This is a genomic window from Aldersonia sp. NBC_00410 (genome assembly GCF_026342035.1).
GTDB lineage: Bacteria > Actinomycetota > Actinomycetes > Mycobacteriales > Mycobacteriaceae > Aldersonia.
Genome location: NZ_JAPENM010000010.1, coordinates 55,545 through 113,215 on the forward strand (window position 1 = coordinate 55,545; position 57,671 = coordinate 113,215).

Sequence of the window (57,671 nt, forward strand, 5' to 3'; positions counted from 1 at the left end):
GTGATCGGGCTCCTCGGCGTGTTTTATCTGTTTCCCATCGTGCTCGGGGCCTTCGCGCGGCTCTACGTCCCCGAGCTGCTCATCACCGGCACCTCGGACGCGGCCGTGCTGCTGTTACCCGGCTCGGTGCTGAGCGGCTGGGCGGGACAGCTCATCGCCGCGCTGGTCGCGGCCGGCGCCATTGCCGCGTTCCTGTCGACCTCGTCGGGACTCGTCGTGAGCATCGCCGGCGTCGTCTCGACCGATGTGCTGCACGGACGGGTCCGTGATTTCCGGTTCGCCGCGGTGCTCGCCGGCGTGGTGCCGTTGCTGCTGTCGCTGGCCTCGGCGCAGGCGGATCTGTCGCGCACGGTCGGATTGGTCTTCGCCGTCGCCGCCTCGACACTGTGCCCGCTGCTCGTCCTCGGCATCTGGTGGCGCGGACTCACCGCCATCGGTGCCGCGGCGGGCCTGCTGGCCGGTGGGGTGAGCGCCACCGGCGCGGCCACGATCGCCGTCCTCGGCGGCCTGGACCGCGGCCGCATCACCGGCTGGCCGGCAGCGATCCTCGGCTATCCGGCAGCAGTGAGCGTGCCGCTCGCCTTCGTGACGATGATCGTGGTCAGCCGGTTGACCAAGTCCCGGGTTCCGGCCGATGTCGCGCGAATCCTCACCCGCCTGCATGCACCCGAGCGCACCGGGATGGGGGTCGATCGGATGACCGACCTGAGCAACGAACGTCGCGACGAAGTGGATTGATCCGCGGACTGAGCACCCACCGCTCGTCGTGCCGAATCGACCGTTCGGCGCACGATGCGGTGCTTCGGCGCGTGGCCCGCGCCACAGCGTTCCGCTGTGACCTGGGTCTCCCTAGTGTCGAGCAGACAAGCCCTTCGCCGCCCTAGGAGCATTTATGCCCGGCACCGACCTCGACAGGGACGCGGTACCCGACCGCACACCCGATGCGCAGGTATTCCTCGACATGCAGGCAAGTCCGGAGTTTCAAGATCTACGGAACCGGTTGCGCCGCTTCATCTTCCCGATGACGGCCTTCTTCCTGATCTGGTACCTCACGTACGTGTTGCTCGGTGCCTACGCGCACGACTTCATGGCCACCGAGGTGATCGGCAACATCAATCTCGGTCTGATTCTCGGCTTGCTGCAGTTCGTCTCGACGTTCGTCATCACCGGCCTGTACGTGCGCTTCGCCAACCGTGAACTCGACCCGCGCTCCGCGGCGATTCGCGACGAGATCGAGGGAGATCTGAAGTGAACACGTCGATACTCGCCGCCGAGACGGTCGGCAGCCCCGTCGCCAACATCGCCATCTTCGGCCTTTTCGTCGCGATCACCCTGGTCGTCGTCATTCGGGCCAGCCGCAACAACAAGACCGCCGCGGATTTCTTCACCGGCGGCCGTGGATTCTCCGGGCCGCAGAACGGCATCGCGATCGCCGGCGACTACCTGTCGGCGGCGAGCTTCCTCGGCATCGCCGGGGCAATCGCGGTCTACGGCTACGACGGGTTCCTCTACTCGGTCGGCTTCCTCGTCGCGTGGCTGGTCGCGCTGCTGCTCGTGGCCGAATTGCTGCGCAACACCGGCAAATTCACCATGGCCGACGTGCTGTCCTTCCGGTTGAAGCAGCGGCCGGTCCGGATGGCGGCAGCGTTGTCGACGCTCACGGTGTCGCTGTTCTACCTGCTCGCTCAGATGGCGGGTGCGGGCGGCCTGGTCGCCCTGCTGCTCAACATCGAAGGCCGCACCGGACAGTCGATCGTCATCGCCATCGTCGGCGCGCTGATGATTCTCTACGTCCTGATCGGCGGCATGAAAGGCACCACCTGGGTGCAGATCATCAAGGCCGTGCTGCTCATCAGCGGCGCCGCGTTCATGACGGTGCTGGTGCTGGCGAAGTTCGGCTTCAACTTCTCCGACCTCCTCGGCTCGGCGCAGGAAACGGTCTCCGAATCCTCGAGCGAAACGGTCGCAGCGCGCGACGTGCTCGCGCCGGGCGCCCAGTACGGTGGCAGCGCGACCTCGCAGATCAACTTCGTCTCCCTCGGTATCGCTCTCGTCCTCGGCACCGCCGGCCTGCCACACGTGCTGATGCGGTTCTACACCGTGCCCACTGCCAAGGAAGCCCGCCGCTCGGTGGTGTGGGCGATCGGCCTGATCGGTGCGTTCTACCTGTTCACCCTGGTGCTCGGTTACGGAGCGGCGGCAATCGTCGGTCCGGACCGGATCCTCGCGTCGGCCGGTGGCCAGAACTCGGCGGCGCCCCTGCTGGCGTTCGAACTCGGCGGCGTAATCCTGCTCGGCATCATCTCGGCGGTGGCGTTCGCCACGATCCTCGCGGTCGTCGCCGGCCTGACGATCACCGCCTCCGCGTCATTCGCGCACGACGTCTACGCCAGCGTGATCAAGCGCGGCAACGCCGACGAGTTCGAGCAGGTGCGCGTCTCGCGGATCACCGCCGTGGTGATCGGTGTGCTCGCGATCGGCCTCGGCATCCTCGCGAACGGGCAGAACATCGCGTTCCTGGTGGCGCTGGCCTTCGCGGTCGCGGCGGCGGCGAACCTGCCGACGATCCTCTACTCGCTGTTCTGGAAGCGCTTCAACACCCGCGGCGCGCTGTGGAGCATGTACGGCGGTCTGATCACCACGATCGTGCTGATCGTCTTCTCCCCCGCCGTGTCGGGCATGAAGACCTCGATGATCCCGGGATCGGACTTCTCCTGGTTCCCGCTGTCGAACCCCGGCATCGTGTCGATCCCGCTGGCCTTCGCGCTCGGCATCGTCGGAACGCTGACAAGCAAGGATCGCGGCAACGAGGCCAAGAACGCCGAGATGGAGGTCCGCTCGATCACCGGTGTCGGCGCCGAAAAGGCCGTCGTGCACTGACCGGACCGCACAAATCTGCCCGAACGGGTAGTCGTGGCGCCGGTCGCGCCGTGGATACAAGCCGGAAAGCCCCCGTATCCACGAACGACCGGCGCACTCGTTTTCAGCCCAATCGACACCGCCCAACCGCGAAGGACAATTCATGACGGTGACCAATACGACCGAGGCAGTAGCGAATTCCGGGGTATACGCGCCGAGTGCGCAGTTCGTCGCGACGGCGAACACGGATGCGTCGATCTACGACCGGGCCGAATCTGCGCGGCTCGCATTCTGGGCCGAGCAGGCCGACCGGCTGCAGTGGGCGACGCCCTATGAGCAGGTCCTCGACTGGCCGGGCCGCAAAACCGACAGTGCTGATGCCGCATCAGATTTCGTGGCACGATGGTTCGTCGGCGGCAAGCTCAATGTCGCGGTGAACTGTGTGGACCGGCATGTGCAGGCCGGGCACGGCGACCGGGTTGCGATCCATTGGGAGGGCGAACCGGGTGATTCACGCGCGATCACCTACGCCGAGCTGCTCGACGAGGTCTCCCGCGCGGCGAACTATTTCACCGAACTCGGTCTGCGTGCAGGCGATCGAGTCGCGATCTACATGCCGATGGTGCCGGAAGCGATCGTCTCGATGCTCGCCTGCGCGCGGCTCGGGCTGATGCATTCGGTGGTCTTCGCCGGCTTCTCCGCCGCCGCCCTGCGCGCCCGGATCGACGACGCCCAAGCGAAACTCGTGGTGACCACCGACGGGCAGTGGCGGCGCGGGCAGGCCGCGCCACTCAAGCCCGCCGTCGACGAGGCGGTCGAGGGGGCCGAATCGGTTGAGCACGTGCTGGTGGTGCGGCGCGCCGGAAACCCGGTGTACTGGACCGAGGGTCGCGACCTGTGGTGGCACGAGACCGTCGCGGCCGCATCGCCCGAGCACACGCCGGAGGCCTTCGACTCCGAGCATCCGCTCTTCATCCTCTACACGTCCGGCACCACCGGTAAGCCGAAGGGCATCGTGCACACCAGCGGTGGCTACCTGACCCAGACTGCCTACACCCACCACTACGTGTTCGACCACAAGCCCGAATCGGACGTGTACTGGTGCACCGCCGATATCGGCTGGGTCACCGGGCACAGCTATATCGTGTACGGGCCGTTGGCGAACGGGGCGACGCAGGTCGTTTACGAGGGCACGCCGAACTCGCCGGACGAGCACCGGCACTTCGAGATCATCGAAAAGTACGGCGTCACCATCTATTACACGGCACCGACACTGGTTCGGACGTTCATGAAGTGGGGCCGCGAGATCCCCGACGCCCATGACCTTTCCTCGATCCGGTTGCTCGGCAGCGTCGGTGAGCCGATCAATCCCGAGGCGTGGCGCTGGTTCCGCGAGGTTATCGGGCACGGCGAGACGCCCATCGTGGACACGTGGTGGCAGACCGAAACCGGGGCGATCATGATCTCCCCCCTGCCCGGGGTGACGGCGACCAAACCCGGTGCCGCCATGACCGCGTTGCCGGGGATCTCCGCGAGCGTCGTCGACGATGACGGTAAACCCCTCGGCGCCGGTGACGCCGGATTCCTTGTGCTGGACAAGCCTTGGCCGTCGATGCTGCGTGGAATCTGGGGCGATATGGAGCGGTACCGCGACACCTATTGGTCGCGGTATGCGGATCACGGCTGGTACTTCGCGGGCGACGGCGCGCGCTACGACGCCGACGGCGATCTCTGGGTGCTCGGCCGCGTGGACGACGTGATGAACATCTCGGGCCACCGAATCTCCACGGCCGAAGTCGAATCCGCGCTCGTCGGCCATTCCGCGGTCGCGGAGGCAGCGGTCGTCGGTGCCTCGGATCCGACGACCGGGCAAGGCATCGTCGCGTTCGTCATCCTCAAGTCCGGCCGCACCGGGGGCGAGGATGTCGTCGCCGAACTGAAGGCCGCGGTGGCCCGCGAGATTTCGCCGATCGCACGCCCGCGCGAGGTGAAGGTGGTGCCCGAACTGCCGAAGACCCGCTCGGGCAAGATCATGCGTCGGCTGCTGCGCGACATCGCGGAGGGCCGGGAACTCGGCGACACCTCGACGCTGGTCGATCCGAAGGTGTTCGACGCGATCAAGGGGTAGGCGGAGGCCGGCGCACAGGGTTTCGGTTCGTCCCGCGCACTGGGGTGGCCGGGCGCCGGGTTTCGGCGGCAACTGTGCGGGTGTACGCGGCGAGCGCGATCGGCCAGAAGCCGTCCAGGTAGTCGCGCGCGGCGGCGATGCCGTGCGGGTCGAGCGAGTACAGCCTGCGCCTGCCCTCGGCTCGGGCGATAACGAGTCGGGCGCGCTCGAGAATGCGGAGATGCTGCGAGACCGCCGGTCGGGTCACCGGTAGAGTTTCGGCGAGTTCGGTTACCGACCGTGGACGGGCGGCCAGGGCCTCGAAAATCGCCTGCCGCGTCTCGTCCGCGAGGGCCTCGATTGCCCGCTTCGCGTAAGCCTCCACTTACGCGAGTATTGCACTGTTTCACGGCCGATTACTTTATATCTGCGTCGAAACAGTCGATTGTTTGACCTGGTAAGAGCCGCTGTCGTCCAGTTCTCGGGTATTACTGCCCGAGACGTCGTGGCATGGATTTCGTCCCGTGACGGCCGCTACATAATTACTCAATCAAGCTTTCAACTTGTACATTCTTTCGGGTGTTCGTAATCCATTCGTTATTTGATCGAGGCTGTTCCGATATTCGGTCGCGCCGCCGTGTCACGGCGCGGGCTGTTCGCGTGGTCGGAGCGGCGGTCGCCGTCACGGCCGCGATGCCGGCCGTCGCCGTCGCCGCCGGGTCCGGCGACCAGGTCGCACTATTGGGTTCATCGCACCCGATGGAGGCCGCCACGCCGGCCATCGCGCAGCAGGCTCAGGCGGTCGATGTCAAACTCGTCGCGGACCAGCGCGCACAGTTCGAGGCCGTCAAGGCCGCCGAGATCGAGGCGCACCGGCCCAAGTCGTTGGCCCCGGTTCCCGGCCTGCTCAGCTCCACGTTCGGCATGCGCTGGGGTGCGATGCACGCCGGCATCGACTTCGCCGAACCTCTCGGCACCCCGATCGGGTCGGTCACCGATGGCGTGATCATGGAGGCAGGGCCCGCCTCCGGATTCGGACTCTGGGTGCGGGTGCAGCAGGACGACGGCACGGTCGGCGTCTACGGACACGTCGACGAGATCCTCGCTGGAGTCGGCCAGCACGTCCGCGCCGGCGACATCATCGCCACGGTCGGCAATCGAGGTCAATCGACCGGCCCGCACCTGCACTACGAGGTGTGGCTGCCCGGCAACATCAAGGTCGACCCACTCCCCTGGCTCGCCGCACGCGGCGTACAGATCGCCAGAGTCGATCTGTCGTCCTGACCGACCACGACAGCGGGCCGGGCATGGTGCACAAACACCATGCCCGGCCCGCTGTTCTTGTTCGTGCGGGGTTCAGACCAAGGGGCGACGCTTGCGGATCCGGCGTTTCACGTCCCAGAGGTAGTAATTCAACGGGAACTGCCGTAGCCGCCGAGGGAGCCGGCGGCAGACCACCCCGGCCAGCAACAGCATCATGCTGAGCCGTCGTTCGTGCGCGGCGCTCCACTCGAGGCCCATCTTCCGGCGCAGCTCGCGCGGCAAGAGGCCGGCGACGACGAACTGGTGGATATCGGCGAAGGCCCATTGCAGCGGCTTGGGCAGATTCCGGAGCCGGACCAGATCCATCAGATAGGCGCGGATCGTCGGATCGATCCGGGCAGTGGCGAGGCCTTCGCGCCAGTACTGCGCGAACGCGGCACGATCGGCGGGCCACATCTCCGGCGGCATTTGCAACGTCGCGCCGAGACACGCCGAATGGCGGTACATCGAGTCGGCAAGCTCGTCATCCATCGGACCGTGCATCCGCTCGATCAGATCGACCGTCCCGAAATACAGACACGCGGCCACCCAGCGCTGCAGCTCGGGATCGAAGGCGTTGTACCGCACCGGGCTGTCCGGTCCGGAACGGACCTGACGATGGACGCTGTTGATCGCTGCACGATAGGACGCGCGTTCCGCGGGCGTCCCGAGATGCGCGACCGAGAGATAACTGACGGTAGTGCGCAACCGCTTGAGTGGATGCAGCATGGCCTTGCCGCTGTCCACCGTGCTCTCTGCGACCCCGTAGCCGATCGGCGCCTGACTCAGCTGCATGATGACATTCGCGACCCCGCCGATCATGACCGCAACGCCATCGGCGTGCGGTGCAAAATCGAACGTGTCGCGATCGTCGAACGGCGCGTTGTCGAACGACTCGACCGACGGCTCGGCGATGGCAGCCATGAACAGCCCTCCCAGAAACGATGACATGCTTTTACTCTCATCATCTTGGATGAGAGCAAGAGCGTAGCAAGCTGTGCCCGGCGCACCGGTGCCGCTATCCCGCGTTCAGCGCAGCCGCTCGGCCTCTTTCATGAGACCGACCAACGCCTCGGCAAGACCGGCCAGATCCCCGCGGTCGGCATCTTCGCGGATCGCCGTCGCCACGTCCTCGGCGGCGCACCGCGCCGCGAACATCCGGTCCGACCAGTCGGACATCTCGCGGGTACTCAGCATGATGACGTCGGCGGGCAGGCCGGCCGCGCGGTGGGCGTTGCGGTGCTCGTAGGCGCGCTGCCGGCACGACTGGCGGCAATACTGCCTGCGACGACCCAGCTCGGGATCGGCCACATTGCGCCCACACCACAGACAGGATCGTTGCGTGGTAGGCATGTCGGCAGAGGTTAGTACGGCGCGACGTGTGTCCATCCCGGACACGCCGGTAGAATCGATGCGATCGAGTCCGCGCCGGGGAACGAAACCGTCCCCCGGCGCGTTGTATGTGCAACGAGACAGAGCCGCGTCCGCGGCGGTGGGTGAATGCCGCGTCCGCGGCGGTGGGTGAATGCCGCGACCGCGGTGATCCCCAACCGCACGTATCGCAGCTGAGAAGGAGATGACCGCACATGGCAGATCGCGTACTCCGAGGTAGTCGGCTTGGGGCGGTGAGCTACGAGACCGATCGTGACCATGATCTGGCACCTCGGCGGGTCGCGCGCTACCGCACCGACAACGGTGAGGTGTTCGACGTTCCCTTTGCCGACGAGGCGGAGATTCCCGGTACCTGGCTGTGCCGCAACGGTATGGAAGGCACCCTGATCGAGGGCGCCGCGCCGGAGGCCAAGAAGGTCAAGCCGCCCCGCACCCACTGGGACATGCTGCTCGAGCGCCGTTCCGTCGAGGAGCTCGAGGAGCTGCTGCAGGAACGCATGGATCTGGTGAAGGCCCGCAAGCGCGGCGTCTGACCGGCACAAGCGCCGAGACCCGAACGGGGTCGATTGCATCGAGCAATCGACCCCGTTCTCGTCCCTCGTGGCCCGTCGTGGCTAGGCCTTACCGCGGAGTTTGTCCAGGCGATTGCGCATCCCCCAGGCGGTCACCTTCAGCAACGCTTCCCGGACGATGTCGCCACTCATCTTCGATTCGCCGATCTCGCGCTCGGTGAACGTGATGGGAACCTCGACCACGCTCGCGCCGCCCTTGATCAGCCGCCAGGCCAGATCCACTTGGAAGCAGTAGCCGTGTGACTCCACGGCATCGAGGTCGAGTCCCTCGAGCGCCGCGCGCCGGTAGGCGCGGTAGCCGCCGGTGATGTCCTTCACGCCGACGCCGAGGGCCAGGCGCGAATAGAGATTGCCGCCGCGGGAGAGCCACTCCCGCCGTTTGGGCCAGTTCACCACGGTGCCGCCCGGCACGTAGCGCGAGCCGACCGCCAGGTCGGCGCCTGTCGCCACCTTGTCCAGCAGCCGATGCAGCTGTTCGGGCGCGTGGCTGCCGTCGGCGTCCATCTCGACGAGCACCGCATAGTCGCGCGCGAGACCCCACCGGAATCCGGCGATATAGGCCGCGCCGAGACCGTTCTTCTCGGTGCGGTGCATGACGTTGATCCGATCCTGCGCGTCCGCCGCGGCCAATTCGTCGGCGATGGTGCCGGTGCCGTCCGGGCTCCCGTCATCGACGATCAGGATGTGTGTGGCGGGCAGCGCCGCCTGGAGGCGACCGACGATCTTGGGGAGATTTTCGCGCTCGTTGTACGTCGGGATGATCACCAATGTCGACGCGCTAATTTCGCTGTTATTCCCCGATGTCATCGAGATCCTCTCTGTGGGCGTTGCCCAGTCGTTCCGCATTGCCGGCTGGTTCCGATCCGCGCCCCGATCGACGGAGGGTGCCGCCGACTACCAGGGCTGCGGCGGCCGCGAGGCAGATCAGTACCTCGGGGATCGAGCCGAGCCGAGTTGCCAGCGTAGTACCCGTCCGCAGCGGAACCTGCGTCACCAAGGTCTGCGGGATGAACAGGGCCGATTCCTGCTGGATCGAGCCGTCGGGTCCGATGATTGCGCTCACACCGCTCGTCGCGGCGACGACCACGGCCCGACCGTGCTCGACGGCACGCACCCGTGACATCGCCAGCTGCTGGTACGTCATCTCGCTGTCGCCGAATGTCGCGTTGTTCGTCGGCACGGCGAGAAGTTCGGCCCCGGCGCGCACCGAGCTGCGGAACGCGCGGTCGAACGCCACCTCGTAGCAGGTCGCCACGCCGACGGGAACGCCGCCGATGTGGACGAGGCCATTGCCGTCGCCGGCCACGAAATGCCCGGCTCGATCGGCATAGGACGAGAAGTGCCGGAAGAACCCACGCCAGGGCAGGTACTCACCGAAGGGCTGAATGATCCGCTTGTCGTGCCGGTCCGCCGGGCCGTCAGCGCCGTTCCAGACGATCATCGAGTTGGTGGTGGTCCGGTCCGCGTTGACCAGGACGGCACCGACCAGGATCGGCGCACCAACCGCTTCGGAGACGGCGGTGATTTCCTCGTCCGCGTCAGGGTTACGCAGCGGATCGATGTCCGAGGAGTTCTCCGGCCACACCACGATGTCGGGTCGCGGCACCCGCCCGGCCCGGACGTCGTCGGCGAGCCGCTGGGTTTCGCGGACGTGGTTGTCCAGGACCGCGCGGCGCTGGGCGTTGAAATCGAGGCCGAGCCTGGGCACGCTGCCCTGAATCGCGGCGACGGTGACGAACCGGTCGCTCGAGTTCATGTCCGGCAGGCTCGGTAGCAGGGCGGCGCCGAGGAGCGGGAACACCAAGCAGGCGACGAGCGCGCCGACGAGGGCACGTGTCCGGCGCTGCAGCAGGGCCACAGCCAGCGCGGCCAGCCCCGTTCCGGTGAGGGCGACCGCAAAGCTGAGCAAGGGCGCGCCGCCGAGCGAGGCGATCGGCAGCAGCACGCCGTCTGCCTGTCCGAAGGACAGTCGGCCCCAAGGAAAACCACCGAACGGGAAGTTCGATCGTGCCCACTCGGTGAGCGACCAGACCGCCGCGATCCAGACCGGTGCGCCGGGCAGGCCTGCCACCACCCGCGCACCGACACCGAAGAGTCCGACGTAGCCGGCGCACGCGGTCGCGAGCGCGAGCCATGGCACCGGCCCGACGTACTCGCCGACCCACGGCAGCAGTGGCACGAAGAACGCCAGTCCGGCACACATCCCGTAGCCGAACCCGCCGCGCAGCGACCCTCCCGAACGCAGCGCGATCGTCAGCGCCGCGATGCCGACCGGGGCGAAAAACCAGAGTGGACGCGGCGGAAATCCGGCGAACAGCAGGAGTCCCCCACCGACCGCCAACGCGAGGTTCACCAGCACCGCGCGCCGCGGCATGGTGGGCCGAAATCGCGTCACGAAACTCGTCCCTGGTGCGTCTCAGGCCGCATGGATGGTTTCTCCGAGGTGCACGGTGCGCAGACACCGTGGTTCGGGTTCACCCGTCGCGAGTCGCGGCAGCGCGGGCACCCGGGAGCGCGGATCGGTCGACCAGCGCTGCACCGAATCGGCGGGGGCAGCAATGACCAGCTCGTCGACGTCCCAGATCGCGTACGAGGCGGGCGCGCCGGGGACGAGGGTGCCTGCGACGCCGTCACGCACACCGCCCGCGCGCCACGCGCCCCTGGTGGCGGCGGCGAACGCGGCTCGCGCCGAGATGCCGCTCCCCGGCGTGCGATGGTTCGCCGCTGCGCTCACCGCAGCCCACGGCCGCAGCTCGGTGACGGGGGCATCCGAGCCGAACGCGAGCGATACGCCGGCCGAGGCCATCGCGGCGAATGGATTCAGCTGCGCGGCGCGCTCGGCGCCGAGGCGGGCCGCGTACATCCCATCCGGACCACCCCACGCCGCATCGAAGCCCGGTTGCACGCTCGCGATGACGCCCCAGGCCCCGAGTTTGGCGGCCTGTTCGGTGGTGATCATTTCGGCATGCTCGAGCCGGTGTCCGCACGACGCGATGGCGGGACCGCCGACTTCGGCCACCACCCGTCCGAACGCCTGGACCGCGGCCGACATGGCGGCATCGCCGATGACATGGAATCCCGCCTGCACCCGTGCCTGAGTGCACGCCCGGATATGCGCGGTCATCGCGTCGGCGTCGAGATAGCTGTTGCCGCAGCCGTGCGCGGCGTCGTCGGCATAGGGCTGGTGGAGCCACGCCGTGTGCGACCCGATCGAACCGTCGACGAACAGATCACCCGCCAGCGCATGCGCGCCGGTCCGATCGAGCAATGCGCGCACCTCGTCGGCGGATTCGGCCCGCTCGCCCCAATTCGCGCGCACCTGCACGCCATGCTCGAACGCGAGGAGTTCACGCAGATCGTCGGCGCCACTGATGACCGGTCCGGCGCATTCGTGGATCGCGACGATCCCGCGGCGCGCGGCCTCGTCCAGCGCGGCCCGGCGGGCGCGTTCACGCTGAGCGCTGTCGAGCGCGGCGAGTGCGGCGCGTCGTACCTCATGATGTGCGTCGGCACGCAGCGGATCCGAACCGGCGATCGGCGCGAGCCCGGCGACCGCACGCAGTGCCGAGGAGCACAGCGCCGAGTGCGCGTCGATGCGCGCCAGATACACCAGCCGCCCGGGCGCCGCGGCGTCGATTTCGGAGACCGAGGGCGGGCTGTCCGGCCAGCCGCTGTCATCCCAGCCATGCCCCCAGACGACGCCGGTCGGCTCGGCCGCGACGTAGCGACGCAGCAGCTCGAGGCATTGCGCCCCGGAGCGCGCACCGGACAGGTCGAGCCCGGTCAGTTTCAGGCCGAGGGCGGTCGTGTGCACGTGCGCGTCCACGAAGGCCGGCGCGACAAACGCGCCGTCGAGCGCCACGATCTCCGCATCGGGGTGCAATGCGCGGGCGGGTTCATCGGCACCCACCCAGACCACCTGACCGTCGGTGACCGCCATCGCGGTCGCGTCCGGAGAGCTGGAGCTGTAGATGCGACCGCCGAGCAACAGTTGGGTACCCACGGTCGAATAGTCTGCCCGTTACACGGGACCGGCCGCGGGCGGGTCGAGGCGGCGCTGCGTGACCGGGTCGGTATACGTCCCGTCGACGACCTCGCCGTCGATCACCTCCGCACCACCGCCGCGCCGGTAACCGCTCGCCACGACCGTCAACGGTCCGAATCGCTTGGTCGCCGCGACGACGACGAGTGGCCGCAGCAGCATTCGCGTCGGCGGCAGCAGGAGCAACAGGCCCAGTACCGAGGTCACCAGGCCGGGCACGAACATCAGCACGGCTCCGAGCCCGACGAGCGCACCGTCCGCGACCGCGCCACCGGCAGAGCGCTCACCTCGCGAGACGCGCTGGAATCCGTCCCGAACCGTCCGCCACTGCGACCGGACCAGCACGATGCCGACCAGCGTTCCGGCCAACAGCAGCAGGATGGTCCACACCACGCCGATCGTGTTCACCGCCCAGACGAAGGCGGCGAGTTCGACCAGCACGTAGGCCACGAAGAACAGAGCGGGCATGGGGGATCCTTTCTCCTCTGCTACCCGGGACAACGAGCGAGCGACGCCGTTTTCTCCCAATCTCGCCCGTCCGTTTTCGGCACCTGCCCGTGCGGCGCTCCCGCTGTTGCCGATGTGCGTGGCTCGGGTATGAAAGAGGCAACGGCACGCTGCGGTGGTTCACCGCTTCGGGCGTTGCGGGTGACTCTGGAGGCGGCGATGAAGCGGAACAAGACGGACCGGCCCGACTACGAGGAATCCGATCTCACGGTCGGATCGCCCAAGGATCACGCTGCCGGGGCGACCGCGGTCGCGGTGTCGATGAAGCGCGCTCTCGAGCGGATGGGCCCGCGGCGCACCGCGAAGACGTTGCTCACCCTGAATCAGGCCGAGGGCTTCGACTGCATGAGTTGCGCGTGGCCCGACCCCGACCACCGGCACACCGCCGAATTCTGCGAGAACGGTGCAAAGGCCGTTGCAGAGGAAGCCACTCGGGACCGCGCCACCCCGGAGTTCTTCGCCAGGCACAGCATCGCCGAACTCGATGCGCGCTCCGAACACTGGCTCGGTCAGCAGGGTCGGATCACCGAGCCGATGATCAAGCGCCCTGGCGGCACGCACTACGAGCCGATCTCGTGGGATGACGCGTTCGAACTGATCGGGAACGAATTGCAGTCGCTCGATTCGCCGGACGAGGCGATTTTCTACACCTCCGGTCGGACGTCCAACGAGGCGGCGTTTGTCTACCAGTTGTTCGTGCGAGCATTCGGCACCAACAATCTGCCCGACTGTTCGAACATGTGCCACGAGTCGACGAGCATCGCGCTGCAGGAATCGATCGGGATCGGCAAGGCGAGCGTCACGCTCGACGACGTGTACACCGCGGATCTGATCGTGCTGGCCGGCCAGAATCCCGGCACGAACCACCCACGAATGCTGACCGCCCTCGACAAGGCCAAGCACAACGGCGCGAAGATCCTCTCGATCAATCCCCTGCGCGAGGCCGGGTTGGTCAACTTCAAGAACCCGCAGACACCGCGTGGCGTCGTCGGTCCCGGCACCGATCTCTCGGATCTACATCTGCCGGTCAAGCTCAATGGCGACCTCGCCCTGTTCCAGGCGTTCGGCGCGTTGCTGGTGGAATGGGACGCGCTCGATCGGGAATTCATCGACCCGTACACGATCGGTTTCGAGTTGTGGCGCGAACACGTCACCGCCATCGACTGGGACGCAGTCGTCGAGACCACCGGGCTGTCCAGGGAGCAGATCACCGCAGCGGCGCAGATGTTGCGCGATTCGAAGGCGACCGTTTTCTGCTGGGCGATGGGTCTGACGCAGCATCACAATGCCGTGGCGACGATCAAGGAAGTCGCGAATCTGGCCTTCGCGCAAGGCAATATCGGCAAGCCGGGTGCGGGACTCTTCCCGGTTCGCGGACATTCGAACGTGCAGGGCGACCGTACGATGGGCATCTGGGAGCGTCCGCCCGCGCACTTCCTGGACGCGTTGGCCAAGGAGTTCAACTTCGAGCCGCCACGCGAGAACGGCCACGACACGGTGGATTCGGTACGCGCGTTGCGGGACGGCAAGGCGCATTTCTTCATGGGACTCGGTGGCAATTTCGTGCAGGCCGCGCCGGATACCGACATCACGTTCGAAGCCATGCGAAACGCGCGGATGACGGTGCAGGTCTCCACGAAAATCAACCGTTCCCATCTGGTGTGCGGTGACACCGCTCTGATTCTGCCGACGAAAGGGCGCACGGAGCGAGACATTCAGGCCGGCGGTGCGCAGTTCGTCACCGTCGAGGACTCGACGTGTTCGGTGCATGCCTCGCGCGGACCACTGGAGCCGGCGAGTCCATATCTCAAGTCGGAGGTGGACATCGTCACCCGCATCGCGGAGGCCGCGCTCGGCGACCGGTACGGCATCGAATGGCGCGGGATGCGCGAGGACTATCGCGCGATCCGCGAACACATCTCGCGGGTCGTTCCGGGCTGCGCGGGGTACGAGGTGAACGCCCGGCGGCCGGGCGGCTTCGTCATGCCGCACCCGCCGCGTGACACGCGCACCTTCCCGACGAAGTCGGGCCGCGCCGAATTCGCGGTGTCCCCGATCGAAGTGCTGCAAGTGCCACCGAATCACCTTGTCCTGCAAACCTTCCGCAGCCACGATCAATTCAACACCACGATCTACGGCCTCAGCGATCGCTACCGCGGTATCGAAGGTGGGCGGCGCGTGGTGTTCGTGCATCCGGACGACATCACCGCGGCCGGATACCGGGACGGGGACTTCGTCGATCTGGTGACCCACTGGGAAGGTGACGATCGGGTGCGCTGCGCACGCGACTTCCGAATCGTCGCCTACGACACGCCGCGCGGATCGGCGGCGGCCTACTACCCGGAGACCAATCCCCTGGTCCCGCTCGACTCCACCGCGGCGCAGAGCAACTGCCCCACATCGAAATCGATCATCGTGCAATTGCGCCCATGTGGCGCGACCGCGGACACCGCCGGGTCCGCGGGCGGGCAGTCCGACGCGGGCGCCGACCTGTCGCACAAATCCGATCCGGAGCCGCTGCACCTATCCTGAACTGCACGAATAAATTAGCCGGAACAGACTTGTATTGAATGCAGGATTGTTCCATACTCGTCGTGTGACCAGCACCGGCGAGCGCCGCACACAACCGAAACGACCATCGCGACGGTCCTACGACTCGTCGCGGCGGCGCGCTTCCGCCGAAGAGACCCGTGCGGCCGTCTTCGCGGCCGCAGCCGAGCTGTTCAGTACCCGCGGCTGGTCGGCAACCGGCATGCGCGATGTCGCCCGTGCTGCGGGCGTGTCGGTGGAAACCGTCTACGCAAGCGCAGGGACCAAGAGCGATCTGCTCGAGCGCGCGATCGATATCGCCGTCGTCGGCGACGACGAACCGGTTCCGTTGGCGCAGCGGCCCGAATTCCAGGCGATGGGCGCGGGCAGCCTCATCGCCAGAGCCGCCGCGACTGCCCGATTGCTGACAAACCTGCACAAGCGTGTCGCACCACTCGACCGCACCCTCGGTCATGCCGCGCTCACCGACCCCGAACTTGCGCACCGGCAGCGCGAGATCCAGACGCGGCGGCGCGCGAGTTTCCACGACGGGCTCACACTCGTAGTCGGGCGCGAGCCCGAACCTGAACTGGTGGACGGTATTTGGGCGGTGGGTAGCCCCGACGTCTATTTGCTTCTCGTCGAAACCGCGGGGTGGTCGCCCGAACGCTATCAATCCTGGCTGGCAGAGTCGATCCTGCGACTCATCGTTCCACTACCGACGCTCGATGACTCGCCTTTCGAACTCCCGGAGACACCATGAACATCAATCCCGAAGGCCCCGCCGACACGCAGATGATGGGGATCGTGCACTCGGCACTGCGCCGCGACCTGCTGCGCGTCCGCCTCCTCCTGACCGCCGATGAGCCACCGCGTGGCGAACGGCGGACCGCAGTCGCCGATCACGTGCTGTGGCTGATGGACTTCCTGCACGATCATCACTCGGGAGAGGACAACGGGCTCTACCCGCTCGTCGTTCGCCGAAATCCGGCCGCCGGCGCACTGGTCGGGCAAATGGATGCCGACCATCACCTGATCGTGCCGGCGATGGATCGGCTGACCGAAGCCGCCCGTGCATATCGCCTGGCCCAATCCCGCCCGGTCGAGCCCAGCCCGACGATTGAACTGCTCGGGGCCCTAGACACGTTGTCCGAGGTGATGATGCCTCACCTCGAGCGAGAGGAACGCGAGATGATGCCGGTGGTCGCCAGCAGTATCACCGACGCGCAGTGGCGCGCGTGGGACGAGGAGTTCAACATCAAGCCGAAGAGCATGGGCAAGCTCGCCAAGGAGGCGATGTGGCTGCTCGACGGTATCGATGACGACGCGCGCGACCATTTGATCCACGTCGTTCCACCCGTGCCGCGATTCCTCCTGCTGCGCATTCTCGGTCCTCGCTACCGTCGGCAGCTTGCCCGCATCTGGGCCGGCACCCCGGCTGAAGATGTTCCATCACAACCACTTCCGGTAAAGGTTGGTCGATCGTGAAACTTCCCCGCATCCCGCGTTCGACCGACGTCGAAGCCATCACCGACGCCACTCCCGAGCAGGTATGGGCGGTCGTCTCGGACGTGACCCGCATCGGTGAATGGAGCCACGAGTGTCGGACCGGGCAATGGCTCGACGGCGCGACCGGGCCGGCGCCGGGCGCACGGTTCCGCGGCTGCAACCGCGTCGGTCTCGTCCGTTGGGGACGCGTCTGCACAGTGACCGAAGCCCGGGCTCCGTCCCGGCTGACCTACCGCACCTTCGGCACCATCGTCCGCGACGCGACGCAGTGGACCATCGCGGTACACGCCGCGGGAACCGGCAGTCGCATCGTGCTGTCCTACGAGATGTTGGCGATGCCGCGCTGGTTCGAAACGGTGGTCGTGCTGGTCATGCCTCCGCATCGGAACCGGACCGCGGCGCTGCACGCAGACCTCGAGCGACTCGGCGAGGTTGCCCGGCAAACCGCCACAGCAGCCGGCCACGCCGTCGGCTGACGGGCCCGGTTTCTCGGGCACCACGTTCGGATAGCACGGCCGCCGAGCGGTGTGCGGCGTGATCGAATGGGCCCATGACTGCGGGCGACTGGGCGGTATTGCTGACCGCCGCGGCCGCGGCGGGCTGGGTGGATGCGGTCGTCGGCGGCGGCGGACTCATCGTGCTGCCCGCCCTGCTCGTGACCATGCCGTCACTGGCGCCGCAGACTGCGCTGGGCACCAACAAGTCTGCCGCGATCGCGGGGACGGCAGCCGCAGTGTTGACGTTCTCGCGGCGGGTGCCGATGCGGTGGCGCGTGCTGGCTCCCGCAGGTGCGCTTGCCGCTCTGACGAGCGCGGTCGGTGCGTCGGTCGTGGCGTTCATCGACAAATCGCTGTTCATTCCGATCGTGATGGCGGTGTTGGTGGGTGTCGCGGTCTTCGTGACACTGCGACCGCAGGTCGGGATGGTCCTCGCGACGCACCCGCCGAGCCGGCGGCGTTTCGCGCTGGTCGTCGGCATCGTCGCCGGGCTGCTCGGCTTCTACGACGGCCTGCTCGGTCCCGGTACCGGAACATTCCTCATCATCGCCTTCGCGACATTGCTCGGCACCGATTTTGTGCGCAGCGCGGCGATGTCGAAGGTGATCAACCTCGGCTCGAACTTCGGCGCGCTGGTGTACTTCGCGGCCACCGGGCACGTGCTGTGGTCTCTCGGGTTGGCGATGGCCGGGCTGAACATCGTCGGGTCGGTGATCGGGTCCCGGATGGCGCTGCGCCGGGGCGCCGGGTTCGTGCGGATCGTACTGCTCGTCGTCGTGGTCGTCATGGTGATCCGCCTGGGCTGGCAGGAGTTCGGCTAGCGTGGCGCAGGTGAACGATGCGCACGGAGGTGACGCGGCAGCACTACGCGTCGACCAACGTTTCCGGGATCTGCCGCTGGCGGCGCTGGCCGATGCCGCGCTGAGCGCGGCCCGCGGGGCGGGAGCTACGCATGCGGAGTTCCGCGTCCATCGCCTGCAAAGCCAATCCGTCCGGCTTCGCGACGGATCGGTCCGCGCGATCACCGATTCCACCGAGCTCGGCCTCGCGGTGCGAGTCGTGGTGGACGGAACGTGGGGATTCGCCTCCAACGCCGAGTTGAGCACCGACGTTGCGGCGAGTACCGCGCACACCGCCGTCGACGTCGCGCGGGCGCTGCGCTCGCTCAACCGCGAACAGGTTCTACTCGCCGATGAACCGGTGTATGCCGACGCGGAGTGGGTGTCGCCGTACGAGATCGACCCGTTCGTCGTGCCGATCGCCGACAAGGTTGCACTGCTCTCCGAGTACTCGTCACGACTGTCGGCATCCGATGGCGTCGACCACGTCACGGTGGGACTCGAGCAGGTGAAGGAGCAGACGTTCTACGCCGACTCGGCGGGGGCCCGGATCACCCAGCAGCGGGTTCGACTGCAACCGACCCTGGAGGCGACCGCGGTCGACCGGGCGGCGGGTGGCTTCGAGACGATGCGGACTTTGGCGCCCCCGGTCGGTCGCGGCTGGGAGTACCTCACGGGCGTCGCCTGGGACTGGGACACCGAACTGGCCCGCATTCCGGAATGGCTGGCGGAGAAGGTCAAGGCACCGAGCGTCGAGCCGGGCCCGACCGATCTCGTCATCGACCCGACCAACTTGTGGCTGACCATCCACGAATCGATCGGTCACGCCACCGAGTACGACCGCGCGATCGGTTATGAATCCGCCTATGCCGGAACCTCGTTCGCGACACCGGAGAAGCTGGGCTCGCTGCAGTACGGATCGCCCGTGATGACGGTGACCGCGGACCGGATACAGCCACACGGCCTGGCCACCGTCGGGTACGACGACGAAGGCGTGGCGGGGCAACGCTGGGACCTGGTGCGGGATGGCACCTTCGTGGGTTACCAACTCGACCGTGCGTTCGCGCCGCGACTCGGTCTCGACCGCTCCAACGGCTGCTCCTACGCCGACTCGCCACACCACGTGCCGATTCAACGAATGGCGAACGTATCGCTGCAACCCGACCCGGCGACCGACACCAGCACCGCGGAGTTGATCGCCCGGGTGGAAAACGGGATCTATGTGGTCGGAGACAAGAGCTGGTCGATCGACATGCAGCGCTACAACTTCCAGTTCACCGGCCAGCGATTCTTCCGGATCCGCAACGGCCGGCTCGACGGACAATTGCGCGACGTCGCCTACCAGGCCACCACAACGGACTTCTGGAACTCGCTCGAGGCGGTCGGTGGGCGGTCGACCTGGCATCTCGGCGGCGCACTGAACTGCGGAAAGGCGCAGCCGGGGCAGGTCGCGGCGGTCAGTCACGGTTGCCCGTCGGTCCTGGTCCGCGGCGTCAACATTCTCAACACGCGAAGCGAAGGGGGATCCGAGTGATCCCGGCACAGGAGGTCGTCGATCGCGCACTGGCGGCATCGAGCGTGGACGAGGCCATCGTGATCGTCATCGACGAAAGCGAGGCGTCGCTGCGCTGGGCGGGCAATTCGATGACTACGAACGGCGTTTCGTCGACGCGGACCTGGACCGTGGTCTCCATCGTGCGGGACGGCACGACCGCCAAGGTGGGCAGTGTGACGTCGAGCAGCATCGATCCGGACGACATCGCCGTCGTGGTCCGGTCGAGCGAGGACGCGGCGCGCGGCGCGGTCGCCGCGGTGGATGCGATGCCGCTGATCGCCGGCGACATCGTGGATCCGGGCTGGGACGATGCGCCCGGCCGCACGGGCATCGAGGTCTTTTCCCGACTCGCATCCGATCTCGCGACGGGATTCGATGGCGCAGACCGGCTCTACGGATTCGCCCACCACCAGGTGCACAGCATCTGGCTGGGCAGCACTACCGGACTGCGGCGCCATTTCGTACAGCCGACAGGTTCGGTGGAGATCAACGGGAAGCGCGGCGACGCGGCGAAACCCGGCGCGGTGGCCAGCGCCTGGGCCGGCGCGGGTACGATCGACTTCACCGATGTCGACGTTCCCGGTCTCCTCGCCGAGCTCGACCGCCGCCTGGATTGGGCGGCAAGGACTTTCGACCTGCCGGCCGGCAGGTACGAGACGCTGATGCCGCCGTCGACGGTGGCGGACATGCTGATCTACCTCGTCTGGTCGATGGAGGGACGTGGTGCGCACGAGGGCCACACCGCCCTTTCGCGGCCGGGCGGGACCCGAATCGGTGAGCAGCTCAACGAGATTCCGCTGACTCTGTACAGCGACCCCGCCGCGCCCGGCCTCGGGTATATCCCCTTCGTGGTGACCGGCGCGTCCAGCGAATCGCTTTCGGTGTTCGACAACGGCATGAGTGCCGAACGCGTCGACTGGGTGCACGACGGCGTTATCAACGCACTCGCGTATCCGCGAGCGGCGGCAAGGGAATTCGATGCCGTCCCCACCGTTCCCGGTGACAACCTGCTGCTCGCCGGCGGTTCCGCGGCGACGATCGAAGAGATGGTCGCGCGCACCGAACGAGGCCTACTGCTCACCACCCTGTGGTACATCAGGGAGGTGGATCCGGCGACCCTGCTGCTCACCGGGCTCACCCGGGACGGGGTGTATCTCGTCGAGGACGGTGAGGTCCGTGGCGCGGTGAACAACTTCCGGTTCAACGAGAGTCCGCTCGGCCTGCTGCGCCGGGTCACCGAGGCCGGCGCCACCGTGCAGACCCTACCCAGGGAGTGGAAGGACTGGTTCAACCGCGCGGCCATGCCACCGCTGCGCATCCCGGACTTCCACATGTCCTCGGTGAGTCAGGCGACGTGATGACGCGTCGCCGGACACTTCCTCACTCGGCGGCGAACTCGGCCTCGCGCTCCACTTCTCGGACCACCTGCTGCGGGACCTGCACCGCGCCAGGGGTGTAGGTGACCGACACCAGGTTGCCGGTGTAGCGGAACGGCCCGCGTCGCTCACGTAACTCCCACGAGACCGGTCCCCTGGCGTCGACGCCGACCGAGATTCCGGTCCACGGCGCCATCCCGACGAGTTGCACCCGCCCGGGCAGCGCGGCTCGGTCGACGCCGTCCACGCGCACGGTGAAGTCCCACGTCAACCGAGGAGCCACCGCGGTTCGCACCTCGATCGACCCGACACCGTCGCTCAACTCGCCCGCGTCGATCGCGGTGTACCGCCCGTAGGCGTTGTAACCGAAGATCAGCCGACCATCCTCGATGTAGAGCAGGTAGCCGCCCTGCGGATCACCGTGCGCAACCAGTACGCCCTTGTCGCCGCTTCGATATCCCTCGAGTGCGACCGCGATATCGAAGTCGCGGAAAGCGATCAGCCGAGACGATCGGTACCGCTCGAGGGTCGGGGCGCCGGCAAGGATCCGGACGGGGTCGCCGAGTCGGGCCTCCGCCGGGCGTCGGAGCGTCAGATCCTCTCGGGTGATCAGCGGGAAGACGGTGTTCGCCCAGGCCGATTCATCCCAGGCGTGCGCGAGTTCGGCGACTTTGTCCGGGTAGAGGTTCGCAATATCGTCGAGTTCGGTGGGATCGTTCGTCAGGTCGAACAACTGCCAGCGCGGGTCGTCGATGTGCCGGCCCGGCTCGTGCAATGCCAGCAGTTTCCAGCCGTCGCGATAGAAGCCGCGATGCCCGGTCATCTCCGCATACTGCTCGGTGTGGCGGGTGTCTGCATCGGGCGAGCGCAACACCTCGACTGCGGAGACGCCGTCGAACTCTTTGGCAGGTAGGCCGCGCCGCACCCCGGACGGCTCGATCCCGACCAAGTCGAGCAGCGTCGGTGCGAGATCGGTGACGTAGGCGTACTGGTGCCGGATACCGTCGTCGTCGGTGTCGCGCTTCAGTCCCGCCGGCCAGGAAAGCACGAACGGGACACGCACCCCACCGGCAAAGGTCTGCCCCTTGTAGAAGCGGAACGGCGTGTTCGACGTCTGTCCCCAGCCGCGCGGGTAGTGCACGCCGAGCCGTGCGGTGCCGATGAGGTCCTCGTCGTGCGGGACGTCACCGACCCAGTCCGGATCGCCGACGTGGGCAAATTCGGCGAAATAGCTACGGGTTCCGCTCGGCCCGCCTTCCGCAGTACCCCCATTGTCGGAGGTGAACACGACGATGGTGTTGTCGAGTTCGCCGTATTGCTCGACGGTGTCGAGGATCCGGCCGAGGCTCTGGTCGATGCTGTCGACCATCGCGGCGTACACCTCCATGTACCGGGCGAACCGCGCCTGCTCAGCGGGGCTCAGCGATTCCCACGCCGGTACGTCGTACCCGGGTTCGCTGTTGCGCGGCGCTTGGCGGGTGCCTTGGGGGAATATGCCCTGCGCGAGTTGGGCGGCGAACCGGTTCTCGCGGATCCGGTCCCAACCCTCGGCGTATCGGCCGCGATACTTGGCCTGGTCGCTCGGCTTGGCCTGCAAGGGGCCGTGCATCGCGACATGGGCGAAGTAGAGGAAGAACGGCTTGTCGGCGTCGTGGGCGCGCAGATCCTTCAGGTACCCGATCGCCTTGTCGGTCAGATCGTCGGTCAGGTAGTAGCCATCCGGGTAGGCCTCGATGTCGACGACCGAATTGTCCGAGACCAGCTGGTTCGGGTAATAGAAGGAATTCAGGCCTTCCAGCGAGCCGTAATACCGATCGAATCCACGTTGTGTCGGCCATGAATCGCGGGTGCGTCCCGGGCTCATGTTCGCATCACGGACGAGGTGCCATTTGCCCACGGCGTAGGTGGCATAACCGTTGTCCCGCAGAATTTCCGGCAACGTCGCGACGTCATCGGCAAGCTCGAGCCGCAGGCCCGGGTAGCCCGGGTCCGCATTCGCGACGAAGCCGTACCCGGCGCGATGCGGATTGAGGCCGGTCAGCAGCGCGGCCCGCGAGGGTGAGCACAGTGGCGTGGTGTGGTAATTGGTGAGCCTAATGCCGTTGTGCGCCAATCTGTTCAGCGTTGGCGTGTCGATCTCGGAACCGAACGGTCCGATGTCGCTGTAGCCCATGTCGTCGATCAGCACGACGATGACGTTGGGCGCGCCGGGTGGGGCGCTCGGTGGCACGTTCCAGTCGGGAGTCGAGTCGTCCGTCGTACGGCCGACACGGCCGGCGAAGTTGTCGTACCCGCGGGCATGGGATGGCACAGTCACCGGAACACGCAATCACTCGCCGGCCCAGACGTCGAGAGATGCGCTCGTGCTGAACGAAACCTTCGTTTGCTATCCGTCCGAACGCGCACTATCGGGCCGGGCACTGTGCGCGCCCGGCCCGATTCGTGTACTACCGATCAGAGCACCACGCAGGCGCTGCCCAGGTTGATCCCGTTTCCGACCTGCACCAGGTGGTCCTTCGCGATGTAGTTGGGCCCCTGGTATGCGGTCAGGGTGTGCGCGCCCGGCGTCGTCGGCGTCCACTTGAACGGCGCGGTGCCGCCGCTGGCTTGTACCGGTGCTGGGGTCACCGACACACCGTTGTCGTAGAGGTACACCGGCGTTGCCGCGTTGACGGCGACGGTGACGTCGTAGGTGCAGCCCGTGCCGAACTGGCTCGACCCGAGCGACGGGGCAACGTTGATGTCGGTCGCTTCGGCCGATGCCATCGGTGCGGTGAGTACCAGCGCGGCGGCTCCTGCCCCGATCGCCGTGGCGACGATCCCGGCGCGACCTGCGGTCTTGCGTGCTGAAGCAAACATTGTTTTCTCCCTCGGATGGTTGCGCTGCGGGGGTTGGGGAACCGCAACGCAACCAAGACTGCGGCTGCGCAAGAGGAAAACAACGCGTGCTCGACCTCGTCAATCTCGGTCGCGGTCCTACCCGAGTAGTGAATTACCTACGCCGATCCAGTTACCGTGGGTAGAACTCGTCCGGGTAGCGGAATGCCCCCGATGGCCGCGCAATCGCACGCGCCTTCCCGCCGGATCAGCACGATGCCGCGGTCCTCGTCAGGGCTGCGTCTGCGCGATGGCGATTCCGACGGTGCCCGACGCGCCGCGGAACAGCTTGCTGGTGTTGACCGTGAGCCAGCCCAGGATCCCGTATTTGCCCGAGATGACCTTGCGCACGTGCTCGGTGCCGTCGGCGTCGAGGACGGTGGCGGTGCCGTGCAGCACCTCATCGCCCTTCGTATTGCCGCGCATGTCGCAAATCTGCAACGCCACAGCCGGATTGCGGCGGATTCGCTTGACCTTGTAGGAACTGGCCTGCGTCCACACCACGAGCCGGTCACCGTCCGGGGCGGCCCAGATCGGCACTCCCTTGGCCGAGCCGTCCTTGCGGTAGGTGGTCAACAGCACTGCCCGGCTCTTGCCGAGATCGGTCCAGGACATGCCCGAAGCGTATCCGCATCGCGGCCGGTTCTAACAGTGCAGCTGCAGCAGAGTGTTGCTCGCGATCCGTGCACCGGCAGCGTCACTGGGGTGGTTGCGCACGGCCAGGTCGAGGCGGGCACGCAGTCCGGCGCAGATCACGTCGTGCTCGGGCGGCACGGCAGGCGTGGGTGCGACGATCGGCGCCGTATGTGTCGTTGCGGCACTGCCCGGCTCCTCGACCTGCACGCCGACGACCGTGGCGGCCACGGCGAGCCCGAGGACGACGAGGCCGGTAGCGCCGACGATGTGCGGGCCGATCGTACGTATCTGCATGAGCCGTGCCTCGCAAACTCCGGGCCGATTCCTCGTGGTGAGGAAGCTGGACAGCTCAATTCTGGGCATCACTCGGCGTGGGCAGAACCCACCCAAGGTGGGCGATTACCGCACCCAGCACGGCGTTGGAGCCGACTACTCCAGTTCGCCCTCGGTCTCGAGATAGATCTGCCTGAGCCGGTCGAGCGTCTGCTGCTCCGGTTCGGCCCACATCTTTCGTTCGGCCGCTTCCAGCAGACGTTCGGTAATCCCATGCAGCGCCCAGGGATTCGACTCGGTCATGAACTGCCGGTTGGTCTCGTCGAAAACGTAGCTCTCGGCGAGCTTTTCATACATCCAGTCGGACACCACGTCGGTGGTGGCGTCGTAACCGAACAGGTAGTCGACGGTGGCTGCCATCTCGAAGGCGCCCTTGTAGCCGTGCCTGCGCATCGCGTCGAGCCAGCGCGGATTGACCACGCGCGACCGGAACACCCGCGTCGTCTCCTCGGAGAGGGTTCGCGTGCGCACTGCATCCGGACGGGTCGAATCGCCGATATAGGCCTCGGGGTTCTTACCGGTCAGCGCGCGCACGGTCGCCACCATGCCGCCGTGGTACTGGAAGTAGTCGTCGGAGTCGGCGATGTCGTGCTCGCGGGTGTCGGTGTTCTTCGCGGCCACCGTGATTCGGCGATAGGCACTGCGCATGTCGTCCGCCGCGGGAATCCCGTCGAGTCCGCGACCGTAGGCGTAGCCACCCCAGTTCGTATAGACCTGCGCGAGGTCTTCATCGGTACGCCAGTCCCGCGAGTCGATCAGCTGCAGCAGGCCCGCGCCGTACGTGCCCGGCTTGGATCCGAAGATTCGCGTGGTGGCGCGGCGCTGATCACCATGATCGGCCAGATCGGCGCCGGCATGCGCGCGCACGAAGTTCTGCTCGTCCGGTTCGTCGAGTTCGGCGACGAGCCGAACCGCGTCGTCGAGCAGGGCCAGCACATGCGGGAAGGCGTCACGGAAGAACCCACTGATCCGCACCGTCACGTCGATACGCGGGCGACCGAGCTCGTCGAGGTCGATCACCTCGAGATCGCGCACCCGCCGGCTCGCCTCGTCCCATACCGGCCGGACGCCGAGCAGCGCGAAAACCTCGGCGATGTCGTCACCGGAGGTGCGCATCGCACTGGTGCCCCATACCGACAGCCCGACCGAGCGCGGGTACTCGCCGTGGTCGGCGCGGTACCGGTCCAACAGCGAATCGGCCATGGCCTGACCGGTCTCCCAGGCCAGTCGCGACGGCACCGCCTTCGGATCGACCGAATAGAAGTTGCGTCCGGTGGGCAGCACGTTGATCAAGCCGCGCAGCGGCGAGCCGCTCGGCCCGGCGGGAATGAAGCCGCCGTCGAGTGCATGCAGCACCCGTTCGATCTCGCACGAGGTCTCCCGCAATCGCGGCACCACCTCGGTGGCGGCGAACGCCAGCACCTCGCGCACCGCCACGTTGTCGGTGAGCGTGTCCACCGTGTGCGGGTCCCACTGCTGTGCCTGCAGTTTCGCGACCAGGCCGCGGGCCTGCTCCTCCACCGCGTCGACGCGTACCCGGTCTTCGTCGCCGTTCTCGCTCAGGCCGAGTGCTTCGCGCAGCCCGGGTACGGTCTGCTCGCCGCCCCACATCTGGCGCGCCCGCAGCATCGCGAGCACCAGGTCCACCTCGGCGTCACCGGCCGGCGCAGCCCCGAGGATGTGCAGGCCGTCGCGGATCTGCACATCCTTGATCTCGCACAGCCAGCCGTCGACGTGCAGCAGCATGTCGTCGAAGGAATCCTCGTCCGGGCGCTCGGCGAGGCCGAGGTCGTGGTCCATCTTGGCCGCCCGCATGAGCGTCCAGATCTGCTGCCGGATGGCGGGCAGCTTCGACGGATCGAGCGTGGAAATATTCGAGTGCTCATCGAGCAACTGTTCGAGTCGGGCGATATCGCCATAACTCTCGGCCCGGGCCATCGGCGGGATCAGGTGGTCGACGAGGGTGGCGTGCGCGCGGCGCTTGGCCTGCGTCCCCTCCCCCGGGTCGTTGACCAGGAACGGATAGATGAGCGGCAGGTCGCCGATCGCGGCATCGGTGCCGCACGCCGCGGACATGCCGAGCGTCTTGCCGGGCAGCCATTCCAGGTTGCCGTGCTTGCCGAGATGCACCATCGCATCCGCACCGAACCCGTGCTCTCCCGCGGCGATCCAGTGGTATGCCGCCAGGTAGTGGTGGCTCGGCGGCAGGTCCGGGTCGTGGTAGATCGCGACCGGGTTCGCGCCGAATCCGCGCGGCGGCTGCACCATCAGCACGATGTTCCCGAATTGGAGTGCTGCGATGACGATTTCACCGTCGGAGTCGCTGGATCGGTCGACGAACAAGTCGCCGGGCGCCGCGCCCCAGTGCCGCTCGACCCGCTCGCGCAGTTCGGGGTCCAGCGCGGCGAACCATTTGCGGTAGTTCGCGGCCGACACCCGGAACGGGTTGGACTCGAGCTGTTCGGCCGTGAGCCAGTCCTCATCCTGTCCACCGGCCGCGATGAGCGCATGGATCAGCGCGTCACCGTCGCGGTCGAGCAGGCCGGGGATCTCGTCGAGCGGGCCGAGGTGGTAACCCGCGTCTGCCAGTTCGGTCAGCAACCGGATGGCGCTCGCCGGGGTGTCGAGGCCGACCGCGTTGCCGATCCGGGCGTGCTTGGTCGGGTAGGCCGACAGCATGAGCACGATGCGGCGCTGCCCCACCGGGATGTGCCGCAGCCGCGCATGACGCACCGCGATACCCGCGACGCGCGCCGCGCGCTCGGGGTCCGGGACGTAGGTGGACAGCCCGTCGGCGTCGAATTCCTTGAAGGAGAACGGCACCGTGATGATCCGGCCGTCGAACTCGGGCACCGCGACCTGTGTCGCGACGTCGAGCGGTGACATTCCGTCGTCGTTGGCGGCCCACGTCTCGCGGTCGCTGGTGAGGCAGAGTCCCTGCAGGATCGGCACATCCAGGTCGGCCAGCGCGCCGATGTCCCAGGCCTCGTCGTCGCCACCGGCCGAGGCGGTTGCCGGTTTCGTGCCACCGGCCGCGAGCACCGTCACCACCATCGCATCGGCGCGCCGCAGTGTCGCGAGCAGTTCGGGTTCGGCCGAGCGCAGCGACGCGCAGTACAGCGGAAGCACTTGCCCACCGGCCGCCTCGATCGCCTGGCAGAGCGCCTCGACGTAGGCAGTATTGCCGGCCAGGTGCTGGGCGCGGTAGTAGAGCACCGCAACGGTCGGGCCCGAGTCGGTGCGTACGGATCGCTCCAACTCGCCCCAGGAGGGGGTGCGGACCGGCGGTTCGAAGCCATGCCCGGTGAGCAGCACGGTGTCGGACAGGAAGCGGGACAGCTGCAGCAGGTTGTGCGGGCCGCCCTCGGCGAGATAGTTGTGTGCCTCCGCCGCGACGCCGGCCGGGACCGTGGACAATTCCATCAGTTCCGCATCGGGCGCCATTTCGCCGCCCAGGGTGACCACCGGCAAGCCGCTGCGCAGCACCGCGTCGAGGCCGTCCTCCCAGGCGCGCTTGCCGCCGAGGATGCGCACGACCACCAGCTCCGCGCCGTCGAGCAGTCCGGGAAGGTCTTCGTCGACGATCAACCGAGCCGGGTTGGCCCACCGATACTCGGCACCGCTGGCCCGTGCGGACAGTAGATCGGTGTCCGAGGTGGACAGCATCAGGATCATGGGTCGTTCCTCCTTGCCGGGTTCCGCGCCCAGCGCTCGGTTGCGGCGCAACGGAGGTCTGGCTGCGGGAGGCTCGTCCCACACAGTGGCGCGACCGCGCCGGAATCTCACCGGCTTCCCCGTTGTCGCTTCGGCATGAGCGTATCGGACGGCCGAATTCGTCCGTATATGCCTTGACAGAAATATACCTTGGAGAGAATATAGCGAGGTGGACGATAAGATCTGGACGGCGCTGGCCGAGCCGCATCGGCGCAGCATGCTGGATGTACTGCGGGTCGGGCCGTGTGCGGTCGGCGAATTGTCCGAGCGCGTCGGACTGGCACAACCCCAGACCTCGAAACACCTGCGCGTGCTGCGCTCGGCCGGGTTGGTCAGCGCGCATGCCGTGGCGCAGCGCCGGATCTATCGCGCCGAACCCGCCGCGCTGGCCGAGCTGGACGCGTGGCTCGCGCCCTATCGCGCGATGTGGACGGCCAGCCTCGACCGACTCGGCCGGTTTCTCGACAACCCCGGCCTCGACAACCCCGACCCCGATGCGCAGGAGCAGCGATGAACGCCAACGGAGAGTATGTGCAAGTGGATGGCAGGCCGGCGGTCCGCTTCGAGCGGCACTACCCGCATCCGCCCGAACGAGTGTGGGCAGCGATCATCGACCCCGACCAGTCCCGGCACTGGTTCCCGTCCAAGCTCCTTGTCGAGGGGCGGGTGGGCGGCACGGTCGACTTCTCCGACGACCCGAACCAGGCCGACGGAGTCGGCAAGGTACTTGCTTTCGACCCGCCATACCGGCTCGAATTCAGCTGGGGTGCCGATGAACTGCGCTTCGAACTCGCCGCCGAGGGCACCGGCTGCGTGTTGCGGCTGACCAACGTGCTCGAGGCGCGCGACACCGCGGCACGCAACGCGAGCGGGTGGACCGTCTGCCTCGCCGAACTCGACAAATGGCTGGCCGACACTCCCGGTGACGGCCCACACAGCGCGGATGCGAGCGCCGCCTTCGAGCCGACCTACCAGGGCTACATCGCCGCCGGTATGCCGCACGGCGCACCGATCCCGGGCCGAGACTGAGTACCAGCGGCGCTGCGCAACCACTGACCTCGCCGCCGACCGGAATCCCGTCACATCCCGCCTAGAGTGGTCGCAGAGCGTCCCGCCCCGCGGCGGTACCGTTGACGCCATGAACCGTCCGGCCGACCGCTGTCCCGGGGTGTTCTCGGCGCACCCGGCGGCCGACGGGCACCTCGCGCGGATTCGCCTGCCCGGCGGTCGGCTCACCCCCGATCACCTGCAGTCCCTCGCCGAGGTCGCGGACGTGTACGGCGACGCACACCTCGAACTCACCTCGCGGGGCAACGTGCAGATCCGCGGTATCGACGACCTCGATGGCGCCGGCAATCGCATCGTCGAGGCCGGGCTGATCCCGACGCCGAGCCACGAGCGGGTGCGCAACCTGCAACTCTCCGCGCTGTCGGGTCGGCGCGGGGGCCTGGTCGACCTGCGGGCCACGCTGGTGGACCTCGACATCGGCCTGCGCGGTGACCCGGCACTGGCCGCACTCCCAGCACGATTCCTATTCGGCGTGGACGACGGGCGCGGTGACGTACTCGCGCAGCGGCCCGACAGCGGGATCCTGGCACTGTCGGACGACCGCGCCGAGGTCGTCGTCGCGGGAACCGGATCCGGGCGGACGGTGTCGCTCGGCGCGGCAGTCGAACTGATGCTCGCCCTCGCCGGCGCGTTCCTCAGCGACCGCACCGACGAGTGGCGCGTCGAGGATCTGGCCGACCGCCCGGCGATCGATGCGGTCCTCGACGCGCTGGAACGTGTCGCACCGCGACCTGCCTCGCATCCAGCGGCCGAGCCGCTGATCGGCTGGCTGCCGCAGGATGATGGCCTGGTCACGCTCGGTGCGGTCGCCCCGCACGGCCGCCTGGCCGCGCGCACCGCGGAGTTCCTCGCCGCCATCGGCACCGATATCTACCTCACCCCGAACAAGGAGATCCTGGTCTGCGACCTGAGCGAGGACGTGGCCGATACCGCACTGCGGGTGCTCGCACCGATGGGACTGGTCTTCGACGCGAACTCGCCGTGGGCGATGGTCAGCGCCTGCACCGGCTCCCCCGGCTGCGCCAAGGCACATGCCAATGTGCGCGCCGAACTCGAACTGCGGCTGCAGGAGCCGGTCGAGGCCCGTGAACATTGGGTGGGGTGCGACCGTGGCTGCGGCTCGCCGCACACCGAGCACGTTCAGGTCCGTGCCACTGCCGGTGGGTTCGAGCGGCGGACGGTGCCGGGCGTCCCGCTATCGTGACAGCCACCATGCACTCCTACATTCGCGACGGCGCCGAAATCTACCGCCAATCGTTTGCCACCATCCGGGCCGAGGCCGACCTCGCGGGACTGCCCGCCGACGTGGCTCAGGTCGTTGTCCGGATGATCCACGCCTGCGGGCAGGTCGACCTCGTCGCCGATGTCGCCTACTCCCCCGACGTGGTGGCCAAGGCCCGGGCGGCGCTGCGCGGTGGCGCGCCGATCCTGTGCGACGCGCAGATGGTCGCCTCCGGTGTGACGCGTAAGCGGTTGCCCGCCGACAACGAGGTGCTCTGCCTGCTCGCCGACCCGCGGGTCCCCGATCTGGCCCGCGAGCTGGACAACACCCGGTCCGCGGCCGCGCTGGAGCTGTGGCGCGATCGTCTCGACGGCGCGGTCGTCGCGATCGGCAACGCTCCGACCGCGTTGTTTCATCTGCTCGACATGATCGCGGCGGGCGCGCCCCGCCCCGCGGCGGTGCTCGGCATTCCGGTCGGCTTCGTCGGCGCTGCGGAATCCAAGCAGGCCCTCGGCGAATTCGGCGAGGGCCTCGAGTTTCTGACCGTGCGCGGCCGGCGTGGCGGCAGCGCGATCACCGCGGCAGCGATCAATGCGATTGCGAGCGAACAGGAATGAGCAGCGGTTTCGGCAAACTCTGGGGGCTCGGACTGGGGCCGGGCGACCCCGAATTGGTCACCGTGAAAGCTGCGCGGGTGATCTCGCAGGCCGATGTCATCGCGTTCCACAGTGCGCGCCATGGCAAGTCGATCTCGCGCGGGATTGCGGCCCCCTACATGCGCGAGGGCCAGCTCGAGGAGCACCTCGTCTACCCGGTGACCACCGAAACCACCGACCACCCGGGCGGGTATCAGGGTGCGATCGACGACTTTTACACCGCGGCGGCAGCGCGGCTGGCCGAACACCTGGAGGCGGGCCGCTCAGTGGCGTTGCTCGCCGCCGGCGATCCGCTGTTCTACAGCTCTTACATGCATATGCACAAACGGCTCGCCGACCGGTTCGACACCGAGATCGTCCCCGGGATCACCTCGGTGAGCGCCGCGAGCGCCGCGCTCGGCACCCCGCTGGTGGAGGGCGAGCAGGTGCTCACCGTGCTGCCCGGCACACTGCCGGCCGAGGAGCTGACCCGCAGGCTGCGCGACACCGATGCCGCCGCGATTCTCAAACTCGGCCGGACCTATCCGGAAGTGCATCGTGCACTGCGGGATTCGGGCCGCCTCGCGGACGCACACTATGTCGAGCGGGCGAGCACCACTGCCCAGCGGGTGCTGTCCGCAGCCGATGCCGCGGCGGAAAAGGTGCCCTACTTCGCGATCGCGGTCGTCCCCGGTGCGGATCCCCACCCGCACACCCCGGCGCAGCCGACATCCGGCGAGGTGACCGTGGTCGGCCTTGGCCCCGGCGCGGCGGACTGGACCACCCCGGAGGTGCGCCGCGTCCTTGCCGAGGCGACCGACCTCGTCGGGTATGTCACCTATCTCGACCGCGTTCCGCATCGGCCGGGCCAGCGTCGGCATGCGAGCGACAACCGGGTCGAGGCCGAACGCGCCACCATGGCACTCGATCTCGCCAAACGCGGTGCCCGAGTCGCCGTCGTGTCGTCCGGTGATCCCGGCGTGTTCGCGATGGCCGCAGCGGTGCTCGAGGTGGCCGCGCAAGACGAGTGGCGCGATGTGCCCGTGCGGGTGCTGCCCGGATTGACGGCCGCCAATGCGGTCGCGAGCCGGGTTGGCGCACCGCTCGGGCACGACTACGCGGTGATCTCGCTGTCGGATCGGCTCAAACCATGGGATGTGGTCGCGCAACGAATCTCCGCCGTCGCCGCGGCCGATATGGCGATCGCGGTGTACAACCCCGCATCGAAGTCGCGCACGTGGCAGGTTGCATCCATGCGCGATCTGCTGCTCGAGCACCGCTCCGCCGAGACCCCCGTGGTCCTCGGCCGTGACGTGGGCGGCCCGACGGAAAGCGTGCGCGTCGTGCGACTCGGCGACCTCGATCCTGCGGACGTGGATATGCGGACCCTGCTCATCATCGGCGCGTCCACCACGGCGGTGGTCGATACGTCCGAGGGCGTCCGGGTTTTCACCTCCCGCCGTTACCCCGATCGGGCCGCTGCGCCGAGTCCATAGCAAGCCAAGCCTGTACGTCGGCGGGCGTGTGCACGACCAGCACTCCGTCGGGAAGAGCGGGGCGTTCGATCATTACGACCCGAATCCCACACGTTCGGGCCGCCGCGAGTTTTGCCTCGGTGAGGGCTCCCCCGCTGTTCTTGGTCACCAGCACATCGATGCGGTGCCTCCGCAGCAGGTCGATCTCGTGCTCGACGGTGAACGGGCCACGCTCGAGCAGAAGTTCGTGACGGGCCGGGACGGCTCCGGTCGGCGGGTCGATCGCCCGGATGAGAAACCGGACGGTGTCGATTCCGGCGAACGCCTCGACGCCCTGTCGGCCGATGGTGAGGAATGCGCTCACGCCGTGGGTCGGCACCGCCCGTGCGGCCGCGGCGAGCGAATCGACCGAGATCCAGCTATCGCCCGGTTGGGCGGTCCAGGGCGGGCGATGCAGTACCAGCGCGGGCACGCCCGCGGCCCGCGCCGCGGCGGCGGTGTTACGGGTGATCTGCGCGGCGAAGGGATGGGTGGCGTCGACTATCGCGTCGATTACGTTGTCGGACAACCACTTTTGCAGGCCATCGGTCCCACCGAAGCCGCCGATCCGCACTTCGCCGGCTGGCAGGACAGGCGCCCGGACCCGCCCGGCGAGCGAGGAAATCACCTCGACGCCGGGCGTTGCGACCAGCGCCTCGGCGAGCACCCGACCTTCGCGGGTGCCGCCGAGGATCAGAACGCGACGTGCAGCGATCAGCGCGGAGCCAGGAAGGCGAAGGCCGAATCGACCAGCGGCTGACCACCGACTGCGATCAGACCGATGAGCGCGCCGATCGCCGCTCCGGGGATGACCCCGACGCCGAGGAAGAACAGGCCGATGCCGGCACCGATCAGCGCGCCGATCGCCGCACCCGGCGCCGCCCGGTTCAATTCGTTGTAGAACCACTGCTGCGCGTCGATGTTCTGCAGCGCGGCGTCGGTGGCGCCGACCCCGGGCAGCACGCTCAGCGTCCGGCCGGCGTTGGAGATGAGCGGTTCTACGGACATCCGCTGACCCGCGATTTCGTAGCCGAGCGGGACCTCGGCGATCAGGACGCCGGAGGGATCGGTGAGCGTGACGCGGTCACCGACGAGGCGGAACGTGCCCGCGTCGACCGTGGTCGTGATCGCGCGGCCCGCCTGGCTCAGGTAGGTCCGGTAACCGATGCCGTGGTCGGTGCCAACGTAGGCGGGCGATGCCACCGCGGCGGCCGGCGGGGATGCGACGGGCGCGGCGTTCGCGGTACCGGCCGCGACGGCCACTGCGCCTGCCGCCAGCACGGCGGTGACGGTCAACTTGCTGAGTTTCACAAATCCTCCTGTGTCGGGTGAATGCCGGTCCCCGATTCCGGCGCCCGGCCATTATCGGGCAAAGACGGCTTATCGGCATAGGCCTGCACGACAGGAAGATGCGGGCGCCATGCGGTGAAGCCTCCGAGCGGCTCGGCACGCTGTACCTGGAGGCGCCGCAAGCTGCCATTATGCCGCTGCGCCCACGCGACGACGACAGCTTCGGACTCCACGGTCACCGCGTTCGCGACGAGTCGCCCACCGGGTCGCAACCGCTGCCAGCACGCGTCCAGCAATCCCTCGACGGTGACACCGCCGCCGACGAACACGGCGTCCGGGTCGGGGGCGTCGGCGAACGCGTCCGGCGCACGACCACGCACCTGGATCGTCGGCACGCCCAGGATTCGCGCGTTCGCCACGATCGTCTCGGCGCGATCATCGCGATGTTCGAAGGCGATGGCACGGCAGTCCGGATGGGTGCGGGACCACTCGATCGCGATGCTCCCCGAGCCGCCGCCGACGTCCCACAGCAACTCTCCCGGCGCGGGCGCGAGGGCGCACAGGGACAGCGCCCGAATCTCCGCCTTGGTGAGCTGCCCGTCCCCGCCGTACGTGGTGTCGGGCAGGCCGGGCAAGCGGGTCAGCCGCGGCGTGCCGGGATCGGCACGCACGTCGATTGCGACGACGTTGAGCGGATCGACCGGCTCGTCCGGCCACTGTGCGGCGGTCCCGGTGTGGATACGTTCGGCACGGCCGCCGAGTTGTGCCAGTACGCGCATGGTGGAGCCGCCGAAACCGTTGTCGGCCAGCAGTCCTGCCAGTGCGGCGGGCGACCCGGCGTCGTTGCTCAGCACCAACACTCGGGCGCCGTCGACGATTGTGGGCAGCACCGTCTCGACCGGTCGGGCGACCATACTGAGCACGGGCGTCGAGGCCAACGGCCAGCCGAGCCGGGCGCAGGCCAACGATGCCGACGACGGCTGCGACAGCACATGCAACCGCTCGGGCCCGAACAGTCGCGCGAGGGTGACGCCGATGCCGTGGAACATCGGGTCGCCGCTGGCGAGCACGCCGATGCGTCGATCATCGTGTGCGGCAAACAGTCCCGGTAACTCGGGGAGCAGCGGCGAGGGCCAGGACACGCGCAGCGCGTCGGTGGGTGGCACGAGGTCGAGCTGACGCTGCGAACCGAACAGCACCTCGCACGCCGTGATTGCTTCCTGCGTCGCGACGGGGAGGCCCGGCCATCCGTCTGCACCGATCCCGGCGACCAGAATGCGGTCGCTCATCGCGGCAGCCGTCGCCAGACCGCCTGCGGGAGTAGCCGCATCCCGAAGAACACCGGCCGCAATACGCCGCGCACCCACACCCGCGGCGACTTTCGGCGCAGGCCGCGCACCACGGCGTCGGCGACCTGATCGGGTGTGCTGGAAAACGGTGCGGGGCTCATGCCCTCGGTCATCCGGCCGATGACGAACCCGGATTGCACAATGAGCAGGTGTACGCCGGTGCCGTGCAGGGCGTCGGCGAGTCCACTGGCGAACCCGTCGAGCCCGGCTTTGGCGGAGCCGTACACGTAGTTGGCGCGCCGGACGCGAATTCCGGCCACGGATGAGAACACCACGATCCGGCCCTCCCCGCGTCGACGCATCCGGTCGGCCAGCAGGGTGAGCATGGTGACCTGAGCGACGTAGTCGGTGTGCACGATCGCGGCGGCATAGGCGGAATCGGTCTCGGCGCGAGCCTGATCGCCGAGCACCCCGTACGCGAGCACGACCGTGTCCAGCGGGCCGTAGTCGCGTTCGAGGGCATCGAGCAGAGCGGCGTGCCGGTCGGTGGCATCGGCGTCGAACTCCACCGTCGAGACCTTCGCGGCGCCAGCCGCTTCGACTCTGGCCACCTCGTCGGCGAGCTCGTCACTGCGCCGCGCGGCGAGGATCACCTCGCGGCCGGGCGCCAGGCGCACCGCCACCTCGAGTCCGATCTCGCTGCGCCCGCCGAGAATCACCAGTGGTCCGTTACCGCCCGCGTCGCTCACCGGTTCAGTGTGCTCGATTATCGTCGGACCATGCCGTCCACCCCCGAGGATCTCAACGACGCCGCGCTCGAATTCTTGCTCGAACGCCATATCGCGACCCTGACGACCCTGCGCGCCGACGGCACCCCGCATGTCGTCGCGGCCGGATTCACCTGGGATCCCGATGCGGGCAAAGCGCGGGTGATCACCAGCGACGGCACCCAGAAGGTGCGCAATGCCGAACGCGGTGGGTACGCCGCAGTCAATCAGGTGGACGGCGCCCGGTGGCTCACGCTGGAGGGCGCGGCGAAAGTGCTCCGCGATCCGGCGAGTGTGCGTGATGCCGAGCAGCGCTACGCCGGGCGGTATCGGGTGCCGCGGGAGAACCCGCGGCGGGTGGTCATCGAGATCGATGTGACTCGGGTGCTGGGGTCGCAGTCACTGCGTGGGCGCTGAGCACGGTCAGAACCGTGTGCAGTCGAGGAAGTCCGCGGCCACCTGCTCGTCGCCGAACACCGTCACGGTGCTCAGTTCGCGGCGTCGCCAGAGCAAGAGCAACAACTCCTCGGCGGTACCGCGCAGTGCCACGGTGGCCTTTTCGTGACCGTGTCTGGTGCGCACACCGTCGGGGCCGAGTTCGAGCAGCCACTCGGCGTCCGGGGTGTCGGTGCCGTGAATATGAATCGTCTTGCCGTGTAGCGACTCCGGCAACTCGGGCATCCGGTGTCGGTACATCAGCGCGGTCAGCTCGTCGATCCCGTCGGCGGCGCTCACGGGGTCGGCCGCCGCGGGCGCCGGGCCGCCCGCGGCATGCACCGCGTCCGCCGCGTCGAACCGATGCACCGTGACCTCGTGCGCCTGCCTGCGAATCCACCAGCCGACGGTCTGCCGGCCGATGAACGACTGCGCCGGCGTCGCCGGATCGACAGCAGACAGCCGTTCGATCACCGCGTCGAGTGATTCCCGATACGCGGCAAGACATTCCGGACCGTGCGGCAATGACGGGGCGGCCGGTGCCGGGTCACCGTCCGGGTCGGCATCCAACCGGGTGACCACCCAGCGGTGCACCCGGCCGGTGTGCCGCACGACGTTCTCCAGCGTCCACCCCGGCACGGTCGGCACCGGCGCGTCGAGCCGATCGGCGGGCATGGCCGCGATCCGGTCTCCTTCGGCGCGCAGTGTGCGGGCGAGGGTCTCGAGCGGCGCCATCATCCGGGGAGCACGACCAGTTCGTGCGGGCGGGTGTTCATCGGTTCGCAGCCGTCGTCGGTCACCACCACGATGTCCTCGATCCGGGCACCCCAGTCACCGCGGAAGTAGATCCCGGGCTCGACGCTGAAGGCCATGCCGGGCGCGAGCACGATGTCGTTGCCGGACACGATGTAGGGCTCCTCGTGCACGGACAAGCCGATCCCGTGCCCGGTGCGGTGCACGAAGTACTCCCCCAGGCCCTCCGCGACGAGCAGGTCACGGGCCGCTGCGTCGATCTCTTCCGCCGTCACGCCGGGACGGACAGCCGCGACGGCAGCCTGTTGGGCGCGCTGCAGCGCCTCGTACTGGGTCGCGACCGGGCCCTGCGGCGATGACCCGATCGCATAGGTCCGCGTGGAGTCCGAGTTGTAACCGGGGGCGACCGGCCCGCCGATGTCGATCACGACGATGTCGCCCGGCTCGATCACCCGGTCGGACACCTCGTGGTGCGGGTTGGCCCCGTTGGGTCCCGAGCCCACGATGATGAACTCGGCGTGGGTGTGGCCCTCCTCGACGATCGCACGGTCGATATCGGCCGCCACCTCCGCCTCGGTGCGTCCGGACCGCAGCCACTCGGCCATCCGGGCGTGCACCCGGTCGATCGCCTGGCCGGCGCGGCGCAACGCGTCGATCTCGCTTGCGTCCTTGACCATTCGCAGCTCCCGCAGCACACCGGTGGCCAGCACCGGCAAGGAGCCGAGGGTGTCGGCAAGCGGAATGAGGTGCAGGGCGGGCATCGCCTCCGCCACTGCCGCCCGCGCACCGCCGAGCAGCTCCGCGACGACGGCGTAGACGTCCTGGCCATCGACCCAGTCGCGCAACTCGAGTCCGAGCTCGGCCGCCGCGGAATCGGCGAGTCCGGCGAGCTCGAGCTTCGGCACGACCACGGTCGGCTTCGCGCCACTTGCCGGCACAACCAGGCAGGTGAGCCGCTCGTAGGACTGAGCGCGGGAGCCGAGCATGTACTGCAGATCCGGTCCCGGTGTGATCAGCAGGCCGTCCAGACCCGACTTGCCTGCGATGGCGGCTGCGCGCTCGAGCCGGTCACCGTAGACGGCAGAAGGGAATCGACTCGACCCGCTCTGGTCGGATGCGGTGCTCATGGCCTCAGGCTAGTGGGATACACCTAGGCTTGGGCAGCATGAGCGGACCTTTGCTCCTACTCGACGGCGCGAGCCTGTGGTTTCGGGCCTTTCACGCCATCCCGGACTCGATCACCGCACCGGACGGGCGCGCGGTCAACGCGGTGCGCGGCTTCACCGACATGGTGGCGGCACTCATCAACCGCCACCAGCCCTCCCGGCTGGTGGTGTGCCTCGACCTCGACTGGCGGCCGCAGTTCCGGGTGGATGCGGTGCCCTCCTACAAGGCGCACCGGCTCGACACCACGTCCGGCGCGGCGCCCGGTGCCGAAGAGGTGCCGGATCTGCTGACGCCCCAGGTGGACATGATCCTGGCGGTGCTGGCGGCAGCCGGTATCGCCACGGCCGGCGCCGAGGGGCTGGAAGCCGACGACGTGCTCGGCACCTTGAGCGCGCGCGAGCAGACCGACGAGGTCGTGGTGGTGAGCGGCGACCGCGACCTGCTGCAGCTCGTCCGCGACGAACCGGGTCCGCCGGTCCGCGTGTTCTATGTCGGCCGTGGGCTGGCCAAGGCCGAATTGTTCGGTCCCGCAGAGGTCGCGGCGAAATACGGTGTCCCGGTCGAGAACGCCGGCCCGGCCTACGCCGATCTGGCCACGCTGCGCGGTGATGCGTCCGACGGACTGCCGGGGGTGAAGGGCGTCGGCGAGAAATCGGCGTCGGTGCTGATCCTGCGGTTCGGGAGCCTGGAAGCGTTGCGCGACGCCGCCCTCGATCCAGGTTCGGATATGGCACAGGGCATGCGGGCCAAGCTCGCGGCCGCGGCGGACTATCTCGACGCGGCGGCCCCGGTGGTGCGGGTCGTGTGCGATGCCGAGGTGATGCTGTCCGGGCCGGACGTGCTACCCGCGACACCCGCGGATCCCGACCGGCTCTACCAACTCGCCGCCGAGTACAACGCCGAGAGTCCGATCACGCGGCTCGTCGCGGCGATGGCGGAGCGCTGACCCGACTCAGCTCGGTCGGCCTACCTCGTAGGTGCCGTCGTCATCGACGAAAGTGACCGTGACAGAACGGCTTTCCCCGTCGATGGTGACGGTGCAGCTGAAGGTGTCGTCCTTCTTCACCTTTTGCCCCGCCGGACAACTCGCGTCGGCGACATTCTGCAGGCCGTAACTCTCGGTCAGCACCTGGGTCACCCCCGCCTCGGCGGCCTGCCTATCGAGCGTGCTGCTCGCGGCGAAGTAGTAGATCGCGCCGACACCGACTCCGACGACGATGAGCACCGCCAACACTATGAACAGCGGGGTCCGCGAACGCTTACCGCCGTCGGCCGGCGTCGGCGGCACCTCGCCGTACCCGTAAGGCTGTGCTTGACCGTAAGGCTGCGTGCCGTACGGCTGAGCGGTGCCGTAGGGCTGTTGCGGCCATTGCTGTGGGTAGGGCTGATCCGCGTACTGTCCCGGCTGCCAATGTTGTTGTGGACCAGGCTGTTGCGGCCATTGCTGTTGACCGGGCCATGGCGCGCCGTGCCCGGGTTGCCCGCCGGTCCACGGCTGCTGTGGGGGCTGTTGCGGCGCTTGCTGCCAGGACTGGTCGGGCGGAGTGGGTGGTGGGTCCGCGTCACCCTGCCCGCCGGTCGAGGGCGGTGTGGGCCGGGACCACTGCGCGTGATCGTCCGGCTCGCGTGGATCGGTCATCTCCCGCCTCCCTCGCTCGTGCTGCCTCGCATCACGGTAACCCGCCGGCCCCAGCGGATTCCGCGGCCGGTGGATCTCGCCTCATGCCGCATCGACGGCCACGACACCGCGTCGGATCGCGCGCACGGCTTTGGCCGCCGTGGCCGCGATCTCGGGATCCTCCGTGGTGGCGTGCACCTGATCGAGCAGATCGATCACCTGCCGGCACCAGCGCACGAAATCACCGGCAGGCAACGAGTTGCCCTGATCGCCGCCCGCGAGCAACGCCTCAATGAGTGCCTCGCCGCGCGCCCATTTCCATACCGCCTCCACGAATCCGAGGTCGGGTTCGCGAGTGAGCGGGAGCTTGTGGCGCGCCTCGTCCGAGCGCAGATCGCTCCACAGTCGGACCGTGTGACCGATCGCGGTGCGGATACCGTCGGTCGGTCCGGCAACCATGAGAAACCCGGATTCTCGGCGGGATTCGTACACCACCGCCGACGCCACCGCGGCGAGTTCGGCGGGTGCAAGGCCACGCCATGCGCCGTCGCGGAGACATTCCGCCACGAGCAGATCACTTTCGGTGTAGATCCGGGTGAGGCGGCGGCCCTCGTCGGTCACCTCGCCGTCGTCGATGTAGCCGCGTTCGGTCAGCAGGGCGACGATGCGATCGAAGGTCCGGGCGAGCGAGTTCGTCGTCGTCGCGACCTTCTGCCGCATCGATTCGGTCTCGCGTGCGAGGCGGTTGTAGCGCTCGCCGGTCCGCGCGCGTTGTTCGCGGTCGGGCATGTCGTGGCAGGGGTGTGCGCGTAACGCCCGGCGCAGCGCGGTGAGTTCCCGGTCCTCGGCAGCACCGGAGGCGCGCTTGCCGCGATGCGACCGAGGCGCGGAGATTCCGGTGCTGCGCAGCGCCGACGCCAGATCGCGCCGGACCCGCGCGGTGCGATGGTCGACGTGCCGTGGCAGCCGCATGCGGCCGAGCGCTTCGGCCGGTGTCGGGAAGTCCGCGATCGACACCCGGCCGGCCCACTTGTCCTGGGTCAGCACCAGCGGGCGCGGATCCCCGGTATCGGCGTCTGCCTCGAGCACGACCGCCAGGCCCGACCGGCGCCCGCTCGGAATCGAAACCACGTCGCCGCGGCGCAGGCCGGCCAGCGCGTTCGCGGCGGCGGACCGACGGTTCTCGCGCCCCTCCCTGGCGGTGGCGCGCTCGTGGTCACGGATACGTTCGCGCAGGGACATGTACTCGAGGAACTCGCTGCCATCGCTGCCGAGCTGGTCGCGCAACTTGGTCAGATCGCGCTCGTTGCGTTCGATACCGCGCACCAGACCGACCACCGAGCGGTCGGCCTGGAACTGTGCAAAGGACCGTTCGAGCAGCGCCCGTGACTCCGTCGCGCCCATTCGGTCGATGAGGTTGATCGACATGTTGTAGCCGGGCCGAAACGAACTGCGCAGCGGATAGGTCCGGGTGGAGGCCAGCCCGGCCACCGCGGTGGTGTCCAGGTCGGGGTGCCACACCACGACGGCGTGGCCCTCGATGTCGATGCCGCGGCGGCCGGCTCGTCCGGTGAGCTGGGTGTACTCCCCCGGCGTCAGGTCGGCGTGGGTTTCGCCGTTGAACTTGACCAGCCGCTCCAGCACGACCGTGCGTGCGGGCATGTTGATTCCGAGCGCCAGCGTCTCGGTGGCGAACACCGCGCGGACGAGACCGTTGACGAAGAGTTCTTCCACAGTGTGCCGAAACGCGGGAAGCATCCCGGCATGGTGTGCGGCGAGGCCACGGTGCAAGGCCTCACGCCACTCCCAGTAGCCGAGCACCTCGAGATCGTTGCGCGGCAATTCGCCGGTGTGCTTTTCGATGATTGCGTCGACCCGGTCGCGTTCGTCGGGATTGCCGAGGTCGAGTCGTGAGCGCAGGCATTGGCCGAGTGCCGCATCGCACCCCGCGCGACTGAAGATGAAGGTGATCGCCGGCAGCAAGCCCTCGCTGTCGAGGCCGGCAAGCACGTCGGGGCGCGGCGGTGGACGGTACCCATTGCGCGGCCCGCCCCGGCGGGACGGACCGCCCCCGCCGCGGCGCGGCCCGGTGTCCCCGCCGCGGCGCGGCCCCGCATCCCACGACGCGGTCCGGTCGGCCACCCGCCGCTGCTTGATGAAGCGGGTCAGCTCCTGATCGACCACAACGTTCCGGCCCGGCGTGGCCGCATGGCTCTTCGCGTCGAACAGGTCGAACATCCGCGAGCCGACGAGCACGTGCTGCCACAGCGGGACCGGCCGGATCTCGTCCACGATGACGGTTGTGTCGCCACGAACGGTCTGGATCCACGCGCCGAACTCCTCGGCGTTGCTCACCGTCGCGGACAGGCTGACCACGCGCACGTTTTCCGGCAGGTGCAGGATCACCTCTTCCCACACGGCACCGCGGAACCGGTCGGCGAGGTAGTGCACCTCGTCCATCACCACGTGTGACAGTCCGGTCAGCGTCGGGGAGGCGGCGTAGAGCATGTTCCGCAGCACTTCGGTGGTCATGACGACGATCGAGGCATGCGGGTTGATCGACTGATCACCGGTGAGTAGTCCGACGGAATCACGCCCGTACCGCGCGGCGAAATCGGCGAACTTCTGATTCGACAGGGCTTTGATCGGAGTGGTGTAGAAGCACTTCCCGCCGGAGGCCAGCGCCAAGTGCACCGCAAACTCGCCGACCACGGTCTTTCCGGCTCCGGTCGGTGCGCAGACCAGCACTCCGTGACCGGCCTCCAGCGCGGTACATGCGTCGCGCTGAAACGGATCGAGCGGAAAGCTCACCTCACCCGCGAAGATGTCCAGCTGCGTGGACGGCGTGGGAGCGGCCACGTCAGAGGGTGTCCGAGAAGTCGTCGACCTTGTCCGGAGCGTCCACCGGCGACGGCGAATCGACCGACGCCGCCTCTTCGTCGGACAGCCATTGTTCAACGGCCTCGCGGCGCGCCTTGCGCTTGTCGTGGATGCGGGCGATCTGCACCGCGCTCTCGAACAGCACGGTCAGTGCGAGGGCGAGAGCCAGCATCGAGAACGGATCCTGGCCGGGTGTGGCGATCGCAGCAAAGAGGAACAGACCGAAGATCAGGCCACGCCGCCAGCGCTTGAGCCGTTCGTAGGTGAGCACTCCGACGAAGTTGAGGGCGACCACGAGCAGCGGGATTTCGAAACTGACGCCAAAAATGATCAGCAGATTGATCAGGAAGCCGAAGTACTCGTTTCCGGAGAGCGCCGTGATCTGCACGTTGTCGCCGATGGTCAACAGGAAGTGCAACGCTTTCGCGACCACGACATAGGCCAGCACCGCACCCGTGACGAACAATGCTGCGCCCGCGGAAACGAAACCAACGGCGTAGCGACGCTCGTTGACGTGCAGGCCGGGGGTGATGAACGCCCACACCTGGTAGAGCCAAACCGGACAGGCCAGCACGACACCGGCGAACAGCGCCATCTTGAAGCGCAGCATGAACTGCTCGAACGGCCCGGTCGCGAGCAGTCGGCAGGCGCCGTCGCCGGTCAGATCGGCGCGCGCTTCCGGGGGCAGCGAACAGTACGGACCGCGCAGGAGGTCGCCCAGACTCTCGATACCGAGGATCGAGTGTGAATACCAGAAGAAGCCGAACATGGTCGTGATCGCGACCGCGAGCAGGGAGAGCATCAGCCGGGTACGGAGTTCGTGCAGATGGTCGACGAGCGACATCGTGCCGTCCGGATTCAGACGACGCCGGCGGCGCCGCGGATCGAACGGAATGCGCACTTCGCCTGTCCCTTACTTCCCTTGCCGTCGCGAACCCCGGGGTGGACCCATCACCCCGGGGCTGTCGGTCACCTGGACCTATCGACCGCCGGACACGCCACAGAGCGTGTTCGGCGCCGTGTCGAACGGCTACGCCGAGCGCGGATCCGCGTGGTCGGTCGCCTGCGGCGGCTGCGTTGCCTGCGGCTGCTGCGCCGCCGGCTGGGCTTGCGGCAACTGCTGCGGCGGGGTCGCGGCGGGCGGCTGTGCGGGAGCATTCTGGGCCGGCGCAGGCTTGCCGTCGTTCTGCATCTCGCTCATCTCACTCTTGAAGATGCGCAGCGAGCGACCGAGACCACGAGCTGTGTCTGGCAGCTTCTTCGAACCGAACAACAGGACAAGCACAAGCAGCACGATCGCCCAGTGCCAAGGGCTCATAGCGCCCATGATCAAACCTCCCCGTTTCAGGTGTCTCCGATGCTACCGGACTGCGGAACCGTCGAACCCGAGTCCAGCCGACGGTATGCCGTGAGAGCACTGGCAGAGCGCTCCCGGATTGCCTCGACGAGCTCGGGCGGTTCGAGTGCGGTCATCCCGCTGCCGAAGCCGAGCACCATCCGAGCCATCCAGTCCACGGTCGCGAACCGCATCGTTGCCTCGACCGTCGCGTCCGCGCGCACGACGACGTTGGTCATCGGGTACTGATCGAGCGCCCACGCCGAGCCGGGCGCGATGAGCAACCGGGCGAGCGGAAGCGCCGGGTCGTCGCTGAACAACTCGAGTGCGTTTTGTTCGTGCAGCGCTGCGGCGGGCGGGCGGGACGGTTCGTCGAGCTCGGTCGCGTCGTCGATGCGGTCGAAGCGGAACAGCCGGACCGCCTCGGCGTTGCGGCACCAGGCCTGCAGGTAGCTGTGATTGCTCACAAGCATGACACGAATGGGGTCGACGATTCGTTCGGAAACGGTGTCTCGACTCGCCGAGTAGTAGACCAACCGCAGTGCGTGGGAACGGTAGAGCGCCGAACGGACGGTCGCGGTGACCGGACTCTCGGCGGGCGCGGCCAGTTCGGAGTCGCCCGCCGCGCCCGTTCGCGAGCGCGCCGCCGCACCGGCCGCGGACTCGATCTTGGCCATCGCGCCCTGCGCCGCGGACGGATCGACCATGCCCGGCATCTCCACAATCGAACGCAGGGCGACCAACAACGCCGTGGCCTCCGTCGAGGTCAGCCGCAGCGGGCGGTCCATGCCGGCGGAGAACGTCACAGACACGGTGTCACCGGTGAAGGCGAGGTCGATCAGATCGCCCGGGCTGTAGCCGGGCAGCCCGCACATCCACAGCTGGTTGAGGTCGTCCTCGAGTTGCGCCACGGTGACCCCGAGGTCCGCGGCCGCCTCCGGTTTGCTGATACCGGGGTGTGCGAGCAGGTACGGCACCATGTTCAGCAGCCGTGACATCCGGGTGGCCAGACGCGTGCTCATCGCGCGACCTCCGTCCGGTCGGCCGCGGCCCGGAGCCGTGCGAGTACGTCTGTGCGCAGTTCGTCGGGCTCGACGACCAGGACATCGGCACCGTGGCCGGCGATCATCCGGCCGATCCAATCGCGAGACCGAACCACCAGTTCGACCAGATCGCCGTCCCGCTCCCCGACGCGGCGGGTGCCGACGACCGTACCGAGCCGACGCACGTCGTAGGCGTGACCGTGCGCGACCCACACGGTCGCGGTGCCGGTGGCGGCCGGTGCGCCGGCGATCCGGTCCACCACCGCCTGCAGGTCGAGGTCCACCGGTTTCGACACGGTGTCGGCGGGGCCGTACGCGGCCACGTCGTCACCGATGCGGGACAACCGGAAGGTGCGCTCCGCTTGCCGGTCGCGATCGAAACCGACGAGGTACCAGCGACCGTTGCGGGTGACGATGCCCCACGGCTCGACATCGCGCTGCACGAACGGGTCGGTCGCGCTGCTGCGATGTTCGAACCGCACGGCTCGTCCCTGTTCGATGGCGGTGAGCAACTTGCCGAGTGCGGGCTCGGAGCCACGGCTCGGCGCGGCCACCGTGCTCACGATCGCGGCCGGCTCCCGGTCGACCTGCACGCCGGCCGCGCGCAACTTCAGGACGGCGCTCTGCGCGGCGGAGGTGAGTTCGGGCGACTCCCACAACTGCACCGCGACCGCGACCGCCGCCGATTCCGCATCGGTCAGATCGATCTCGGGCAGTTCGTAGGCGTCTCGGTTGATTCGGTACCCGTCGGGGGTCGTGCTTCCCGGCGACGGCCCGGTCTGCAGCGGGATGCCCAGGTCGCGTAGCTCGTTCTTGTCGCGCTCGAACATGCGGCTGAACGCCTCGTCACTGGCAGATCCCTCGTAACCCATCACGTTGCTCTTGATGCGTTCGGCCGACAGGTACTGCTCGGTCGACAGCAGCGCGATGACGAGGTTCATCAGACGCTCGACCTTGGAGATTGCCACGGTTGAGAGGGTAAGCGTCGCGGTCGGCTACATCGACGCGATCAGACGTTCCACCCGCTCATCAACGGACCGGAACGGGTCCTTGCAGAGCACGGTGCGTTGCGCCTGATCGTTGAGCTTGAGGTGTACCCAGTCGACGGTGAAGTCACGGCCGGCCTCCTGCGCGGCGGCGATGAACTCGCCACGCAGCTTGGCACGCGTCGTCTGCGGCGGGGTGTCCACGGCCTCGTCCACCGCGTCGTCCTCGGTGATGCGTTTCGCAAGTCCCTTGCGCTGCAACAGATCGAACACACCGCGGCCACGCTTGATGTCGTGGTAGGCGAGGTCGAGTTGTGCGATCTTCGGGTCGGACATCTCCATGTTGTAGCGATCCTGGTAGCGCTGGAACAGCTTGCGCTTGATCACCCAGTCGATCTCGGTGTCCACCTTCGCGAAGTCCTGTGCCTCGACGGCATCGAGGGTGCGACCCCACAGGTCGATCACCTGATCGATTTGGGGATCGGACTCACGGTTGCGGACATGCTCGACGGCGCGCGCAAAGTACTCGCGCTGGATGTCGAGTGCGCTGGCCTGTCGGCCACCGGCGAGCCGCACCGGGCGGCGGCCGGTGAGATCGTGGCTTACCTCGCGGATGGCACGGATCGGGTTGTCGAGCGCGAAATCGCGGAACGACACGCCGGCTTCGATCATCTCGAGGACCAGCGCAGCGGTGCCGACCTTCAGCATCGTGGTCGGCTCTGCCATGTTCGAGTCGCCGACAATGACGTGCAGGCGGCGGTACTTCTCGGCGTCGGCATGCGGCTCGTCACGGGTATTGATGATCGGTCGCGACCGGGTGGTGGCCGAGGAGACGCCCTCCCAGATGTGCTCGGCACGCTGGGAAAGGCAGAACGTCGCAGCCTTCGGTGTCTGCAGCACCTTGCCCGCGCCGCAGATCAACTGCCGGGTGACCAAGAACGGCAGCAGCACGTCGGAGATCCGGGAGAACTCACCGGCGCGCACGACGAGGAAATTCTCGTGGCAGCCGTAGGAGTTGCCTGCGGAGTCGGTGTTGTTCTTGAAAAGGTAGATGTCGCCGCCGATGCCTTCTTCGGCGAGCCGCTGCTCGGCGTCGATGAGCAACTCTTCGAGCACTCGTTCGCCGGCCCGGTCATGGGTGACGAGCTGAACGAGGCTGTCGCACTCGGCGGTCGCGTATTCGGGATGGGATCCGACGTCGAGGTAGAGCCGTGCGCCGTTACGCAGAAAGACATTGGAACTGCGGCCCCAGGACACCACTCGGCGGAACAGATACCGCGCGACCTCGTCCGGGCTCAGCCGTCGATGTCCGTGAAAGGTGCACGTGACACCGAACTCGGTTTCGAGACCCAATATTCGTCGCTGCACTCTTCGACACTACAGCGACCGGGCGCGTGGCGGCGGTACACGCACGCGACGCGCCCGGTCGGATGATGGAGATCGACCGCCGCGGTCAGCTTTCGGATTTGTCCGGTGTCGCCTCGGCGGCGGCGGCCTTGCGACCGCCCTTGCGCTTGGTCGTCACCAGCTCTTCGAGCGTGCTTCCGGTGACGCGACGGAACGCGCGGCGCGGCCTGGTCTCGTCGAGCACCGCGACCTCGAGCGCGGAGACATCGAGGACGCGCTTGTCCTTCTCCGCGCCTGCCGGGTCTGCGGTCCCGGACTGCAGCGCCTCGACCGCCACCGCAACGGCGGCGCCGAGTTCGAGACCGGGCTGGTACGAGTCCTTCAGCGCGGTCGTGATCGGCTCGGTCGTGCCGCCCATCACGACATAGCCGTGCTCGTCCACGATCGAACCGTCGTAGGTGATCCGGTAGAGCTGCGGCGGCTTCGGGCTGTCCGGATACCCCACTTCCGCGACACAGATCTCCACTTCGTAGGGCTTGAGCTGGTCGGAGAAGATTGTGCCCAGGGTCTGCGCGTAGGCATTTGCCAGCGACCGTGCGGTGACGTCGCGCCGGTCGTAGGAGTACCCGCGCAGATCCGCCTGCACGATGCCGCCACGGCGCAGATTTTCGAACTCGTTGTACTTGCCGACCGCGGCGAACCCGATGCGGTCGTAGAGCTCACTGACCTTGTGCAGCGCCGTCGACGGGTTCTCCGCGACGAACACCACGCCCTTGTCGTAAGTGAGCACGACGACGCTGCGTCCCCGCGCGATGCCCTTGCGCGCCAGTTCGGTCTTGTCCCGCAGGATCTGCTCCGCGGACGCGTAGTACGGCAGTGTCATCGCGGCTCACTCTCCTGTCGGGCGCGGTCGGCGACGACGGCGCGGGCCACCTCCTCGGCGCGCTCCGCGGTAACCTGCTCGGCGCCTTCGGCGGTGATGAGGACGGCGGTCGGGTAGATCCGCCGCCCCAAATCGGGTCCGCCGGTTGCGGAATCGTCGTCGGCAGCGTCATAGAGCGACTCGACAGCGAACCGCAGCGCCTCGTCGGCGTCGATTCCGCTGCGATACATCTTCTTCAGCGCCGACTTGGCGAACAGTGAGCCCGAACCCACTGCGTGGTAGCCGGCCCGTTCCTCGGATCGGCCGCCGACCACGTCGTAGGAGACGATTCGGCCCCCACGTGCGGGATCCGCTGCGTTGAGGTCGAACCCGACCAGCATCGGGACGACGGCAAGGCCCTGCATCGCGATGGGCAGGTTGTTGCGCACCATCGACGAGAGCCGGCTCGCCTTGCCGTCGAACGTAAGCGGTACGCCTTCGATTTTCTCGTAGTGCTCGAGTTCGACCGCGAACAGTCGGACCAGTTCGATGGCGATACCCGCGGTGCCCGCGATGCCGGCAGCCGAGTACTCGTCGGTGATGTACACCTTGTCGACGTCGCGGCTCGCGATCAGATTGCCCATCGTCGCGCGGCGGTCACCCGCGATCAGGACGCCGCCGGCGAACGTCAGCGCGACGATCGTGGTGCCGTGCGGAGCGATGTCGCCGTGCGCGTCGACAGGTAGATCCTTCCGGTGACCCGGCAGCAGTTCGGGCGCATGTGCGCGGAGGTGTTCGGAAAAGGACGAGATATCGGACCCCAGCCGGAGTCGCGAGGCACCCTCAGGTGTCACTGGCCACCTTTCTGCACATAGGCACGGACGAAGTCCTCCGCGTTTTCTTCCAGCACATCGTCGATCTCGTCGAGCAGGTCGTCTGTTTCCTCGGCGAGCTTTTCCCGACGTTCCTGACCGGCGGCGCCATCGCCCTCGGGACCGTCGTCCTCGCCACCGCCACCCGTGCGCTTGGTCTGCTCTTGCGCCATAGCCGGCGACCTCCTCGTGTGCGTGCAGTGCGCGAGTAGGCGAGTCGCCACTCGTGCTCGAACCTTAACCCTACCGATCGATACCGTCATCGTGCGTCGTCCACGCACGAATTGCCCGCCATACGTTGGGCGCTGCTACGTCGTGAGCTGATCGACCAACTGCGCGGCGGTGTCCACCGAGTCGAGCAGCTTGCCGACATGCGCCTTTGTCCCGCGCAGCGGTTCCAGGGTGGGGATGCGGACCAGCGAGTCGCCACCGAGATCGAAGATCACCGAGTCCCAGCTGGCGGCCGCGATGTCGGCGCCGAACCGGCGAAGACATTCGCCGCGGAAGTAGGCGCGGGTCAGGGGTGGCGGATTCGTCATCGCGGACATCACCTGCTGTTCGGTCACGAGGCGCTGCATCGATCCGCGTGCCACGAGCCGGTTGTAGATGCCCTTGTCCAGGCGCACATCCGAATACTGCAGGTCGAGCATGTGCAGCTTCGGCGCCGCCCAGCCGAGGCCCTCCCTGGTGCGGTATCCCTCGAGCAGCCGCAGTTTCGCGGGCCAGTCGAGCAACTCGGCGCAGTCCATCGGGTCGCGCTCGAGCAGATCGAGCACCATCGCCCACTTCTCCATGACGTCGGTGGCGCGTTCGTCCTCCTCGCCGCGTTCCTGGAGGAACTTCGCCACCCGGTCGTGGTAGGCACGCTGGATCGCCAGACCGGTCATCTCGCGGCCATCGGAGAGGGCGACCGTTGCCCGCAGCGTCGGATCATGGCTGATCGTGTGGACCGCGGTGACCGGACGGGCGAGCTGCAGATCGGAAAGATCGACACCGGCCTCGATAACGTCGAGCACGAGCGCAGTCGTGCCGACCTTGAGGTAGGTCGACATTTCGGCGAGGTTCGCGTCGCCGATGATGACGTGCAGCCGGCGGTACTTGTCCGCGTCGGCGTGCGGCTCGTCGCGGGTGTTGATGATGCCGCGTTTGAGGGTGGTCTCCAGCCCGACCTCTACCTCGATGTAGTCCGAGCGCTGGGAAAGCTGGAAGCCTGCGGTGTCACCGGACTGGCCGATGCCGACCCGGCCCGACCCACAAATCACCTGCCGCGAGGCGAAGAACGGCGAGAGTCCGACGATGATCGAGTTGAATGGCGTCTCGCGCGCCATGAGGTAGTTCTCGTGCGTGCCGTACGAGGCGCCCTTGCCGTCGACGTTGTTCTTGTACAGCTGCAGCGGCGGCGTGCCCGGCACCGACCTGGCGTGCCGAGCCGCGGCTTCCATCACGCGTTCGCCGGCCTTGTCCCAGATCACCGCATCGAGCGGATCGGTCACCTCGGGCGCGGAATATTCGGGGTGGGCGTGATCGACGTAGAGGCGGGCGCCGTTGGTCAGGATCATGTTCGCCGCACCGACCTCGTCGGCGTCGATCACCGGCGCGGGTCCGTTGAGCCGGCTCAGATCGAATCCGCGCGCGTCGCGCAGCGGCGACTCGACCTCATAGTCCCAGCGGGTACGCCGCGCCCGCGGCACGCCTTCCGCAGCGGCGTAGGCGAGCACGGCCTGCGTCGAGGTGAGGATCGGGTTCGCCGACGCTTCGGTCGGCGACGAAATGCCGTACTCGACCTCGATACCGATGATGCGCTGCATGCCACGAGACTATGCGAATCAACGGCGTTGACGCGGACTGGACGCGATTGCGCCGCGGCGCCGTTCGGTCAGCGGTGCCGGACCCGGCACTGCAGGTAGTACTCCACGCCGAGCGTGCGCAGCAGCGAACGGACAACCGGCGGCGCCCACGCCACCTTCGGATCGTGACCGATCCACGGATCATCGAGCTCGACGGTGTGACCGCGCGTCTCCACCACGCACTCGCCTGCGGCAAGCACGTTGCGCACCCAATCGGTGTCCTTGCCGTAGGTCAGCGCGAACCGATACCGCTCGGCGCCACCGAAGACGTTGACCGGCGTGCGGTACTCGGTGCCGGACCTGCGCCCGCGATGCAACACCATCGCCATCCCCGGCAGGTGCCCGGCGACTACGCCGACCACCTTGTTCGTGGCGTGCTTGTTGAACCGGCCCAGCGCTTGCGGAAGCGGCATCCCACTCTCCCTTGCGTCGACGACCCATTCGCCCTCGAGTCGGCGTGATCGACTCGCACTCGCGAACATACCCACGCCGATCCCGCGACACCGGGCAAAACGAGATGTGAAACTGTGTCGTGCCCGAGATCGGCGGAACCGCTGCCGGCGGTGCGGACCGCGCCGCGGAGAACCGGCTGTTTCTTTCACATGGGCTGCCGTTGGTGCTGTCGCGCGCCGACCGCTCGCATCGACTGCTCGAGCGGTCCGCGCCGATGGTCGTCGCTGTCGTCGCCGTCGGCGTCATCACCCTGATCGGCCTGCTGCTGCCCGACACCACCGATACCGAATACGGCGAGTCCACGATCGACCCGTTCGTCATCGCGCTTTATGCGGGATTCGTCGTGACGGTGATCGTCGTTCCGCCCACCGCGGCCTGGCTGGTGCATCGGCTGATCGCCAGGTCGCGTCCCGCCGTCGGTCGCGCACTCTCCGTCGCCGTCATCCTCGCCGTCGTGTTCGTCATCCCGTTTCTGCAGGACGACGTGGTGCCGGACGCACATTTCCTCACCGACGCCGCGCTGAACCTGGTCCTCGTCGCTGTCACCGTAGGGCTGACGTATCTGGGTGCCGGTTCGATTCTGACGTGGGCGGCGGCGTCGGCGGTACGTCAGGTCACCGCAGTCGGCACCCTGGCCGCCCGTGCGCTGCCCCTGGTCGTGCTGATCGTGCTGGTGTTCTTCACCGGTGAACTGTGGCAGCTGTCCGCGCGCATTCCGCGGGCGCGGCTGTGGCAGACGATTCTGTTCCTGCTGTCGATCTCGGCGGTGTTCCTGCTCGCGACGCTGCGCGACGAGCTGGCCGGTATCCGTGCCCAGCGCGGTGCCGCCGATCGGCCGCTTTCGCGGGCGGAGGTGGTCAACGTCCTGATCGTGATGTTCCTGGCCCAGTTCCTGCAGATCGCGGTCTTCGCCGTCGTGATCTTCTTGTTCTTCCTCGGGCTGGGGCTGATCGCGCTGCCGCCGGAGGTGATCGAGCTGTGGACCGGTAGCCCACCCCAGCAGGGCACCTGGTTCGGCGTGCGAGTTCCGGTGTCGCAGGCGCTGATTCACATGTCGATGATCGTGGCAGCGTTCAGCACGATGTACTTCACCGTCAGCTCGAGCACCGACCCGCAGTACCGGGACCGCTTCTTCGATCCCTTGGTCGAGGAAATGGCCGACACCCTCGCTGCCAGGGACCGTTACCTGGAACGGTGGTATCCACGGCCGTGATCGGCACTCCCCCGCAGGCGTGAACGCGACGAACGGGTCTCCACCTCGAGCTGGTGGGGACCCGTTCGGCAGATCGGACTACAGGTACTGACCGGTGTTCGACTCCGTGTCGATCGCGCGGCTCGCACTGGCGTTCTTGCCGGTGACGAGGGTGCGGATGTACACGATCCGCTCACCCTTCTTGCCCGAGATCCGTGCCCAGTCATCGGGATTCGTCGTATTGGGCAGGTCCTCGTTCTCCGAGAACTCGTCCACGATCGAGTCGTACAGATGCTGGATTCGCAGGCCCGGCGACGCGGTCTCGAGTACGGCCTTGATGGCGTACTTCTTGGACCGGTCCACGATGTTCTGGATCATCGCGCCCGAGTTGAAGTCCTTGAAGTACAGGACTTCCTTGTCGCCGTTGGCGTAGGTGACCTCGAGGAAGCGGTTGTCCTCGCTCTCGGCATACATCCGATCGACGACGCGTTCGATCATCGTCTTGATGCAGGCGGGCCGGTCGCCGCCGAACTCGGTGAGATCCTCCTCGTGCAGCGGCAGCGTGGGCGTCAGGTACTTCGAGAAAATGTCCTGCGCCGATTCCGCGTCGGGCCGCTCGATCTTGATCTTCACGTCGAGGCGGCCGGGGCGCAGAATCGCGGGGTCGATCATGTCCTCGCGGTTGGACGCACCGATCACGATGACATTCTCGAGCCCCTCGACGCCGTCGATCTCGGAAAGCAACTGCGGCACGACGGTGGTCTCCACATCCGAGGAGACCCCCGAACCGCGGGTGCGGAAGATCGAGTCCATCTCGTCGAAGAACACAATCACCGGCGTTCCCTCGGAAGCCTTCTCGCGGGCCCGCTGGAAGATGATCCGGATATGGCGTTCCGTCTCGCCGACGAACTTGTTCAGCAGCTCGGGACCCTTGATGTTGAGGAAGTAGGACTTCGCTTCCTTGGCATCCTCGCCGCGGGCTTCGGCCATCTTCTTGGCCAGCGAGTTCGCCACCGCCTTGGCGATCAGCGTCTTGCCGCAGCCGGGCGGGCCGTAGAGCAGCACGCCCTTCGGGGGGCGCAGCGAGTACTCGCGGAACAGGTCCTTGTGCAGGAACGGCAGTTCCACTGCGTCGCGGATCTGCTCGATCTGGCGCCCGAGACCACCGATGTCCTCGTAGCCGACATCGGGAACCTCTTCGAGCACGAGATCCTCGACCTCGGCCTTGGGGATGCGCTCGAACGCATAGCCGGCTTTGGTGTCCACCAGCAGCGAATCACCGGGGCGCAGCTTCCGGGTCGGCGAATCGGGGTCGGCGACGTCGTCCGATTCCGCGACCAGGGCGAGCGGATCGGCGAGCCACACCACCCGTTCCTCGTCGGCATGTCCAACGACGAGTGCGCGATGGCCGTCGAGAACCTCACGCAGCGAGCAGATCTCGCCCACGCGCTCGAAGGAGCCCGCTTCGACGATCGTCAGCGCTTCATTCAGCCGGACCGTCTGGCCCTGCCGAAGCGTGTCGGTGTCGATATTGGGCGAGCAGTTCAGCCGCATCTTGCGGCCCGAGGTGAATACGTCGACGGTCTCGTCGTCGTACACCGACAGCAGTACGCCGTATCCGCTCGGCGGTTGACCGAGGCGGTCGACCTCTTCGCGCAATGCGACGAGTTGCTGACGCGCGTCCTTGAGCGTGTCCATCAACTTCGTGTTTCGGATGGTCAAGGAATCGATCCGCGATTCCAGTTCACGACTCCGATCCGGTGAATCGGCGAGTTGCCTGCGGAGTGCAGCCGCTTCGGCACGCACAGCTTCAAGCTCACGCCAAGCTGCGGAATCCGAACTCTCGATGGGGCTCATATGCGACTCCTCCCAGTCCCGGTCTACTAACGCTACCGGCATGGATGAATTCTTGCCTTCCAACGCCGTTTCCGAGACATCGTGCCTGCCCCTACGGCGTGTTAACAGCCGCGTGTTAGCCTGCCCTTACTCATTGGTGTCTCGGTGTTTCGAGACCGTACCGGAAGGTCGAACTGTGTTCGTTCGTTCGAGGTTCATCCAGCGCGGCGTTGTCGCGGCGAGCGCGCTCGTTATCGCCATCGGCCTGACCGCCTGCGGCTCCGACGACGAGAGCAGCGACAGCGCGGCGACAAGCGCCTCGGCGACCGCATCGGCTGCGGAGACCTCGGCTGCCGCTGCCGGCGCGCCGGATTCCGCCGAGCTGCAGAGCACGCTGGACATCCTCCTGGACCCGGCCAAGCCCACCACGGAGAAGACCGCTGTCGTGGTCAACGGCGAAGCGCGGACCGCCAACATCGAGGCCGTGACGGCCGCCCTCGCGAACTACGGAAAGCTCACCTTCGCGGTTGGCGAGGCCACCGTCAACGGCGATACCGCGACCGCGCAGGTGCAGATCGTCTCGCCGAACGGCGCGATGCCGGTCCCGATGACCTGGCAGAACGTGGACGGCACCTGGAAGATCAGCGATGCCAGCGCGTGCCAACTGTTCGCCATGGGGCAGTCGCCCTGCGTTTAACACGCATTCGAGATTCTCGGCACGTGCCGTCGCAGTAATCGCGGCGGCACGTGCTCGTTCGAGGCCCCGGTTCGGCCCTTTTTCCAGCTCAGCCTTTGGAGGGCCGGCGCTGCGGCCGCAGCGTCACGGTGCCCTCCGCCAATCGTCGCGCGCTGACCAGAAACGCGGTGTGCCCCTGCATCCGATGCTCGGGCCGGACCGCGAGACCGACAACATGCCAGCCGCGAACCATCGATTCCCAGGCGCGCGGTTCCGTCCAGCATTCCTGTTCGCGCAGCGCCTCGACCACCTTCGACAACTGGGTCACGGTGGCGACATAGACCATCAACACCCCACCCGGCACCAGGTTCTTCGCCACCGTCGGCAGCGCATCCCATGGCGCAAGCATGTCCAGGATGATCCGGTCGACCCGCTCACCGTCGTAGTCGGCGACATCGCCGATGGTGAGCTGCCAGTTGTCCGGACGTCCGCCGAAGAACGTCTCCACATTGCGCACCGCGTGCTCGGCATGATCGTCGCGGATCTCGTAGGAGATCACCTGCCCGTGCTCCCCGACTGCGCGCAGCAACGAACATGTCAGCGCACCCGAACCCGCGCCGGCTTCGAGCACCCGTGCCCCGGGGAAAATGTCCCCCTCCTGCACGATCTGCGCCGAGTCCTTGGGATAGATCACCGCCGCACCGCGCGGCATGGACAACACGAAGTCGATCAGCAACGGGCGCAGCGCAAGGTAGGGGGTGCTGTTCGTCGACGTCACGATGGTGCCCTCGTCCGACCCGATCAGGTCGTCGTGCAGGATGCCGCCGCGGTGGGTGTGGAATTCCTTGCCCGGTTCGAGGACGACGGTGTACTTGCGGCCCTTGGTGTCGGTCAGTTGGACCCGATCACCGACCTGGAAAGGTCCGGTCCGGTTGGCCGTCATCGACGTCACTGCTCCCTTGCTCGGGTGGAACTGTTTCGGTGTTCGGCGCATCGCGTCCGCGTCCCGCCGCTCGGCGTGGGCTCCTCGACGTGTCGGCACCGGGGCCTAGCCTTCCAGGTATGACACTTGCGGCACCGGGCGACCTCGATCTCGCCGGTGACAACCTCGAGGCAAGCTCGGCCGGCGAAACCGCCGAGCGGAGCCGGCTCGCACTCTCACCATCGCGCGCAGCCGACTTTCGGCAATGCCCGCTCAAGTACCGGCTGCGCGCGATCGACCGTATTCCGGAGGCGCCCTCACCGGCGGCCACCCGCGGGAACGTGGTGCACGCCGCGCTCGAGGCCCTGTACGACCTGCCCGCGGCGCAGCGCTCGCCGGATCGGGCGAGCGAACTCGTCGATCCTGCCTGGGACCGCCTCGTCGAGGAACGCCCCGGCCTCGACGGGGCCTTCGACGAGCCGGAGCGCACGGCGTTGCTCGCCGGGGCGCGTTCGTTGGTCCGGGGCTACTTCCAACTCGAGGACCCGTCCGCGTTCGAGCCGTCCGCGTGCGAATCCCGGGTCGAGGTCGAACTCGACGACGGGGTGCTGCTGCGCGGGTTCATCGACCGGATCGACATCGCGCCCGACGGTGCACTCCGCGTGGTCGACTACAAGACCGGACGAGTGCCGGCGGTGATGCGCGAGCAGAGCGCGTTGTTCCAGATGAAGTTCTATGCGCTGATCATTCTGCGCACCCGGGGCGTGTTGGCCAAGCAGCTACGGCTGCTCTACCTCGCCGGCGCCGAAATCCTGACCTACGGGCCCGACGCCGACGAGTTGTTCCGGTTCGAACGCACGCTCTCGGCGATGTGGCGGGCGATCCGGGCGGCCGGCGCGACCGGCGACTTCCGTCCGAACCCGAGCCGGCTGTGTTCGTGGTGCGACTATCGGGCGATCTGTCCCGCCTTCGGCGGCAGCGTCCCGGCATATCCGGGCTGGCCGGACACCGAGGA

General features: G+C 67.7%; 55 protein-coding genes and 1 riboswitch (2 of these 56 cut by a window edge). Of the genes, 23 read left to right on the top strand and 32 right to left on the bottom strand.

The window, feature by feature from the left end:
* The 4 genes from OG921_RS21705 to acs all read left to right on the top strand — a co-directional run.
* Positions 1-738: the 3' end of a cation acetate symporter gene (locus OG921_RS21705; RefSeq protein WP_266114712.1), read on the top strand. Its footprint begins 1,011 nt before the window's first position; 738 of the gene's 1,749 nt are visible here — the last part of the coding sequence; its start codon lies beyond the left edge, outside the window; it ends in the stop codon at positions 736-738.
* 154 nt (positions 739-892) lie between these two features.
* Positions 893-1,252 (top strand): DUF485 domain-containing protein, encoded by a 360-nt coding sequence (locus tag OG921_RS21710; RefSeq protein ID WP_266114614.1) that lies wholly within the window; start codon positions 893-895, stop codon positions 1,250-1,252.
* Positions 1,249-2,880 carry a cation acetate symporter gene (locus OG921_RS21715; RefSeq protein ID WP_266114615.1) on the top strand — a complete coding sequence of 544 codons (1,632 nt, stop codon included), beginning with the start codon at positions 1,249-1,251 and terminating at the stop codon, positions 2,878-2,880. Before OG921_RS21710 ends, OG921_RS21715 begins: the two co-directional genes overlap by 4 nt.
* 142 nt (positions 2,881-3,022) lie before the next feature.
* A complete protein-coding gene (gene acs, locus OG921_RS21720; RefSeq protein WP_266114616.1) occupies positions 3,023-4,987 on the top strand; it encodes an acetate--CoA ligase in 1,965 nt (654 codons plus the stop codon).
* Here the strand turns inward: acs and OG921_RS21725 are convergent.
* Positions 4,977-5,351 carry a helix-turn-helix transcriptional regulator gene (locus OG921_RS21725; protein ID WP_266114617.1) on the bottom strand — a complete coding sequence of 125 codons (375 nt, stop codon included), beginning with the start codon at positions 5,349-5,351 and terminating at the stop codon, positions 4,977-4,979. The two genes, acs and OG921_RS21725, sit on opposite strands and share 11 nt — an antisense overlap.
* 275 nt (positions 5,352-5,626) lie before the next feature.
* Here OG921_RS21725 and OG921_RS21730 point away from each other — a divergent pair, with 275 nt between their 5' ends.
* Positions 5,627-6,250: a M23 family metallopeptidase gene (locus OG921_RS21730; RefSeq protein WP_266114618.1), complete on the top strand. Its 624-nt coding sequence runs from the start codon at positions 5,627-5,629 to the stop codon at positions 6,248-6,250.
* Between the two features lie 72 nt (positions 6,251-6,322).
* On the opposite strand, the gene OG921_RS21735 is transcribed toward OG921_RS21730, so the two are convergent.
* Both OG921_RS21735 and OG921_RS21740 read right to left on the bottom strand, forming a co-directional pair.
* The gene (locus OG921_RS21735) at positions 6,323-7,219 is read right to left on the bottom strand and encodes an oxygenase MpaB family protein (protein ID WP_266114619.1); all 897 of its coding nucleotides are present in this window, start codon (positions 7,217-7,219) and stop codon (positions 6,323-6,325) included.
* A 78-nt stretch (positions 7,220-7,297) separates the two neighbouring features.
* Complete coding sequence (locus OG921_RS21740; RefSeq protein ID WP_266114620.1) at positions 7,298-7,621, bottom strand: hypothetical protein; 324 nt, start codon at positions 7,619-7,621, stop codon at positions 7,298-7,300.
* Positions 7,622-7,854: 233 nt separating this feature from the next.
* On the opposite strand from OG921_RS21740, the gene OG921_RS21745 reads away from it, so the two are divergent.
* The gene (locus OG921_RS21745; protein WP_266114621.1) at positions 7,855-8,193 is read left to right on the top strand and encodes an RNA polymerase-binding protein RbpA; all 339 of its coding nucleotides are present in this window, start codon (positions 7,855-7,857) and stop codon (positions 8,191-8,193) included.
* An 81-nt stretch (positions 8,194-8,274) separates the two neighbouring features.
* On the opposite strand, the gene OG921_RS21750 is transcribed toward OG921_RS21745, so the two are convergent.
* The 4 genes from OG921_RS21750 to OG921_RS21765 are packed head-to-tail and all read right to left on the bottom strand — an operon-like array spanning position 8,275 to position 12,742.
* Positions 8,275-9,039, bottom strand: coding sequence for a polyprenol monophosphomannose synthase (locus tag OG921_RS21750; protein ID WP_266114622.1), 765 nt, complete (start codon positions 9,037-9,039; stop codon positions 8,275-8,277).
* Positions 9,023-10,606, bottom strand: coding sequence for an apolipoprotein N-acyltransferase (lnt, locus tag OG921_RS21755; RefSeq protein ID WP_266114713.1), 1,584 nt, complete (start codon positions 10,604-10,606; stop codon positions 9,023-9,025). Before lnt ends, OG921_RS21750 begins: the two co-directional genes overlap by 17 nt.
* Positions 10,607-10,648: 42 nt before the next feature.
* Positions 10,649-12,235: an amidohydrolase gene (locus OG921_RS21760; RefSeq protein WP_266114623.1), complete on the bottom strand. Its 1,587-nt coding sequence runs from the start codon at positions 12,233-12,235 to the stop codon at positions 10,649-10,651.
* Positions 12,236-12,253: 18 nt separating this feature from the next.
* Positions 12,254-12,742 carry an FxsA family protein gene (locus OG921_RS21765; protein WP_266114624.1) on the bottom strand — a complete coding sequence of 163 codons (489 nt, stop codon included), beginning with the start codon at positions 12,740-12,742 and terminating at the stop codon, positions 12,254-12,256.
* 198 nt (positions 12,743-12,940) lie between these two features.
* Between OG921_RS21765 and OG921_RS21770 the strand changes: the two genes are divergently transcribed.
* The 7 genes from OG921_RS21770 (at position 12,941) to OG921_RS21800 (ending at position 21,068) form a co-directional block, all read left to right on the top strand.
* Positions 12,941-15,313 (top strand): FdhF/YdeP family oxidoreductase, encoded by a 2,373-nt coding sequence (locus OG921_RS21770; RefSeq protein ID WP_266114625.1) that lies wholly within the window; start codon positions 12,941-12,943, stop codon positions 15,311-15,313.
* Between the two features lie 64 nt (positions 15,314-15,377).
* The gene (locus OG921_RS21775; protein WP_266114626.1) at positions 15,378-16,073 is read left to right on the top strand and encodes a TetR/AcrR family transcriptional regulator; all 696 of its coding nucleotides are present in this window, start codon (positions 15,378-15,380) and stop codon (positions 16,071-16,073) included.
* Entirely contained in the window at positions 16,070-16,798 is a 729-nt protein-coding gene (locus OG921_RS21780) for a hemerythrin domain-containing protein (RefSeq protein ID WP_266114627.1), read from the top strand. Before OG921_RS21775 ends, OG921_RS21780 begins: the two co-directional genes overlap by 4 nt.
* Positions 16,795-17,295 carry an SRPBCC family protein gene (locus tag OG921_RS21785; RefSeq protein WP_266114628.1) on the top strand — a complete coding sequence of 167 codons (501 nt, stop codon included), beginning with the start codon at positions 16,795-16,797 and terminating at the stop codon, positions 17,293-17,295. Before OG921_RS21780 ends, OG921_RS21785 begins: the two co-directional genes overlap by 4 nt.
* 74 nt (positions 17,296-17,369) lie before the next feature.
* On the top strand, positions 17,370-18,137 hold the full coding sequence (locus OG921_RS21790) for a TSUP family transporter (protein ID WP_266114629.1): 768 nt from the start codon (positions 17,370-17,372) through the stop codon (positions 18,135-18,137).
* A gap of 10 nt (positions 18,138-18,147) precedes the next feature.
* On the top strand, positions 18,148-19,689 hold the full coding sequence (locus OG921_RS21795; protein ID WP_266114630.1) for a TldD/PmbA family protein: 1,542 nt from the start codon (positions 18,148-18,150) through the stop codon (positions 19,687-19,689).
* A complete protein-coding gene (locus OG921_RS21800) occupies positions 19,686-21,068 on the top strand; it encodes a metallopeptidase TldD-related protein (protein WP_266114631.1) in 1,383 nt (460 codons plus the stop codon). Before OG921_RS21795 ends, OG921_RS21800 begins: the two co-directional genes overlap by 4 nt.
* A 22-nt stretch (positions 21,069-21,090) precedes the next feature.
* Here the strand turns inward: OG921_RS21800 and OG921_RS21805 are convergent, their stop codons facing one another.
* The 5 genes from OG921_RS21805 to cobN form a co-directional block, all read right to left on the bottom strand.
* Positions 21,091-23,403, bottom strand: coding sequence for an arylsulfatase (locus OG921_RS21805; protein ID WP_266114632.1), 2,313 nt, complete (start codon positions 23,401-23,403; stop codon positions 21,091-21,093).
* Between the two features lie 137 nt (positions 23,404-23,540).
* A complete protein-coding gene (locus OG921_RS21810) occupies positions 23,541-23,945 on the bottom strand; it encodes a hypothetical protein (protein WP_266114633.1) in 405 nt (134 codons plus the stop codon).
* 249 nt (positions 23,946-24,194) lie between these two features.
* Positions 24,195-24,578, bottom strand: a complete 384-nt coding sequence (locus OG921_RS21815; protein WP_266114634.1) for a PPOX class F420-dependent oxidoreductase — start codon at positions 24,576-24,578, stop codon at positions 24,195-24,197.
* Positions 24,579-24,608: 30 nt separating this feature from the next.
* Positions 24,609-24,893 (bottom strand): hypothetical protein, encoded by a 285-nt coding sequence (locus OG921_RS21820; RefSeq protein WP_266114635.1) that lies wholly within the window; start codon positions 24,891-24,893, stop codon positions 24,609-24,611.
* 135 nt (positions 24,894-25,028) lie between these two features.
* Positions 25,029-28,607, bottom strand: a complete 3,579-nt coding sequence (cobN, locus tag OG921_RS21825) for a cobaltochelatase subunit CobN (RefSeq protein ID WP_266114636.1) — start codon at positions 28,605-28,607, stop codon at positions 25,029-25,031.
* A gap of 34 nt (positions 28,608-28,641) precedes the next feature.
* Positions 28,642-28,779, bottom strand: a riboswitch (cobalamin riboswitch).
* A gap of 36 nt (positions 28,780-28,815) precedes the next feature.
* Here cobN and OG921_RS21830 point away from each other — a divergent pair.
* From OG921_RS21830 to cobJ, 5 genes are all read left to right on the top strand, one after another.
* Complete coding sequence (locus OG921_RS21830) at positions 28,816-29,160, top strand: helix-turn-helix transcriptional regulator (RefSeq protein ID WP_266114637.1); 345 nt, start codon at positions 28,816-28,818, stop codon at positions 29,158-29,160.
* Positions 29,157-29,675 carry an SRPBCC family protein gene (locus OG921_RS21835; protein WP_266114638.1) on the top strand — a complete coding sequence of 173 codons (519 nt, stop codon included), beginning with the start codon at positions 29,157-29,159 and terminating at the stop codon, positions 29,673-29,675. Before OG921_RS21830 ends, OG921_RS21835 begins: the two co-directional genes overlap by 4 nt.
* Before the next feature lie 109 nt (positions 29,676-29,784).
* On the top strand, positions 29,785-30,918 hold the full coding sequence (gene cobG, locus OG921_RS21840; protein ID WP_266114639.1) for a precorrin-3B synthase: 1,134 nt from the start codon (positions 29,785-29,787) through the stop codon (positions 30,916-30,918).
* Between the two features lie 8 nt (positions 30,919-30,926).
* A complete protein-coding gene (locus tag OG921_RS21845; protein WP_266114640.1) occupies positions 30,927-31,553 on the top strand; it encodes a precorrin-8X methylmutase in 627 nt (208 codons plus the stop codon).
* The gene (cobJ, locus tag OG921_RS21850) at positions 31,550-33,067 is read left to right on the top strand and encodes a precorrin-3B C(17)-methyltransferase (RefSeq protein ID WP_266114641.1); all 1,518 of its coding nucleotides are present in this window, start codon (positions 31,550-31,552) and stop codon (positions 33,065-33,067) included. Before OG921_RS21845 ends, cobJ begins: the two co-directional genes overlap by 4 nt.
* On the opposite strand, the gene OG921_RS21855 is transcribed toward cobJ, so the two are convergent.
* Genes OG921_RS21855 through OG921_RS21870 form a run of 4 tightly spaced genes read right to left on the bottom strand, consistent with a single transcriptional unit; the run spans position 33,021 to position 36,413 of the window.
* On the bottom strand, positions 33,021-33,800 hold the full coding sequence (locus tag OG921_RS21855) for a cobalt-precorrin-6A reductase (RefSeq protein ID WP_266114714.1): 780 nt from the start codon (positions 33,798-33,800) through the stop codon (positions 33,021-33,023). The genes cobJ and OG921_RS21855 overlap by 47 nt on opposite strands.
* Positions 33,800-34,396 (bottom strand): hypothetical protein, encoded by a 597-nt coding sequence (locus tag OG921_RS21860; protein ID WP_266114642.1) that lies wholly within the window; start codon positions 34,394-34,396, stop codon positions 33,800-33,802. Before OG921_RS21860 ends, OG921_RS21855 begins: the two co-directional genes overlap by 1 nt.
* Positions 34,393-35,664, bottom strand: a complete 1,272-nt coding sequence (gene cbiE, locus OG921_RS21865) for a precorrin-6y C5,15-methyltransferase (decarboxylating) subunit CbiE (protein WP_266114643.1) — start codon at positions 35,662-35,664, stop codon at positions 34,393-34,395. Before cbiE ends, OG921_RS21860 begins: the two co-directional genes overlap by 4 nt.
* Positions 35,661-36,413 carry an SDR family NAD(P)-dependent oxidoreductase gene (locus OG921_RS21870; RefSeq protein WP_266114644.1) on the bottom strand — a complete coding sequence of 251 codons (753 nt, stop codon included), beginning with the start codon at positions 36,411-36,413 and terminating at the stop codon, positions 35,661-35,663. Before OG921_RS21870 ends, cbiE begins: the two co-directional genes overlap by 4 nt.
* Before the next feature lie 30 nt (positions 36,414-36,443).
* Here OG921_RS21870 and OG921_RS21875 point away from each other — a divergent pair, with 30 nt between their 5' ends.
* Entirely contained in the window at positions 36,444-36,848 is a 405-nt protein-coding gene (locus OG921_RS21875; protein ID WP_266114645.1) for a pyridoxamine 5'-phosphate oxidase family protein, read from the top strand.
* 6 nt (positions 36,849-36,854) lie between these two features.
* On the opposite strand, the gene OG921_RS21880 is transcribed toward OG921_RS21875, so the two are convergent.
* Positions 36,855-37,604 (bottom strand): maleylpyruvate isomerase N-terminal domain-containing protein, encoded by a 750-nt coding sequence (locus tag OG921_RS21880; RefSeq protein WP_266114646.1) that lies wholly within the window; start codon positions 37,602-37,604, stop codon positions 36,855-36,857.
* Entirely contained in the window at positions 37,601-38,746 is a 1,146-nt protein-coding gene (locus tag OG921_RS21885) for a Xaa-Pro peptidase family protein (protein ID WP_266114647.1), read from the bottom strand. Before OG921_RS21885 ends, OG921_RS21880 begins: the two co-directional genes overlap by 4 nt.
* Positions 38,747-38,784: 38 nt before the next feature.
* On the opposite strand from OG921_RS21885, the gene OG921_RS21890 reads away from it, so the two are divergent.
* On the top strand, positions 38,785-39,732 hold the full coding sequence (locus OG921_RS21890; RefSeq protein WP_266114648.1) for a 5'-3' exonuclease: 948 nt from the start codon (positions 38,785-38,787) through the stop codon (positions 39,730-39,732).
* Between the two features lie 6 nt (positions 39,733-39,738).
* Here the strand turns inward: OG921_RS21890 and OG921_RS21895 are convergent, their stop codons facing one another.
* The 12 genes from OG921_RS21895 to OG921_RS21950 all read right to left on the bottom strand — a co-directional run bounded on the left by OG921_RS21895 (position 39,739) and on the right by OG921_RS21950 (position 51,990).
* Complete coding sequence (locus OG921_RS21895) at positions 39,739-40,425, bottom strand: DUF4333 domain-containing protein (RefSeq protein ID WP_266114649.1); 687 nt, start codon at positions 40,423-40,425, stop codon at positions 39,739-39,741.
* 81 nt (positions 40,426-40,506) lie between these two features.
* The gene (locus tag OG921_RS21900; protein WP_266114650.1) at positions 40,507-43,263 is read right to left on the bottom strand and encodes an RNA helicase; all 2,757 of its coding nucleotides are present in this window, start codon (positions 43,261-43,263) and stop codon (positions 40,507-40,509) included.
* Position 43,264: 1 nt separating this feature from the next.
* Positions 43,265-44,185 (bottom strand): twin-arginine translocase subunit TatC, encoded by a 921-nt coding sequence (tatC, locus tag OG921_RS21905; protein WP_266114651.1) that lies wholly within the window; start codon positions 44,183-44,185, stop codon positions 43,265-43,267.
* 129 nt (positions 44,186-44,314) lie between these two features.
* Positions 44,315-44,611, bottom strand: a complete 297-nt coding sequence (tatA, locus tag OG921_RS21910) for a Sec-independent protein translocase subunit TatA (protein ID WP_266114652.1) — start codon at positions 44,609-44,611, stop codon at positions 44,315-44,317.
* A 17-nt stretch (positions 44,612-44,628) separates the two neighbouring features.
* Positions 44,629-45,642 carry a YafY family protein gene (locus tag OG921_RS21915; protein ID WP_266114653.1) on the bottom strand — a complete coding sequence of 338 codons (1,014 nt, stop codon included), beginning with the start codon at positions 45,640-45,642 and terminating at the stop codon, positions 44,629-44,631.
* Positions 45,639-46,631 carry a YafY family protein gene (locus OG921_RS21920; protein WP_266114654.1) on the bottom strand — a complete coding sequence of 331 codons (993 nt, stop codon included), beginning with the start codon at positions 46,629-46,631 and terminating at the stop codon, positions 45,639-45,641. The genes OG921_RS21915 and OG921_RS21920 overlap by 4 nt, the downstream gene beginning before the upstream one ends.
* Before the next feature lie 27 nt (positions 46,632-46,658).
* On the bottom strand, positions 46,659-48,017 hold the full coding sequence (gene pafA, locus OG921_RS21925) for a Pup--protein ligase (protein WP_266114655.1): 1,359 nt from the start codon (positions 48,015-48,017) through the stop codon (positions 46,659-46,661).
* 85 nt (positions 48,018-48,102) lie between these two features.
* On the bottom strand, positions 48,103-48,879 hold the full coding sequence (gene prcA, locus OG921_RS21930) for a proteasome subunit alpha (protein ID WP_266114656.1): 777 nt from the start codon (positions 48,877-48,879) through the stop codon (positions 48,103-48,105).
* Positions 48,876-49,712, bottom strand: coding sequence for a proteasome subunit beta (prcB, locus tag OG921_RS21935; RefSeq protein ID WP_266114657.1), 837 nt, complete (start codon positions 49,710-49,712; stop codon positions 48,876-48,878). The genes prcA and prcB overlap by 4 nt, the downstream gene beginning before the upstream one ends.
* On the bottom strand, positions 49,709-49,903 hold the full coding sequence (locus OG921_RS21940; protein ID WP_266114658.1) for a ubiquitin-like protein Pup: 195 nt from the start codon (positions 49,901-49,903) through the stop codon (positions 49,709-49,711). Before OG921_RS21940 ends, prcB begins: the two co-directional genes overlap by 4 nt.
* 135 nt (positions 49,904-50,038) lie before the next feature.
* Entirely contained in the window at positions 50,039-51,538 is a 1,500-nt protein-coding gene (gene dop, locus OG921_RS21945; protein ID WP_266114659.1) for a depupylase/deamidase Dop, read from the bottom strand.
* Between the two features lie 68 nt (positions 51,539-51,606).
* Positions 51,607-51,990, bottom strand: a complete 384-nt coding sequence (locus OG921_RS21950; protein ID WP_266114660.1) for a nitroreductase family deazaflavin-dependent oxidoreductase — start codon at positions 51,988-51,990, stop codon at positions 51,607-51,609.
* A gap of 119 nt (positions 51,991-52,109) precedes the next feature.
* Between OG921_RS21950 and OG921_RS21955 the strand changes: the two genes are divergently transcribed.
* The gene (locus OG921_RS21955) at positions 52,110-53,243 is read left to right on the top strand and encodes a hypothetical protein (RefSeq protein WP_266114661.1); all 1,134 of its coding nucleotides are present in this window, start codon (positions 52,110-52,112) and stop codon (positions 53,241-53,243) included.
* A 78-nt stretch (positions 53,244-53,321) separates the two neighbouring features.
* Here the strand turns inward: OG921_RS21955 and arc are convergent, their stop codons facing one another.
* Positions 53,322-55,079, bottom strand: a complete 1,758-nt coding sequence (gene arc / locus OG921_RS21960; RefSeq protein ID WP_266114662.1) for a proteasome ATPase — start codon at positions 55,077-55,079, stop codon at positions 53,322-53,324.
* A 175-nt stretch (positions 55,080-55,254) separates the two neighbouring features.
* Here arc and OG921_RS21965 point away from each other — a divergent pair, with 175 nt between their 5' ends.
* Positions 55,255-55,755, top strand: a complete 501-nt coding sequence (locus OG921_RS21965; protein ID WP_266114663.1) for a hypothetical protein — start codon at positions 55,255-55,257, stop codon at positions 55,753-55,755.
* Positions 55,756-55,843: 88 nt separating this feature from the next.
* Here OG921_RS21965 and OG921_RS21970 read toward each other — a convergent pair whose 3' ends face one another.
* Positions 55,844-56,677: a tRNA (adenine-N1)-methyltransferase gene (locus tag OG921_RS21970; protein WP_266114664.1), complete on the bottom strand. Its 834-nt coding sequence runs from the start codon at positions 56,675-56,677 to the stop codon at positions 55,844-55,846.
* 119 nt (positions 56,678-56,796) lie between these two features.
* On the opposite strand from OG921_RS21970, the gene OG921_RS21975 reads away from it, so the two are divergent.
* Positions 56,797-57,671, top strand: partial view of a RecB family exonuclease gene (locus OG921_RS21975; protein ID WP_266114665.1) — the 5' portion only. The gene runs 4 nt beyond the window's last position; the window shows 875 of its 879 coding nt (coding positions 1-875); it begins with the start codon at positions 56,797-56,799; its stop codon lies off the right edge, out of view.

Excerpts from the sequence above, each read along its gene's own strand:
- OG921_RS21815 (WP_266114634.1), bottom strand. The coding sequence starts at position 24,578 with ATGTCCTGGACCGATCTCGGCAAGAGCCGGGCAGTGCTGTTGACCACC.
- cobJ (WP_266114641.1), top strand. The coding sequence starts at position 31,550 with ATGAGCAGCGGTTTCGGCAAACTCTGGGGGCTCGGACTGGGGCCGGGC.
- OG921_RS21820 (WP_266114635.1), bottom strand. The coding sequence starts at position 24,893 with ATGCAGATACGTACGATCGGCCCGCACATCGTCGGCGCTACCGGCCTC.
- OG921_RS21750 (WP_266114622.1), bottom strand. The coding sequence starts at position 9,039 with ATGACATCGGGGAATAACAGCGAAATTAGCGCGTCGACATTGGTGATC.
- OG921_RS21735 (WP_266114619.1), bottom strand. The coding sequence starts at position 7,219 with ATGTCATCGTTTCTGGGAGGGCTGTTCATGGCTGCCATCGCCGAGCCG.
- OG921_RS21790 (WP_266114629.1), top strand. The coding sequence starts at position 17,370 with ATGACTGCGGGCGACTGGGCGGTATTGCTGACCGCCGCGGCCGCGGCG.
- OG921_RS21970 (WP_266114664.1), bottom strand. The coding sequence starts at position 56,677 with ATGACGGCCAACCGGACCGGACCTTTCCAGGTCGGTGATCGGGTCCAA.
- prcA (WP_266114656.1), bottom strand. The coding sequence starts at position 48,879 with ATGACACTGCCGTACTACGCGTCCGCGGAGCAGATCCTGCGGGACAAG.
- OG921_RS21810 (WP_266114633.1), bottom strand. The coding sequence starts at position 23,945 with ATGTTTGCTTCAGCACGCAAGACCGCAGGTCGCGCCGGGATCGTCGCC.
- lnt (WP_266114713.1), bottom strand. The coding sequence starts at position 10,606 with ATGCCGCGGCGCGCGGTGCTGGTGAACCTCGCGTTGGCGGTCGGTGGG.
- cobN (WP_266114636.1), bottom strand. The coding sequence starts at position 28,607 with ATGATCCTGATGCTGTCCACCTCGGACACCGATCTACTGTCCGCACGG.
- OG921_RS21710 (WP_266114614.1), top strand. The coding sequence starts at position 893 with ATGCCCGGCACCGACCTCGACAGGGACGCGGTACCCGACCGCACACCC.
- OG921_RS21885 (WP_266114647.1), bottom strand. The coding sequence starts at position 38,746 with ATGAGCACCGCATCCGACCAGAGCGGGTCGAGTCGATTCCCTTCTGCC.
- arc (WP_266114662.1), bottom strand. The coding sequence starts at position 55,079 with ATGAGCCCCATCGAGAGTTCGGATTCCGCAGCTTGGCGTGAGCTTGAA.
- OG921_RS21765 (WP_266114624.1), bottom strand. The coding sequence starts at position 12,742 with ATGCCCGCTCTGTTCTTCGTGGCCTACGTGCTGGTCGAACTCGCCGCC.
- OG921_RS21890 (WP_266114648.1), top strand. The coding sequence starts at position 38,785 with ATGAGCGGACCTTTGCTCCTACTCGACGGCGCGAGCCTGTGGTTTCGG.
- tatA (WP_266114652.1), bottom strand. The coding sequence starts at position 44,611 with ATGGGCGCTATGAGCCCTTGGCACTGGGCGATCGTGCTGCTTGTGCTT.
- OG921_RS21895 (WP_266114649.1), bottom strand. The coding sequence starts at position 40,425 with ATGACCGATCCACGCGAGCCGGACGATCACGCGCAGTGGTCCCGGCCC.
- OG921_RS21740 (WP_266114620.1), bottom strand. The coding sequence starts at position 7,621 with ATGCCTACCACGCAACGATCCTGTCTGTGGTGTGGGCGCAATGTGGCC.
- cobG (WP_266114639.1), top strand. The coding sequence starts at position 29,785 with ATGAACCGTCCGGCCGACCGCTGTCCCGGGGTGTTCTCGGCGCACCCG.
- OG921_RS21940 (WP_266114658.1), bottom strand. The coding sequence starts at position 49,903 with ATGGCGCAAGAGCAGACCAAGCGCACGGGTGGCGGTGGCGAGGACGAC.
- dop (WP_266114659.1), bottom strand. The coding sequence starts at position 51,538 with ATGCAGCGCATCATCGGTATCGAGGTCGAGTACGGCATTTCGTCGCCG.
- OG921_RS21915 (WP_266114653.1), bottom strand. The coding sequence starts at position 45,642 with ATGAGCACGCGTCTGGCCACCCGGATGTCACGGCTGCTGAACATGGTG.
- OG921_RS21875 (WP_266114645.1), top strand. The coding sequence starts at position 36,444 with ATGCCGTCCACCCCCGAGGATCTCAACGACGCCGCGCTCGAATTCTTG.
- OG921_RS21950 (WP_266114660.1), bottom strand. The coding sequence starts at position 51,990 with ATGCCGCTTCCGCAAGCGCTGGGCCGGTTCAACAAGCACGCCACGAAC.
- OG921_RS21770 (WP_266114625.1), top strand. The coding sequence starts at position 12,941 with ATGAAGCGGAACAAGACGGACCGGCCCGACTACGAGGAATCCGATCTC.
- OG921_RS21780 (WP_266114627.1), top strand. The coding sequence starts at position 16,070 with ATGAACATCAATCCCGAAGGCCCCGCCGACACGCAGATGATGGGGATC.
- cbiE (WP_266114643.1), bottom strand. The coding sequence starts at position 35,664 with ATGAGCGACCGCATTCTGGTCGCCGGGATCGGTGCAGACGGATGGCCG.
- OG921_RS21880 (WP_266114646.1), bottom strand. The coding sequence starts at position 37,604 with ATGATGGCGCCGCTCGAGACCCTCGCCCGCACACTGCGCGCCGAAGGA.
- OG921_RS21835 (WP_266114638.1), top strand. The coding sequence starts at position 29,157 with ATGAACGCCAACGGAGAGTATGTGCAAGTGGATGGCAGGCCGGCGGTC.
- OG921_RS21745 (WP_266114621.1), top strand. The coding sequence starts at position 7,855 with ATGGCAGATCGCGTACTCCGAGGTAGTCGGCTTGGGGCGGTGAGCTAC.
- acs (WP_266114616.1), top strand. The coding sequence starts at position 3,023 with ATGACGGTGACCAATACGACCGAGGCAGTAGCGAATTCCGGGGTATAC.
- OG921_RS21845 (WP_266114640.1), top strand. The coding sequence starts at position 30,927 with ATGCACTCCTACATTCGCGACGGCGCCGAAATCTACCGCCAATCGTTT.